46 protein-coding genes and 2 rRNA genes (1 of these 48 running past the window's edge) are annotated in these 44,634 nt (G+C 54.2%); 23 read left to right on the forward strand and 25 right to left on the reverse strand.

All coding sequences use genetic code 11. From position 1 onward, the window contains the following. Positions 1-313: 313 nt before the first annotated feature. The 7 genes from ACQYWX_RS21595 to ACQYWX_RS21625 all read left to right on the forward strand — a co-directional run bounded on the left by ACQYWX_RS21595 (position 314) and on the right by ACQYWX_RS21625 (position 6,768). The gene (locus ACQYWX_RS21595; RefSeq protein WP_279507924.1) at positions 314-811 is read left to right on the forward strand and encodes a retropepsin-like aspartic protease family protein; all 498 of its coding nucleotides are present in this window, start codon (positions 314-316) and stop codon (positions 809-811) included. Between the two features lie 10 nt (positions 812-821). Next, complete coding sequence (gene nadC, locus ACQYWX_RS21600; RefSeq protein WP_431686311.1) at positions 822-1,658, forward strand: carboxylating nicotinate-nucleotide diphosphorylase; 837 nt, start codon at positions 822-824, stop codon at positions 1,656-1,658. Positions 1,659-1,852: 194 nt separating this feature from the next. Beyond that, positions 1,853-4,591, forward strand: a complete 2,739-nt coding sequence (locus ACQYWX_RS21605) for a putative bifunctional diguanylate cyclase/phosphodiesterase (RefSeq protein ID WP_431686312.1) — start codon at positions 1,853-1,855, stop codon at positions 4,589-4,591. Between the two features lie 25 nt (positions 4,592-4,616). After that, on the forward strand, positions 4,617-4,856 hold the full coding sequence (locus ACQYWX_RS21610) for a DUF1289 domain-containing protein (RefSeq protein ID WP_127972624.1): 240 nt from the start codon (positions 4,617-4,619) through the stop codon (positions 4,854-4,856). Positions 4,857-4,869: 13 nt separating this feature from the next. Further along, positions 4,870-5,448, forward strand: a complete 579-nt coding sequence (gene thpR / locus ACQYWX_RS21615; RefSeq protein ID WP_431686313.1) for an RNA 2',3'-cyclic phosphodiesterase — start codon at positions 4,870-4,872, stop codon at positions 5,446-5,448. 59 nt (positions 5,449-5,507) lie between these two features. Next, entirely contained in the window at positions 5,508-6,062 is a 555-nt protein-coding gene (locus ACQYWX_RS21620) for a lysophospholipid acyltransferase family protein (protein WP_431686314.1), read from the forward strand. 94 nt (positions 6,063-6,156) lie between these two features. Then, positions 6,157-6,768 (forward strand): uracil-DNA glycosylase family protein, encoded by a 612-nt coding sequence (locus tag ACQYWX_RS21625; protein ID WP_431686315.1) that lies wholly within the window; start codon positions 6,157-6,159, stop codon positions 6,766-6,768. On the opposite strand, the gene ACQYWX_RS21630 is transcribed toward ACQYWX_RS21625, so the two are convergent. The 5 genes from ACQYWX_RS21630 to ACQYWX_RS21650 form a co-directional block, all read right to left on the reverse strand. Then, positions 6,755-7,126 carry a YqcC family protein gene (locus ACQYWX_RS21630; RefSeq protein ID WP_279507931.1) on the reverse strand — a complete coding sequence of 124 codons (372 nt, stop codon included), beginning with the start codon at positions 7,124-7,126 and terminating at the stop codon, positions 6,755-6,757. The two genes, ACQYWX_RS21625 and ACQYWX_RS21630, sit on opposite strands and share 14 nt — an antisense overlap. Before the next feature lie 53 nt (positions 7,127-7,179). Further along, the gene (locus ACQYWX_RS21635) at positions 7,180-7,968 is read right to left on the reverse strand and encodes a ParA family protein (RefSeq protein WP_279507932.1); all 789 of its coding nucleotides are present in this window, start codon (positions 7,966-7,968) and stop codon (positions 7,180-7,182) included. 99 nt (positions 7,969-8,067) lie between these two features. Beyond that, positions 8,068-8,742 (reverse strand): DnaA regulatory inactivator Hda, encoded by a 675-nt coding sequence (gene hda / locus ACQYWX_RS21640; RefSeq protein WP_431686316.1) that lies wholly within the window; start codon positions 8,740-8,742, stop codon positions 8,068-8,070. Between the two features lie 60 nt (positions 8,743-8,802). Then, complete coding sequence (locus ACQYWX_RS21645) at positions 8,803-9,369, reverse strand: CDP-alcohol phosphatidyltransferase family protein (RefSeq protein WP_216739813.1); 567 nt, start codon at positions 9,367-9,369, stop codon at positions 8,803-8,805. 164 nt (positions 9,370-9,533) lie between these two features. Further along, the gene (locus ACQYWX_RS21650; RefSeq protein WP_279507935.1) at positions 9,534-10,649 is read right to left on the reverse strand and encodes a DUF2066 domain-containing protein; all 1,116 of its coding nucleotides are present in this window, start codon (positions 10,647-10,649) and stop codon (positions 9,534-9,536) included. 296 nt (positions 10,650-10,945) lie between these two features. Here ACQYWX_RS21650 and purM point away from each other — a divergent pair, with 296 nt between their 5' ends. The 3 genes from purM (at position 10,946) to ACQYWX_RS21665 (ending at position 13,515) form a co-directional block, all read left to right on the forward strand. Then, on the forward strand, positions 10,946-12,004 hold the full coding sequence (gene purM / locus ACQYWX_RS21655) for a phosphoribosylformylglycinamidine cyclo-ligase (RefSeq protein WP_431686317.1): 1,059 nt from the start codon (positions 10,946-10,948) through the stop codon (positions 12,002-12,004). A 2-nt stretch (positions 12,005-12,006) separates the two neighbouring features. Further along, complete coding sequence (purN, locus tag ACQYWX_RS21660; protein ID WP_431686318.1) at positions 12,007-12,693, forward strand: phosphoribosylglycinamide formyltransferase; 687 nt, start codon at positions 12,007-12,009, stop codon at positions 12,691-12,693. 120 nt (positions 12,694-12,813) lie between these two features. Next, positions 12,814-13,515: a DUF3108 domain-containing protein gene (locus ACQYWX_RS21665; RefSeq protein ID WP_431686319.1), complete on the forward strand. Its 702-nt coding sequence runs from the start codon at positions 12,814-12,816 to the stop codon at positions 13,513-13,515. 63 nt (positions 13,516-13,578) lie between these two features. On the opposite strand, the gene ACQYWX_RS21670 is transcribed toward ACQYWX_RS21665, so the two are convergent. The 6 genes from ACQYWX_RS21670 to apbC all read right to left on the reverse strand — a co-directional run bounded on the left by ACQYWX_RS21670 (position 13,579) and on the right by apbC (position 18,802). Then, positions 13,579-14,835, reverse strand: coding sequence for a valine--pyruvate transaminase (locus ACQYWX_RS21670; protein ID WP_127972648.1), 1,257 nt, complete (start codon positions 14,833-14,835; stop codon positions 13,579-13,581). A gap of 190 nt (positions 14,836-15,025) precedes the next feature. Then, complete coding sequence (locus ACQYWX_RS21675; RefSeq protein ID WP_431686320.1) at positions 15,026-15,475, reverse strand: DUF3592 domain-containing protein; 450 nt, start codon at positions 15,473-15,475, stop codon at positions 15,026-15,028. 127 nt (positions 15,476-15,602) lie between these two features. Then, positions 15,603-16,199 carry a YjaG family protein gene (locus ACQYWX_RS21680; RefSeq protein WP_431686321.1) on the reverse strand — a complete coding sequence of 199 codons (597 nt, stop codon included), beginning with the start codon at positions 16,197-16,199 and terminating at the stop codon, positions 15,603-15,605. A 77-nt stretch (positions 16,200-16,276) separates the two neighbouring features. Further along, positions 16,277-16,933 carry a class II aldolase/adducin family protein gene (locus tag ACQYWX_RS21685; RefSeq protein WP_216739790.1) on the reverse strand — a complete coding sequence of 219 codons (657 nt, stop codon included), beginning with the start codon at positions 16,931-16,933 and terminating at the stop codon, positions 16,277-16,279. A gap of 88 nt (positions 16,934-17,021) precedes the next feature. Next, positions 17,022-17,588, reverse strand: a complete 567-nt coding sequence (gene dcd / locus ACQYWX_RS21690; RefSeq protein WP_216739791.1) for a dCTP deaminase — start codon at positions 17,586-17,588, stop codon at positions 17,022-17,024. A gap of 116 nt (positions 17,589-17,704) precedes the next feature. Continuing rightward, on the reverse strand, positions 17,705-18,802 hold the full coding sequence (apbC, locus tag ACQYWX_RS21695; RefSeq protein WP_431686322.1) for an iron-sulfur cluster carrier protein ApbC: 1,098 nt from the start codon (positions 18,800-18,802) through the stop codon (positions 17,705-17,707). 256 nt (positions 18,803-19,058) lie between these two features. Here apbC and metG point away from each other — a divergent pair, with 256 nt between their 5' ends. The 9 genes from metG (at position 19,059) to ACQYWX_RS21740 (ending at position 28,825) form a co-directional block, all read left to right on the forward strand. Further along, a complete protein-coding gene (gene metG / locus ACQYWX_RS21700) occupies positions 19,059-21,104 on the forward strand; it encodes a methionine--tRNA ligase (protein ID WP_431686323.1) in 2,046 nt (681 codons plus the stop codon). 231 nt (positions 21,105-21,335) lie between these two features. Next, complete coding sequence (rsxA, locus tag ACQYWX_RS21705) at positions 21,336-21,917, forward strand: electron transport complex subunit RsxA (RefSeq protein WP_011395801.1); 582 nt, start codon at positions 21,336-21,338, stop codon at positions 21,915-21,917. A gap of 13 nt (positions 21,918-21,930) precedes the next feature. Next, positions 21,931-22,524, forward strand: a complete 594-nt coding sequence (gene rsxB, locus ACQYWX_RS21710) for an electron transport complex subunit RsxB (protein ID WP_431686324.1) — start codon at positions 21,931-21,933, stop codon at positions 22,522-22,524. A 17-nt stretch (positions 22,525-22,541) separates the two neighbouring features. After that, complete coding sequence (gene rsxC, locus ACQYWX_RS21715) at positions 22,542-25,028, forward strand: electron transport complex subunit RsxC (protein WP_431686325.1); 2,487 nt, start codon at positions 22,542-22,544, stop codon at positions 25,026-25,028. A gap of 3 nt (positions 25,029-25,031) precedes the next feature. Continuing rightward, positions 25,032-26,072, forward strand: a complete 1,041-nt coding sequence (rsxD, locus tag ACQYWX_RS21720; protein WP_431686326.1) for an electron transport complex subunit RsxD — start codon at positions 25,032-25,034, stop codon at positions 26,070-26,072. 9 nt (positions 26,073-26,081) lie between these two features. Next, positions 26,082-26,738 (forward strand): electron transport complex subunit RsxG, encoded by a 657-nt coding sequence (gene rsxG, locus ACQYWX_RS21725; protein WP_279507945.1) that lies wholly within the window; start codon positions 26,082-26,084, stop codon positions 26,736-26,738. 54 nt (positions 26,739-26,792) lie between these two features. Then, positions 26,793-27,503: an electron transport complex subunit E gene (locus tag ACQYWX_RS21730; RefSeq protein WP_216739799.1), complete on the forward strand. Its 711-nt coding sequence runs from the start codon at positions 26,793-26,795 to the stop codon at positions 27,501-27,503. 84 nt (positions 27,504-27,587) lie between these two features. After that, positions 27,588-28,223, forward strand: a complete 636-nt coding sequence (gene nth, locus ACQYWX_RS21735) for an endonuclease III (protein ID WP_216739800.1) — start codon at positions 27,588-27,590, stop codon at positions 28,221-28,223. Continuing rightward, entirely contained in the window at positions 28,223-28,825 is a 603-nt protein-coding gene (locus ACQYWX_RS21740) for a phytanoyl-CoA dioxygenase family protein (RefSeq protein ID WP_431686327.1), read from the forward strand. The genes nth and ACQYWX_RS21740 overlap by 1 nt, the downstream gene beginning before the upstream one ends. Here ACQYWX_RS21740 and ACQYWX_RS21745 read toward each other — a convergent pair. Next, on the reverse strand, positions 28,812-29,477 hold the full coding sequence (locus ACQYWX_RS21745; RefSeq protein WP_216739802.1) for a pyridoxamine 5'-phosphate oxidase family protein: 666 nt from the start codon (positions 29,475-29,477) through the stop codon (positions 28,812-28,814). The genes ACQYWX_RS21740 and ACQYWX_RS21745 overlap by 14 nt on opposite strands. 116 nt (positions 29,478-29,593) lie before the next feature. On the opposite strand from ACQYWX_RS21745, the gene ACQYWX_RS21750 reads away from it, so the two are divergent. The 4 genes from ACQYWX_RS21750 (at position 29,594) to ACQYWX_RS21765 (ending at position 33,318) form a co-directional block, all read left to right on the forward strand. After that, positions 29,594-31,042 carry a PLP-dependent aminotransferase family protein gene (locus ACQYWX_RS21750; RefSeq protein ID WP_431686328.1) on the forward strand — a complete coding sequence of 483 codons (1,449 nt, stop codon included), beginning with the start codon at positions 29,594-29,596 and terminating at the stop codon, positions 31,040-31,042. A gap of 112 nt (positions 31,043-31,154) precedes the next feature. Further along, on the forward strand, positions 31,155-31,853 hold the full coding sequence (locus tag ACQYWX_RS21755; RefSeq protein WP_216739804.1) for a hypothetical protein: 699 nt from the start codon (positions 31,155-31,157) through the stop codon (positions 31,851-31,853). 147 nt (positions 31,854-32,000) lie between these two features. After that, entirely contained in the window at positions 32,001-32,927 is a 927-nt protein-coding gene (locus ACQYWX_RS21760) for an alpha/beta fold hydrolase (RefSeq protein ID WP_431686329.1), read from the forward strand. A gap of 136 nt (positions 32,928-33,063) precedes the next feature. Then, complete coding sequence (locus ACQYWX_RS21765) at positions 33,064-33,318, forward strand: hypothetical protein (RefSeq protein WP_127972680.1); 255 nt, start codon at positions 33,064-33,066, stop codon at positions 33,316-33,318. A 108-nt stretch (positions 33,319-33,426) separates the two neighbouring features. Here the strand turns inward: ACQYWX_RS21765 and ACQYWX_RS21770 are convergent, their stop codons facing one another. The 13 genes from ACQYWX_RS21770 to ACQYWX_RS21830 all read right to left on the reverse strand — a co-directional run. Then, entirely contained in the window at positions 33,427-34,836 is a 1,410-nt protein-coding gene (locus ACQYWX_RS21770; protein ID WP_431686330.1) for a tetratricopeptide repeat protein, read from the reverse strand. A gap of 282 nt (positions 34,837-35,118) precedes the next feature. Next, complete coding sequence (locus tag ACQYWX_RS21775) at positions 35,119-35,685, reverse strand: chalcone isomerase family protein (RefSeq protein ID WP_431686331.1); 567 nt, start codon at positions 35,683-35,685, stop codon at positions 35,119-35,121. 276 nt (positions 35,686-35,961) lie between these two features. After that, entirely contained in the window at positions 35,962-36,960 is a 999-nt protein-coding gene (rpoS, locus tag ACQYWX_RS21780) for an RNA polymerase sigma factor RpoS (RefSeq protein ID WP_011395785.1), read from the reverse strand. Positions 36,961-37,030: 70 nt separating this feature from the next. Continuing rightward, positions 37,031-37,654 carry a peptidoglycan DD-metalloendopeptidase family protein gene (locus tag ACQYWX_RS21785; protein ID WP_431686332.1) on the reverse strand — a complete coding sequence of 208 codons (624 nt, stop codon included), beginning with the start codon at positions 37,652-37,654 and terminating at the stop codon, positions 37,031-37,033. A 464-nt stretch (positions 37,655-38,118) separates the two neighbouring features. Further along, the gene (locus ACQYWX_RS21790) at positions 38,119-39,033 is read right to left on the reverse strand and encodes a DUF368 domain-containing protein (protein ID WP_431686333.1); all 915 of its coding nucleotides are present in this window, start codon (positions 39,031-39,033) and stop codon (positions 38,119-38,121) included. Between the two features lies 1 nt (position 39,034). Then, entirely contained in the window at positions 39,035-39,697 is a 663-nt protein-coding gene (locus ACQYWX_RS21795; RefSeq protein WP_127972689.1) for a protein-L-isoaspartate(D-aspartate) O-methyltransferase, read from the reverse strand. After that, positions 39,694-40,443, reverse strand: coding sequence for a 5'/3'-nucleotidase SurE (gene surE / locus ACQYWX_RS21800; protein ID WP_127972691.1), 750 nt, complete (start codon positions 40,441-40,443; stop codon positions 39,694-39,696). Before surE ends, ACQYWX_RS21795 begins: the two co-directional genes overlap by 4 nt. A gap of 107 nt (positions 40,444-40,550) precedes the next feature. Further along, on the reverse strand, positions 40,551-41,519 hold the full coding sequence (truD, locus tag ACQYWX_RS21805) for a tRNA pseudouridine(13) synthase TruD (protein ID WP_431686334.1): 969 nt from the start codon (positions 41,517-41,519) through the stop codon (positions 40,551-40,553). Between the two features lies 1 nt (position 41,520). Beyond that, positions 41,521-42,012, reverse strand: a complete 492-nt coding sequence (gene ispF / locus ACQYWX_RS21810) for a 2-C-methyl-D-erythritol 2,4-cyclodiphosphate synthase (RefSeq protein WP_431686335.1) — start codon at positions 42,010-42,012, stop codon at positions 41,521-41,523. Continuing rightward, entirely contained in the window at positions 42,009-42,719 is a 711-nt protein-coding gene (gene ispD, locus ACQYWX_RS21815) for a 2-C-methyl-D-erythritol 4-phosphate cytidylyltransferase (protein ID WP_431686336.1), read from the reverse strand. Before ispD ends, ispF begins: the two co-directional genes overlap by 4 nt. 84 nt (positions 42,720-42,803) lie before the next feature. Further along, positions 42,804-43,082, reverse strand: a complete 279-nt coding sequence (locus ACQYWX_RS21820; protein ID WP_127972699.1) for a septum formation initiator family protein — start codon at positions 43,080-43,082, stop codon at positions 42,804-42,806. A 385-nt stretch (positions 43,083-43,467) separates the two neighbouring features. Further along, a 5S ribosomal RNA gene (gene rrf / locus ACQYWX_RS21825) occupies positions 43,468-43,581 on the reverse strand. A gap of 116 nt (positions 43,582-43,697) precedes the next feature. Then, positions 43,698-44,634, reverse strand: a 23S ribosomal RNA gene (locus ACQYWX_RS21830) (it continues 1,954 nt past the right edge of the window).

The raw sequence follows: 44,634 nt of genomic DNA on the forward strand, positions 1-44,634 counted from the left end.
TTCTCCCAACTCGCACTTCCTGACAACAGCTAACCACATGCATTGCTTGACAAAATACGTCACAAAGCGACGTAATATTGTCCACGGTGCAAGTATATACCGTCACCATACCGTCTTTTGTCACAATTTGTTGCCGGGTGACGCTGATCACACATTAACCTATACCGCTTTGAAACCCTTGAATTAATTGCCTCTTGTGAGACTCCGTTTATAGGTTATTATGACCTGCCTTGAAGAATTATCCGGTATCCAAATCAAGCCCGCAGTTATGAGTCAAAATAATCCCTCACAGGTCCGCGGAATCGGAAAAGGAATGTTCATCGCCGCCTGGATCATCGGCATTCTCCTGCTCACCCAGTTTTTCGACTTTTGGGAAAAGAAGAGGCAGAATCCCAATCAGTCTCCCGTGATCATCCAGTCCGCCAATGGAGCGCAGGAATTGGTCTTACAATCCAATTATCAGGGACACTACCTGACCACTGGACTCATCAACGGAGAAGAAGTGGACTTTCTCCTGGATACCGGCGCGACTACCGTGGCGGTGCCCGCCGAACTGGCGGAGCGTCTGCAATTGCCAAAATTGAGCCGGGGCTACGTACAGACCGCCAATGGCGCCGTCGAGGCCACTCGCACTTATTTAAAAACGCTGACTATCGGGCCGTTTGAACTGCATAACGTCGAGGCCAGCATTCTCTCTTCCATGACGGAGGAGGATGAAATCCTGCTTGGCATGAGCGCATTGCAGAGACTGTCGTTCACCCAACGTAACGGCACGCTGATTTTATCGCCGAATACACACACTACACTTTGAGCCTTTATATATGTTGGAACAACTCATTCAGCCCGCCATTCAACAAGACGTAGAAAAAGCCCTTGCAGAAGACATCGGTTCCGGCGACATCACCGCCATGCTGATTCCCGCGGAACAGCGCGCCGAAGCAAGAGTCATTACTCGGGAGGACGCTATCGTCTGCGGCGTCGAGTGGGTTAACGCAGTTTTCGCCAAAGTCGATCCGGACTGCAAAGTGGACTGGAAATTCAAGGACGGCGATCAGGCCCGCGCCAATGACGTATTATTCACCGTTAGCGGACGCGCCCGATCGCTGTTGACAGCGGAACGCACTGCGCTGAACTTCCTCCAGACTCTGTCTGGCGTAGCGACCCAGGCGCGCCAGTACGCCGATATGGTCAGCCACACCAAAGCCCAAGTGCTGGACACTCGCAAAACACTGCCGGGTCTGCGGGTCGCGCAAAAATACGCCGTCTCCTGCGGCGGCTGCCGCAATCACCGTATCGGTCTGTGGGACGCCTTCCTGATTAAGGAAAACCACATCATGGCCTGCGGCTCCATCCAGAACGCCATAGAGGAAGCTCACCGCATCGCCCCCGGCAAGCCGGTCGAAGTGGAAGTGGAAACCATGGAACAGCTGCAGGAAGCCCTGAGCGCCGGCGCCGATATCGTCATGCTGGACAACTTCAGCATCGAACAGATGGCGCATGCTGTCGTTGTTAATCAGGGGCGCGCAAAACTTGAGGCTTCCGGCGGCGTCACCTCGGAAACCCTGGCGGCGATCGCTGAAACCGGCGTGGACTTCATCTCCATTGGCGGCGTCACCAAACATTGCCGCGCCATCGATCTTTCCATGCGCCTGATCTGAAGAGACAGCGCCAGCAAGCTTCCGACTGCGCACTGCAAATCCCTTTACGTTCAGTTACATGAGGATACATATCGTTGCAGTCGTGATATCGTCGGAAGCAGTCTGATTACACTATAGTTTCATTATACGGTCGCAATTCGCGCTCAAACTGACTCAGGGACACAAGGAACAGCGGCTCCGGTTCCTAACAAAACATGCCAGAAGACAACGGCCTGATAAGCAACGACTCCCCTTCACCGTCGGGACGCGGCGAATGGCGAACTTTGCTTATTATTGGCGTGGCCGCTGTCGTCTGCGCACTTTCCGCCAGTTTATTCACCTCCGTTGAATCTCTTCCCTGGATCTGGCCTAGCGCCGCGGTTTGCGCCATCGCCTATTTCCGTTACGGGCTCCGCGCTCTGCCGGTTATCATTATCGCCACATTCACCGGCGTGCTGGCGTTGTGGCGCCAGGAAACGTCTCACCCGCTGATTACCGCACTCCCCCTTACCGTCGCCATCAGCGCCCTGCTTTGCGCGCAACCCATTTTACTGAAGCGCCTGTATCTGCTGTTGCAGACGAATGTCGCTCCGCCCCACTCAGAAACCCGCTTATGGAATCTGCTGGCCAGTCTGTTTCTGAGCGCTTTGGCCGCCGGCCTGCCTATCGCCCTACTGGTGGGGGGCGCCATGCCCGGAGAAGTGCTGCTGCAAACAACACTTTATCTTCTATACAGCATTGGCATGCCCATTCTGTTGACGGTCCCGGTCTACACCCAATGGCGTCGCAGGAACGAGTTCTACACGCTCGCCGTCGCCCGGGTCTGGGAAGTGCTGGTCTGGATTACCTTGCTCCTCATGGCGGGAGGCCTGCTGATCAAAAACGGCGGCATGGCTTTGTTTTTACTTCTGCCGCTGTTCGCTTGGTCGAGCTTGCGCTTTGGCCGTTTCGGCGGCGTGCTCGCAATCTGCCTGTCAGGACTGGCCGCGCTGCTGGCTTATGGCTACGGCGATACCGGATATGGCTCCCTCGCCCACTTCAATCTGTTTCACAGCGAAGTGGCGGTGATGACCATATTCAGCCTCTATCTGTCTGCACTCGCCGCCGACCGCGCCCGAGTGGAAGACGCCATTGAGCAGCTGGTGCAGCGACGCACCCGCGAGCTTGAGGCCATCAATCAGGAGTTGCAGGACGAGGTGCATATTCGCAAGCAGGCGGAACGCTCATTTCGCACCTCAACCCGTCGCTACCGCGCCATTATTGAAACAGCGGGCAGCCCCATCATTGTCATGGATAAGAACTTCCGCATCGTTCAATGGAACGGCGCCGCCAGTCGATTGTTCGGCTATCACCGGGAAGATATTTACGGCAAGAATTACATCACCTGCTTCGTGCCGAAGGCGTTTCAGGATGAAACCGCCTGGAAAATCACCAAAGTGCTGGAAACCGGCGTCCCGGTGGAAAACCTGGAGAGCGAAATGACCGCAGCGGATGGCGGCTCCCACGTCATGCTCTGGAACATTAACCGCGTGGTGGACGTAGATGAAGAGCTGACCCAGGCGATCATTATCGGCCAGGATATCTCCACCATCCGCGAAACCCAGAACCAACTGCACTTTCTCGCACACTACGATGTGCTGACAGGCGCCGCCAATCGCCGCCTGTTCGAGGATCGCTGCCGCCAGGCTTTGAAGCAGGCCTCCCGTCGACAACATGACGTTGGCCTGATCAGCCTGGATATAGACCACTTCAAACGCATCAACGACACCCTGGGCCATGACGCCGGGGATGCGCTACTGCAGGAAATCTGCCGTCGCCTGGCGTCCTGCGTGCGGGAGGAAGACACTATCGCGCGGCTTGGCGGCGATGAATTCGCCATCCTTCTGAACCGGGTAAACGGAGCGGAAGACTGCGAGCTGGTGGGCCGCAATCTCTTGGAAGCCATTACCAAACCGGTCGAACTGCCGGGACAGCAGCTGGTAATCACCACCAGTATCGGCGTCACCGTATCGCCCCGGGATGGCGTGGAATATTCTGTGCTGCTGAAAAACGCCGACATGGCCATGTACCGGGCCAAGAAAGCCGGCCGCAACAATATTCAGATGTATCAAAAGGAGATGAACGACGAACTGACGCACCAGATCAACACGGAACAGGAACTGCGCGCCGCCATTTCCGGGCACCAGTTCGATATCTACTATCAACCGCAGATCGACCTGGAAAACCAGCATATTGTCGGGCTGGAAGCTTTGCTGCGCTGGCGCCATCCCAAGCGGGGCGTGCTGGCGCCCCATGAATTCATCACCGTGGCCGAACAAACCGGATTACTGCCGGCTCTGGGGGAATGGATCTTCTACAACGCCTGCCTGCAATGCCGGGCGATACAGGCGATGAGCCGCTCCCATGTGCAAGTGGCGATCAACATTTCCGCACGCCAGCTGCATCATCCTCAGATGGTGGATACGCTGAAACGGGTCATCGCCGAGATACGCGTCAATCCCGCCTTCCTCAACCTGGAGATTGGCGAGCAGGTGTTGGTGAGCAACCCCGCTGAGGCGGCGGAAATCCTGGGCAGACTGAAGGAGATCGGCGTTAATATCACCATCGACAGCTTCGGCTCAGGCCTCTCTTCGCTATCCAACCTGGCCCGGCTACCGGTGGATGCGGTAAAAATCGATCGCGCCCTTACCCGCAATGTGCCAGGGGACGACTACGACGCCGCTATTCTTGAGACCCTGCTAAGCATCGCCAGCCGCATGCATATGCGTGTCATCGTGGAAGGCATAGAAAGAACCGAACAGGAAACCTTTTTCCGCAATCACAAAGTTCGTTACGTGCAGGGTCATCTGTATTCCCTGCCCATGCCTTCCGATCAATTGCCCGAATTCTTTAACGCCCTCAAACAAGGCGTACTCAACCCGGAAGGCGGCCAAATCGGCCTCCCGCTGAATTAAGACGGACCGCCAAAGCGAGTCGCTTATGTCCAAACGCTGGCCCCCATCATCGCCTCCGCAAGATTGGTGGAGCGGTGCGAGCAAAGCGCCCAGTCAAACCGACGCCAACGGCGAGCCCGCCAACCCTTGCGTCCGCAACTGCTGCCTGGACGAGAACGACGTCTGTTGCGGCTGTAAACGCACACTGCAGGAAATACTGGCTTGGAGCAGCTATTCTTCAGCGCAGAAGCGGGATCTGCTGAAGCAACTTAAACAACGCCAATGACCCTGCCAACACGATGAGATGCTTTTTCACCCTGGTTCCTCCCCCCTGCGCCAAAGAACGCCTGCTCATGGATATCGGGCGCCTGCAAGCGCTGCATCCAGAGCTGTCGCGCCAGTATCGCTGGCAAACAAGGGAGCAACTGCACATCACTCTGCATTTCTTTGCCGACCTTCACCCGGAGGTCGCGCAGCGACTTGTGAAAGACCTTCGTGAAAGTCTGCTGCATTTTCCAGCATTTTCTATCACGTTCGAGGCCATCACCCCCTTTCCCAGCGTCCAGCGCGCGGGATACCTGGCTGCGCAGATTACAGCCAATGATCGTTTGCTGGCGCTGCATGAACATATTAAATCCCGCATAGCGCAGGCTGGGGAAGCTGTCGACGAACGTGTTTTTCGCCCTCACCTCACCCTGGCCAGAGGGCGCTCCCGACGTCAGCGCCTGGATTTGCAAGCCAACCTGATCGCTCCACTCCATTTTGACGTAAAAGCCGTTGAGCTCTACCAGAGCACACAGGGAGAAAACGGCTCCATTTATCACAGTCTGGCGACCATGGACTTAAGTACCCGCTCCGGCGGTTGTGAGTTACAATAGCGGGCTGAAACCCTAAAAGTGGCTTCGATCCACACCATTTTTACCCGGAAATAACAGCGATGTTGTACCTGCTTTCAAAACTTCTTTTCAAATTCAGCGGCTGGACTTATGACGAGAAACCAGAGCTGTGGGAAGACAAGCAAGTGGTGATCGGCTTTCCTCACACCACAAACATGGACGGGGTGCGCATTCTGGCGCTGTTTTGCATTTACCGCCGCAAGCTGCACACACTGGTTAAAAAAGATTTGTTTGTGTGGCCTTTTTCCTGGTTCTTGTCCAAATTCGGCTGCATCCCCGTAGACAGAAGCTCCAAAACCAATCTTGTCGATCAGATGCGCCAGGAGTTCTCCAAGCGCGCCACCTTTACACTGGCCATCGCGCCAGAGGCCACCCGCAACAAAATGAAGGAAGAACGCAAACCCATACGCACCGGATTCTGGCATATCGCCAAAGCAGCCGGCGCGCCAATCATCCTGATGATGTCGGACAGCAAGCGTAAGCGCGGCCGTATTCTCGGCAAAATCTTCCCATCGGAATCTCTAGGGGACGACCTGCTAAAGATCAAGCAGATATACGCGGATCAAGGCGTGGACGTTTTAATAGGATCAAGCTGAGTCGCCCAACGAGCAAGCCCCCCTCCCAAGAAAAGTCTTCGTTGTATGGATGAGTCGGGTTCGCTAACAACGAAGCCATATTTACCGCAAGAAGATGACTCAAAGAAGGATAGACACAACGGATAACGACAACGAATTAAACCGACTGTTGCAGGACGTTCGCGCATGCCGCCTGTGTGAGCGGCATTTGGAGCCCAACCCGGTAGTGAAAGTAGGCTCCAGCGCCCGCCTGATGATCATCGGTCAGGCGCCCGGGACGCGCGTGCACGCTACAGGCATTCCCTGGAACGACCCCAGCGGCGACAGATTGCGGACTTGGCTGGGCCTGGACAAAGAGACTTTTTACGATACAAACCGAATCGCCATCATGCCGATGGGTTTTTGCTATCCCGGTAAAGGCCGCAGCGGCGATCTCCCTCCGCGCAAAGAGTGTTACGAGCACTGGCACCACAAAATTCTGGCGCGACTGCCTCGTCTGGAAATGTTTCTACTGGTGGGGTTATATGCGCAACAAGCTTACCTGCCAAACGCCTACAAGAGCCTGTCTGAAAACGTTAAGCACTGGCGCGACTGGTATCCCAGACTGATCCCGCTGCCGCATCCCTCGCCTCGTAATACCCTGTGGCTGAAGCAGCGCCCCTGGTTCGAAGAAGAGGTGATTCCACAAGTGCGGAATCACGTGCACGACTTGCTTAGTTTCGACTGAACCCCTGACCGCCCGCTAATGCGTCCCGCGCATTGTTGATGGCTTCGTCCACCTTGCGTAATGAAGCTAAAAGGCCAGCCACTTTCCCCAGCTGCCCTTGATACGCCATTTCCGCCGCCGGCTCAATGCCGCTGCGCATAGGCGGCATGGGCGCACGGAATTCCACAATCACCTTCATGCGCTCAATGAATATAAATTGCAGCCACTCATGAAACTCCAGCGTGTCTGCGCAAAAAGGCGTCACACTGGCGAGAGCCTCCTCATGAGGCTGATCTTTCCGCCACAGGCCTAAATTTCGGAGCTCCATTTCCAGCCCCAACAGGACATCCGCCAACTCTACGTATACTCGATCTGTCACTACTGCCTACTCTTACAACAAAAATAGATACTCAAAAACATGATACGCGCCGATCAGGCCTCAGACAAAGCAGACGCGCCCTGAAGCATCGTATGCAATTCCTGAAACTGCTGCGTCAGCGGATGCTTGGGCGCGAAATGTATCAGGGGCTCATGCGCCTGATGAGACTCTTTCATCTTCACGGAGGCGTTCAGGCGCACCGGTAATACTGGCAAACCTTCTTCCTTCATGGACTCAATAATCTGCGTCGGCAGGTTCGCTCGGGGCTGAAACTGATTGGCGACAATCCCTTCCACTTTCAGGTCTTTGTTGTGGTCCTCCTGCAAATCCTGGATCTCTCCAAGAATGGAGTACAGGGCCTGCCGGGAGAAGTCGTCGCAATCAAAGGGAATCAGGCACCGCTGGGCGGCGATTAACGCCGATCGGGTGTAAAAATTCAAGGCTGGAGCGGTATCAATATAAATTCGGTCGAAGACATCGCCCAACTTCACCAGCGCATCACGCAGCTTATAGATCTTGTGCCGCGCTTCCAGTTTACGCTCCAGAAACTCCAGCTCGGGACTGGCGGGCATGACGAATAGATTGGGATAGCGGGTGGCGTGAATGAAATCGTCCACCTTCTTATTGAATAAATTGAAGGCCATGGTCTGCTCAAAGAAGTCCGCTACCGTATCTTTCAACTCCATGACGTTGCGGCTCAGCAGATAAAGGCTCGAATTGCCTTGCGGGTCCAGATCCACGACCAAGGTCTTGGAGCCCTGCGCGGCGCTGATGGCGGCCAGATTACAGACAATGCTGGATTTACCCACTCCGCCTTTTTGATTAAAGACCACTCTGCGCATAATCCCCCCGCTTATTTTTATATCCTGAAAATTCTTACTGATAAGGGGGGATTTTGCCAGCCAAACAGGCAAAAAGTTAGACCTAAAGGATTAGAAGGGTCACCAATTCATCACAGATTTGACGAAAGGCACGGTTATGGGGCGCTTTTCCACCAGGGAGGCCTTGTCCAGACGCTCCAGAATCAGGGAAAGCGAGCTTAAATCCCTTGGGGCGCGACGCATAATGTATTGCTTAACTTCATCTGAAAGACGAAAACCAATATTGGCCGCCTTGATGTCCAGTACGTTGATGCGCTGCACCTCGTCCAGCTCAGGAAGGCGCACGCACTCTCCCCAGGCCAAACGGGTCTTTAGGTCCGGCAGTAAAAACGGGGTCTGGGAAGGCGCTTCCGCTGACGTGATCAGCCACTTGCAACCGCGATCGCGACAACGATTGAACAAGTGGAACAGAGCCTCTTCCCACTCCGGCTGCCCCGCGATGGCGTCAATGTCATCGAAACACAGCACATCGAAAGACTCCAGCCCGGTCAGCACATCCACGCCAAAGTCCGCGTACTCGCGCAAAGACAGATAAAAGCATTTCGCGCTGTGAAACCCGTTGCAGGCGGCCATCAAAAGGTGGGTTTTACCCTGAGCGGAAGCGCCGCAGATGGAAAACACAGTATCTTCAGACGCAGTGAGAAAGCGTTGAATGGACTGCACCACAACGCCGGAGGGAGGCTCGAAAAAGTTTTCCAGCGTAGCGCTTTCGCCATTCGACAGCCGCAGCGCCATTTGTGTGTTTTCTGATTTCCGCATCTTCTACGCAAAGTCTAATAAGCAGTTACAGCGCCGTCACTTGGCCAGTCCGTTGCGAGCGCGATAAAATCTGCCTCCCCACAGAATCACGTAGTGCGCGCCGCTGATGCAACTGGTCAGCGCGACAACCCAGACTCCGCCCTCAAGAGCCCATGGAGGCATGGCTATTCCCGCGAGATTCAAAATCACCGCAAGGATAAAGGTAATCTGGCTCAGCGTACTGAGCTTGCCCCACAGCGAGGGCTGCATTTTATAGGCGCCGACCAGTTTGTGGTAGGTCAACGCTCCCGCCACTATGATCACATCCCGCGCGAAGACCAACAAGGTCAACCAAAGTGGTAGAACCTCATTGTAAGTCAGCACGATAAACACCGTGACCAGCAGAGCTTTATCCGCCAATGGGTCGGTGACGGCGCCGAAACGACTCGACCATTTACAGGCCCGCGCCAGGAAACCATCCAAGGCATCGGAGACGCCTGCGACAAAAAACAGCCACATAGCTTCCCGATATAGCTCACGGGCCAGACAATACGCGATCGGCCCAACCAGGAAAATGCGCAACACGGTTATGACATTAGGAATATGTCGCCACTCTAATCGCAAATCCTGTTTTCCTCCGGCCATGAAAAAATCTGAAGTTATCCGGAAACTTGTTGCGTCGTCATTCCGTGTGACGGCCCGGCGTACGGGCGTTGTACTCATTCAATATGGCTCAAGACTTGGCCATAAGGACCGTGACAAGGAAAGCGCCACGGTCTCTATTCGGCCTAGCGGTCGCCGGCCCACGAATAATAGAGTCTGCGTCCAACCTCTTGCTGAGTGGAAGGGCCTAACTCAGGACGCAGTCTTGGTTGTAGCGCCAAATGCTCAGCCAGCTGTTCAGGATAACCGTTCAGCTTCAACTGAAAACGCACGATGTCTTCGCCGACATACACAGGTTCCGCTTTCTTCACAGGAGCCAGTTGACGCATATACTTGAGAATATCCGCATAAGCGCGGAAATCCGTCACATTCGACACTTCCACGGTTACTTCATCGCCCTGGGCGTCCGCCCCCAGGTTAACCGCATACTTATGAGCCAGCGACAGCGCGACGGACTCCATCATCTTATCCGCCATGGCGCTGATGGTGTCCGCTTCGACACTTTCTTCCGCGATCTTCTGGCCGCTGACGCGCAACTGCCACAAGCCGCTCCAGCGGCCGCTTCTTGGATAGGCGCGCACCATCAGGATAGAGTCATGGCTGTAACGCGTGGAGGACGCCTCAACAGGCTCCGCGAAAAAGCCCCACAAGTCCGACGTATTCAGACTGGACGCATCCTGCAGATCCATCAGCGGCAACAATAAAGGCACGCCCCAACGCTGCGCGGAATATTTCACCGCAGCCACCAAGTGATGCGAAGCGCCTTCGCCCAGGATTTCACGTCCGCGATCGCCTTCCACCGCCATCCATACCAATACTTGCGGCCGATTACGGCCCCATACAGGGACTTTGTATTGACTGAGCAGGTTCTCAAACCCCTGTGCGGAGTAGTGCGCTTTTAATACAAGCAGACGACGCGGACCGGAACCTGAATCCACCACCGCGTAACCGTAACTGTATTCTTCCAACAGGCGCGGCGCCTGCTCCGCCAGCACCGCCGCATCCAGCACATTGCGCCACCCGCTGTTACCTGCGACGCGATCCATAACCATGCCTGCGCCTTTCTCAACGGCCTCGGCGCGCTCTTTCGGGTCCTGCCCGGAAACCGGCACTTCCACATCATAAATGTCGCTGATCGCGACAGCATGGACATAACCGCACAGCAAGAATAAAGATAAAAACGACAGTATCCGGCGTTTCAGGACGATCGCCCGGAACAACAATCTAGCGGCCTGTTTCAAGCCATCCTCCCGTATTTTTCAAACTACGGACGACCCGACGATATGACCCGGGAGCGCCCTTTTCGCCCCTTCCGCCACGGTATCGCCAGACGGGTGATTTACGGAGCCTAAGAACGACAGGCAAGGATACACCATTTAACTTTTCTCCACTATTAAAGCCGATTAACTTCAATGCGGGCCACGCCTCGCTCGAATAGCCGCTACGACTTATTGTTTACTGCATTGGCGCTGGGGGAACTGGGCTGTTAAAATACGCCTCCTTTCCGTGGACCTACGCTATAGGGCAGACACCTATTATGACCGCTTCCAATGACAAGCCTTCTTTAAGTTATCGTGACGCTGGGGTTGATATCGACGCTGGCAATGCGCTGGTGCAGCGCATCAAGGGCGCCGCACAGGCGACTCGCCGTCCGGAAGTGATGGCCGGACTCGGCGGATTCGGCGCCCTGTTCGAACTGCCGAAAGGCTATCAGGAGCCGGTTCTGGTTTCCGGCACCGACGGCGTGGGCACCAAGCTGCGGCTGGCCATGCAAATGAACAAGCACGACACCATCGGCATCGACCTGGTGGCTATGTGCGTCAACGACCTGATCGTACAAGGCGCAGAACCTTTGTTCTTCCTTGACTACTACGCCACCGGCAAATTGTCCGTTGACGTAGCGGCGACCGTCGTCACTGGCATCGGCGAAGGCTGTCGTCAAGCAGGCTGCTCCCTGGTCGGCGGCGAAACCGCAGAAATGCCTGGCATGTACGAAGGCGACGACTACGATTTGGCGGGCTTCTGCGTTGGCATCGTGGAAAAATCCAAAATTATCGACGGCAGTCTGGTCAAACCCGGCGACGTGCTGCTTGGACTGGCCTCTTCCGGCGTTCACTCCAATGGCTACTCCCTGGTGCGTAAAATCGTGGAAGTCAGTGGCGCTGATTTGAACCAGCCGTTTGGCGGCGCCACCCTGGGCGAAGCACTGCTTGCGCCTACTCGCATCTACGTTAAACCATTGCTGGAGCTGATCCGTCAGACTCCTGTCCACGCGCTTTCCCATATCACTGGCGGCGGCCTGCTGGAAAACCTGCCACGCGTACTGCCTGCGCACTCAAAGGCGGTGGTCGACGTCAGCGCCTTCGAAATCCCCGCCCTGTTCAACTGGTTGCAGGAAAACGGCAACGTCGCCTGGAACGAAATGTTCCGCACCTTCAACTGCGGCATCGGTATGGTGGTCTGCGTACCCGCGGACAGCGCCGAAAAAGCGCAGGAATTGCTGAGCGCAGCGGGAGAAACTGTGTTCCGTCTGGGAACCATTGAAGCCCACACGGAAGAAGAACCTGTCGTCGAAATGAAAGGCCTGGTTGACTGAGCGTGACTATTGCAACTGAATCCGCGCCGCGGCGAATCGTCGTTTTAATTTCCGGTTCCGGCAGCAATTTGCAAGCGCTGCTGGACGCCGTCATCGCAGATACCGTTCACGGCGAGATTGTCAGTGTCATCAGCAACAAAGGGGACGCCTACGGCCTTGAGCGCGCCGCCAAGGCGGGCGTTCCCACGACAGTGATCGACCATAAACAGTTTGCAACCCGCACTGATTTTGACCAGGCGCTGATGGCTGAGATAGATCGTCACGCTCCTGATCTGGTGGTGCTGGCCGGCTTCATGCGCATTCTCACAGTCGAGTTTGTGCGCCACTATCATGGTCGCATGCTCAACATACACCCTTCATTGCTGCCCAAATATCAAGGGCTCAACACGCACCAAAGAGCGCTTGAAGCCGGCGACTCCGCACACGGAGCCACCGTGCACTTTGTCACGGAGGAGCTGGACGGCGGCCCCAACATTATCCAGGCGGTCGTTCCCGTTCTGCCCGGCGATGATCCCAAGCGCCTTGCGGATCGCGTGCAGTTGCAGGAGCACCTTATCTATCCGCAAGCCGTGCGCTGGTTCTGCGAAGGCAGACTGGTCATGCGCGACGAGCGCGCCTACCTGGATGACGCCGAACTTCCTCCCGCCGGATTACAAATCAGCAATGCGATAACGCCTGGGGGCGCTTGATCCCAGGCGCCTGAGCGCTTAATGTTGACCTGTCAGTTAAACAACGGAGAACCATATATGCGGGGACACCTCAGGGCGCTCGCAGATACACTAAGGCTTCCTGTTGCATGTTCGTTATTTTTGGTAGCGGCCTCTGCAGTAACAGCGCCGAGTCAGGCCTACGCAAATCAGGAGTTAATCCCCACCAAGGCGGAATATAAGGCTTCCTACAAGAAAGGCATTCCCATTCGCGGCACCGCCGTTAGGGAGTTGAAACAGCTTGAGGATGGCTCCTGGTCGTACAATTTCGATGTTAACTCGTTTATCGTGGATATTAACGAACGCGTTAATTTCCAATGGGTTAACGACTACATCCGCCCCACCAACTACTCCTATGAACGGAGCGGCTGGGTCAAGGACAAGAAAGCTACCGTGGACTTCGACTGGACTAAGATGTCCGTTCGCAACAATGTTGAGAACAAGCCATGGAGCATGACCATTCCAGAGCAGACACTGGACAAGCTCAGCTACCAGTTACAGCTACGTCTGGACTTGGCGAAAGGAATAACCGACCTGACTTATAAGGTCGCAGATGGCGGACATCTCAAGGAATTCGTCTTCAGTGTGGTCGGCGAAGAAAAGCTGGATACCCGCCTGGGGAAAATTGACTGCATCGTCGTGGAAAAAGTTCGCAAGCCGGACAGCGACCGCCAAACCCGCCTCTGGTTCGCTAAGGACTGGAATTACCTGCTGGTGCAAATGGTGCAGATTGAACCGGATGGAGAGAAGTACGAAATCTATCTGGAAAAGGCCAAAGTGGGCGACCGGGTAATCAAACCTTAAGCATCACTCTTTATTACTCATCCGTGCCGGGCGAAAGCACTCGCCCAGCATGGATTTCATCAATCAGGACTTTTCAGCATAAAGGCGTCGGATCTCTTCCGCCATAATCTTCAAGCCCTTCTCCACTAACTCTTCGTCCTGCGAATAAGTAATACGCAGACACTCATGAGTATGCTCCCACTCTTCCTGCAATCCCGGGAAGAAATAGTGGCCAGACACCACCAACACGCCTTTTTGTTTCAGGCGCTGGTAAAGCTCATGGCTGGAAAGCGGGAAATCGCGCAACCATAGCCACAGGAACATAGCCCCTTCCGCTTTGTGCAACGCAAATGGCAATCCATCCAACTCGCGATGCAGCGTCGCCACCGCCTTCTCCGCCTTGGCCTGATAGCATGGCTTAACCACTTCACGACTGATTCGCAGAATTTCGCCGCTACGGACAAAGTCTTTGGTCAACATGGCGCCGAAGCTGCCCGGAGCCAGATTAACGATCGCATTAACCGACGCTACAGCTTTGATGATTTCCGGCTGAGCAATCACGATACCCGTTCTCACCGCCGGCAAGCCCAGCTTGGACAGACTCAAACACAGAATCAAATGCTCATCCCAAACGGGTTTGGCGTCGATGTACACCAAGTCAGGGAATGGCAGGCCGTAAGCGCCGTCGACAATGAGCGGCACGTCATGCTCTTTCGCCATCGCGATCAAGCGCGCCATTTCATTGTCGGTCAGTACATTGCCCGTAGGGTTGGTCGGACGGGATACGCACATAGCCCCGACGTTCTCATCAATATTGAGATGGTCAAAATCAACGTGGTATTTAAAAGTATGCTCATCCAGCATTTCGATGGTCGGCTTGGATGAGATAAAGAAATCTTCGCTGAGCCCAGCGTCCGCATAGCCAATGTACTCTGGCGTCATCGGCAGCATGATGCGCTTATGTCCGCCATCGGGATAACGACCAGCGAACATGTTGAAGAGAATAAAAAAGGCGGACTGGCTGCCATTGGTAAGGGCGATGTTTTCTGGCTTGATCGGCCATCCGTACTCCCGGCTCAGCAACTCGGCCAGCGCGGAGATAAATTGCTTCTCACCCTGAGGCGGGTCATAGATGCCTGTCAACTTACGGAATTCGTCTGCGTCAGCGCTAATGCGCGCCAACTGGTCTTGAAACGCGGCTTGCACTTCGGGGATGTTGCCTGGGTTGCCGCCCCCCATCATGATCATGTCGCCTCCGGCAAGGGCGTTCCCCAAATCCTCCATTAACGAATTGATGCCAGCTTCCCTGGTAAACTTGGTTCCAAATTCCGATAACAACATGACACTCCCCTTACGCTCGACTCATTATTTTAATGGCGTCCGACGACCGGAAAACTTCGCCGGCCAGATTTAGTTTAAAGCTTTTTCCCGCAGAGAACCTCCACGGGGAGCGTCAGAGACTACAATTTTTAGCTGAATGCAGACAATTGTATTTTTACGGATACGCCTGCTGACCCTTCAGCCAAGCGATCTACGCGGAGCATGAGAAGCCAGCAAGATTGCATGGCAAGTACCACAACCAATATAGAAATAAGGCGATAACTAACACCGTCCACCCGTTACCACTGGGCTCAATTACCGCCTCCCAAGGCTTCGTGGGATCGTAATACACCTTTACCGGACACTTAACGCCATATCGACGCAGCAAAGCATCATGATCACCAATAACGCCGAACTTAATCCTATCCGAGGTATAAACCTTTCCCTTAACCTTATATTCGTATTCTATTTCAGCCCTTGAAATAGGGTTCCCATCACTGTCGGCAGTGACTATTGCACGAGCAGACGTTACAACACCCTTTACAGTTGGCCAACGCATCGCTTTTCTATCTCTCAAGAAAGAAAGAGTCACGATGTATACGAGAGCCCCTGATATTAAATATCCTGCCGCAACAATAATTGCCCTTACAAAAATGTCCATGTAGAGCTTTCATACCTCAATGGGATATTGCACGCCAACCCGAACAGAACACTGCATAACTCTCGCCTCTGCGAACATTAGCTAAAGACGCCACCAGCGGGCACAGACCGTTCTGACCAAAACACTCTTATGAGTCTAGAGAGATGCCAATATTACTCACGCCACCCTGGCGACTCAGCTTACGTATCTCCGCCAACCCCTCGGCAGTAGGCGCGCGCAGCTCCTGCAATTTGGCGTATAGCTCATCGTGAAATGCTAATTCATCCTTCACCAAGGGATGCTTATCCCACAAGGCCACCAGATCGTCGTCGGAAAGCCCCTCGCCTTCGGAAAACTCAACAAAATCCGTCACTGTGCGGAAAGAGATTTCAGAAGCTTCACGCGCCTTTTTGCTTTTCTCATCATCCCACAACTGCAGTCCCAGCAAGAGCAGTTGCGCCCAATCAGACGCGGGGCGCGCGCCATAGGAGTCAATATCTCCAAGTTGATCGAGGAACTCTTCCAGCTTTTCCACGTAGGGCAAAGTTTGCAGCTTGGCGTTTTCCTGCACCGTTTTCCACAATGCGCCCAGAACCCCTTTCACTTCGCGGGACAGCGTCAACTCCTGAGACTCGACGAACAACTTCAGGTTCGGGGTCGCCCGCTCCGCCAGAGATAAGACAAATACCACTTGCCGCCAGCCGCGCAGACTTTCGAGTTTTTTAAAATGCTTTAAAGACGCCACCAGGAGTCTCCTTACCGGGAATAGTTAGTCAGAGTTAAATGAATGGGCCGGATACTTCGGCTCCAGTATAAGGGAAATCAAAGACGGCGGTTTCCGCCGGGTGAGGTTGGAACGCCAAATATAGCCTGATGATGGGCGTTCAAAATAATGCCGGTCGCCGCTCTCAACGAGGACCCGAACGCCACCACGCCATCCTGATGTCCCAACATGACAAAAACGCCGGGCGTCTTCAGCTTGCCGTCACGCCACAATGACTTAATGGCGTTGACCAGATCCATACTGCCGTACTCCGCACTCTCCGGCGTGGTCGTCAGACCAAGAGCCGCTGCGTTATGCCAGATTTCCGGCGAATGCACATGCGCCACCGCCTTGATCTCAGGGTCAAGCGCATATAACAGCGCATGGGTCAGGGATTCTGAGGAAGGTTTGATTTCACCGAGGGAGGTCAGGCGATTGGCGTCCACCTCAGCTTCCGTCACCAGCGCATACTGATTCGCCTCAAGATGAGAGACGCCTCCCGTCTGACTTCCCGTGACGATAAAGGCGCTCTCTGGACCGGTTCGCATACTGATGTTGCCGTAACCCAGGCCGTCATAACGAAATGGGTCTTGCCCAATCAGGCCATGCTCAAATAGCACGCCTCGCCAGGCTTCCAGCTCGCTAAGATCCAATTGCTCAGGCAGCGGTTGCTGCGTGTGCCGCAGATCAAATTTAATGACACCCTCTTGCGCCATGTTGCGAACCAATTCGTCAGAGAGACACCAACACCGCAGGCGGCGAACCGACCTATCGTCGGCGCAGCGCCTGCATCATAGAAAGAAATCAGGCTTTCGGCAGAGTAACGCCGACTTGTCCCTGATACTTGCCGCCGCGGTCCTTGTAGCTGACGTCGCACACTTCATCAGACTCAAAAAACAGCATCTGCGCCACACCTTCGTTGGCGTAGATCTTCGCGGGCAGATTGGTTGTGTTGGAGAACTCCAATGTCACGTGCCCTTCCCACTCCGGCTCAAGCGGAGTGACGTTGACGATAATGCCGCAACGGGCGTAAGTTGATTTGCCCAGACAGACGGTCAACACATTGCGGGGAATACGGAAGTATTCCACTGTGCGCGCCAGGGCGAAAGAATTGGGAGGAATAATGCACACGTCCCCGACGAAATCCACAAAACTCTTCGAATCAAAGGCCTTGGGATCAACGGTGACAGAATGGACATTGGTGAAAATTTTAAATTCGTTACTGCAGCGGACATCGTAGCCATAACTGGAAACGCCGTAGGAGATGATCTTGCCATTCTCCGACTCGCGCACCTGGTTCCCTTCGTACGGCTCGATCATGCCATGCTCCAGGGACATTCTACGAATCCACTTATCCGACTTAATCGCCATAACTCTTACTCATTCTGCACAGGTTGATCGATAAGCGCGCAATCATACATGGATAGCCGGTTTTAGACAAAGGCCCCATGCCGGAACAGCGCGCTATATCAACTATTAACGGGACATCAGTCCGATTTGATTATGATCTCAGGAAACATCTGCGCCTGATTTTTGGCTCGCTGCGACAATATCGCCCCCAGCTTGCGCGCTATATCCCGATAAATCAGGCCGACCTCGGAATCCGGCTCCGCCGCTACCGTTGGCGACCCTGAATCTGTTTGCTCCCGGATGGTCATGTGCAAAGGCAATTGCCCCAACAGTTCCGTATCGTACTCTTCCGAGACGCGCTCGCCGCCGCCAGCGCCAAACAGGGGCTCGTGATGGCCGCAGTTGCTGCAGATATGAATACTCATGTTTTCCACGACGCCCAGCACCGGAATATCCACTTTACGGAACATCTCAATGCCCTTCTTGCAGTCCAGCAGCGCGATATCCTGCGGCGTGGTCACGATGACGGCGCCGGTCACCGGCACTTTTTGCGCCAGCGTGAGCTGAATGTCGCCAGTGCCGGGAGGCATATCCACGATCAGATAATCCAGATCTTCCCACAGGCTTTGCGTCAGCAATTGCAGAAGTGCGCCGCTGACCATGGGACCGCGCCACACCATCGGCGTTTTCTCCGTCACCAGAAACGCCATGGACATCACCTGCATGCCATGGGCGCGAATCGGGATGAAGAACTGACCGTCCTGTACATCAGGACGGGAGCCGTCGGCCACGCCCAGCATCATGCCCTGGCTGGGGCCGTATATATCGGCGTCCAGCACGCCCACCTTGGCGCCTTCTTTCTGCAGCGCCAACGCCAGATTCACCGCGGTGGTGGATTTCCCTACGCCGCCCTTGCCGGAGGCGACCGCAATGATGTTTTTCACGCTTTTGATATTTTGCAGATTGCGCTGCGCCTGATGCGGCAGGATTTTCCAGCCGACGTTCACCTCTGCGCGCTCCACGCCATCCACATCCTCAATCGCCAAACCGACGATCTGCTTCAGCCCGCCGGCGACGCCCGCCGCCGGGTAGCCCAGCTCCACTTCCAGCTTGACGGTATCCCCTTGAATATCCAGTGACTTTACCGCTTCGATAGCGAAAAGATCTTCCTTCAGATAGGGGTCCTTATAGCCCTTTATGGCGGCTTCCACTGCAGATCTGTCAATGCTGCTCATTCTGTTCTCCGGAAAAGGTGGGATATATAGAGGAAAGATGGGGCAATACTATACTGAATCAGTATGGTTTTATTCAATTTAATCGCGCCCGGCAGGATGAAAATCAGGCTTCCAAACGGTATCATATGCGCCCCTCGCGGGAATCCTGATGACGACATCCGTCCCGCGTTTTGTCACCATCGCCGACGCACCAGCGTCGACGGCTATTGTCCATGGCTTGGCGACAAGCCTTATATGAGTAATAACGGAAAGAATTATGTCCGGAGAGCCTAGAAAAATTCTCGTCACAAGCGCTTTACCGTACGCGAACGGCCCTATTCACCTGGGGCATCTGTTGGAATACATCCAGACCGATATCTGGGTGCGCTTCCAGAAGCTTCGCGGCAATCAATGCACCTATGTCTGCGCGGACGACGCGCACGGCACAGCGATCATGCTTAAAGCCGAGCAGATGGGCATTACTCCGGAGCAACTGATCGATCAGGTCAACGCCGACCACCGTCTCGATTTCGCAGAATTTCTGATCGAGTTCGACAATTATTACTCCACGCACTCGGAAGAAAACCGGGAGCTGTCATCCTATATTTACAAGGCCTGTCTGGACGCGGGTAAGATCGCCACGCGCACTATCACCCAGGCTTACGACCCGGAAAAGAACCTGTTCCTGGCAGACCGTTTCATTAAAGGGACCTGCCCCAAATGTAAAGCGGAAGACCAGTACGGCGATAACTGTGAGGTCTGCAGCAGCACTTACACGCCCGCCGAGCTGATCAACCCCCGTTCCGCCATTTCCGGCGCGACGCCCATTGAAAAAGAGTCCACGCACTTCTTCTTCAAACTGCCTGACTTCCAGGAGTTTCTACAGAAGTGGACCCGTAGCGGGACCCTGCAACCACAGATCGCCAACAAGCTGGCAGAGTGGCTGGACGCTGGCCTGCAGGAGTGGGACATCTCTCGCGACGCCCCCTATTTCGGCTTCGAGATTCCAGATCAACCCGGCAAGTTCTTCTACGTCTGGCTGGACGCGCCGATTGGCTACATGGCGAGCTTCAAGAATCTGTGCGCGCGTCGTGCGGATCTGGACTTCGACGAATACTGGAAGAAAGACTCCACCGCCGAGCTGTATCACTTCATCGGCAAGGACATCATCAACTTCCACGCGCTGTTCTGGCCATCCATGCTGAGCTGCGCGGATTTCAGAACGCCCAGCGCCGTTTATGCGCATGGTTTTGTGACGGTGGACGGGGCCAAAATGTCCAAATCCCGCGGCACCTTCATCATGGCGCGGACTTATCTGGAGCACCTGAATCCGGAGTACCTGCGTTATTACTTCGCCGCCAAGTTGACCTCCAACGTGGACGATCTGGACTTGAACCTGCAGGACTTCACGCTGAAAGTGAATGCTGACCTGGTTGGCAAGCTGGTTAATATCGCCAGCCGTTGCGCCAAGTTCATCACCAAAGCGGGAGGCAAACTGTCGTCTCAGATCAGCGAGCCTGAATTGGTTGAGCAGTTCCTGTCCAAATCCGACTTTATCGCCCAGGCGTACGAAGATCGCGAATTTGGCAAAGCGGTGAGAGAAATCATGGCGCTGGCCGACCTGGCCAACAAGTACATCGATGAAAAAGCGCCCTGGAAACTGGCGAAGGAAGAAGGCAAAGAACAGGAAGTGTTGGACGTCTGCTCTGTCGGCGTGAACCTGTTCCGCATCCTGATCACCTATTTGGCCCCAGTGCTGCCAGGCGTCGCTGCGGCTTCCGCAGAATTCCTGAACGCGCCCATCGTCTGGAACAAACCGTTGCAGCCGCTGACCGACCATGCCGTCAATGAGTTCAAGCCAATGATCTCCCGGGTTGATCCAAAGGCCGTGGACGCCATGGTGGAAGCCTCTAAAGACAACATGGCGCAGGCGCCAAAAGACAACGGCAAAGCGAAAAAGGATAAGAAAGAGGCGAAATCCGAAGAGGAGATTGCACCAACGATCAAGTTCGACGACTTTGCCAAGATCGACCTGCGCATTGCTAAAATCGTCTCCGCAGAACATGTAGAAGGCGCAGACAAACTGTTGCGCCTGCAACTGGATATCGGCAGTGAACAACGTCAGGTATTCGCTGGCATCAAATCCGCCTACGCGCCGGAAGATCTGGTGGGCCGCCTGACAGTCATGGTCGCCAACCTGGAGCCGCGCAAGATGAAGTTCGGCATGTCCGAAGGCATGGTGCTGGCGGCGGGCCCTGGCGGCAAAGACATCTGGTTGTTGCAGCCGGACAGCGGCGCGCAGCCGGGCATGCAGGTTAAATAACCGACACAACGGCGCTTTCAGGCGCCGTTTTGCTGCGCTGGCTCAAATTTGCGCTAAATCCGCGCAAGAGCGACTGGCGCAGCCTTGAACGCACTGCAACACAACCAGATAATAACCGCCAGAGTCAGGGAATTCCGGGAGCTGGCGACCTGTTGCGCGGCGGGCTTCCATAAGCGACGCTTTGGATAGCATTAGGATAAAGCTGGTGAAGATCCTGAATAAGAGGCGCTGATGACTGAATACCTGTTGATACTGGTGAGCACCATACTGGTCAACAACTTCGTACTGGTCCAATTCCTGGGCTTGTGCCCTTTCATGGGCGTATCCAACAAACTGGAAACCGCCATGGGCATGTCCCTGGCCACCACCTTCGTGTTGACGCTATCCTCGTTGTGCAGTTATCTGGCGTACGAATACCTGCTGGCGCCTCTCGGCATGGAATTCTTAAAAACCATTACGTTCATTCTGGTGATCGCAGTCGTCGTCCAGTTCACGGAAATGGTGATCAAAAAAACCAGCCCCCTGCTATATCGCGTCCTGGGTATTTTTTTACCGCTGATCACCACTAACTGCGCCGTGCTCGGCGTCGCGCTGTTAAACATCAAAAAGCAAAATGATTTCATGGAGTCGATCCTGTACGGGTTCGGCGCCGCTGTCGGTTTCTCCCTGGTGCTGACGCTTTTTTCCGCCATGCGTGAACGCATCGCCGCCGCCGATGTGCCTGAACCGTTCAAGGGCGGAGCCATCGGCATGATCACCGCCGGCCTGATGTCGCTGGCGTTCCTGGGCTTCACCGGCCTGGTTAATATCTAGAGGCCTTCCGCAGATGAGTATTGTCGTCATAGCCGTATTGGCGCTCTCCGCGCTGGCGCTTACCTTCGGAGCCGTGCTTGGCTTCGCCTCCGTCAAATTCAAAGTGGAAGGCAATCCCATCGTCGACCAGATAGACGGCCTGTTGCCGCAAACCCAATGCGGACAGTGCGGTTACCCCGGCTGTCGCCCTTATGCGGAAGCTATCGCCAACGGCGACGCCATCAATAAATGCCCTCCCGGCGGCGAAGCCACCATCACCGCCCTGGCGGACCTGTTGGATGTGGAAGCGGTACCGCTGGATTCCGAACACGGTGAAAGCAAAGGCAAACAGGTGGCCTATATTCGCGAAGATGAGTGCATCGGCTGCACCAAATGCATCCAGGCCTGTCCAGTGGACGCCATTCTCGGCGCGGCCAAACAGATGCATACAGTGATCGTCAGCGAATGCACGGGGTGCGACCTGTGCGTCGATCCCTGTCCTGTGGACTGTATAGATATGGTCCCAGCCCCCAGCGGCATCCGCGATTGGGCCTGGGACATGCCCAAGCCGCCGACGAATAACGGCGCGATCATCGCGACAGATCAGAATAACGGTATGGCGGCGTGAGGAAGTAAGGCCTGAGCATGAGACAAATCTGGGATTTCCACGGCGGCGTACACCCTCCGGAAAATAAAAGCCAATCCACCAGCCGACCAATCCGCAAGGCGACGCTGCCGAAAACGCTGATACTCCCCCTGAGCCAGCATATTGGCCAGCCCGCCAAAGCCCTGGTGGAGCCCGGTCAAAAAGTGTTGAAGGGCGAAGTCGTCGCCGCGGCGGAAGGACCAGTCAGCGTAGCGGTTCATGCGTCCTCTTCCGGCATAGTGACAGCCGTGGAAAGACGACCCGTACCGCATCCTTCCGGCCTCAGCGATGTCTGCATTGTGATCGAGACGGATGGAGAAGACGCCTGGACGCACCTGACGCCATGCGAAGACTATCGGTCACTTAGCCCAGAGCAGCTGTTGGAGCGTGTTCGCCAGGGCGGTATCGCCGGTATGGGCGGCGCAGGGTTTCCCACAGCGATCAAGCTGCACCCGCCTCGCAACGACAAGGTCAATGCGCTGATATTAAATGCGGCGGAATGCGAACCTTACATCACCGCCGATGACATGTTGATGCGGGAACGCGCCGACGAAGTCATCCGCGGCATGGAAATCATGGCGCAGCTTTTGGAGCCTGAAGAGTGTCTGATCGGCATCGAAGACAATAAGCCGTCAGCCATCGCCGCACTGAAGCAGGCCGCCTCCGGCACTCATATCGAAGTGGTTGTGATTCCTACCAAATATCCCTCCGGCGGCGAAAAGCAACTGATCAAAATCCTGACTGGCCTGGAAGTGCCCCACGGCAAGATCCCCGCTGATATCGGCGTGATGTGCCAAAACATAGGCACCGCTGCGGCAGTGTACCGCGCGGTCCGTTTCGGCGAGCCGCTGATTTCTCGCATCACCACAGTGACAGGCGATGGCGTCGCTACGCCCGGTAATTTTGAAGTTTTACTAGGCTCGCCCATGTCCGACCTGTTGCAACAGGCGGGATTCGACGCGAGCAAAACGGATCGCCTGATCATGGGCGGCCCTATGATGGGGTTCACCTTAACGGACCCAGACTTGCCGCTGGTGAAGACCAGCAATTGCATTATGGCGGTGTCGGCCAAGGAGTTTCCCAGACCCGATCCCGCTCAGGCCTGTATTCGTTGCGGCCTTTGCGCCGAAGCCTGTCCCGCGGAACTGCTGCCGCAACAGCTCTACTGGTTTGCCAAAGCCCAGGAATTCGACAAGGCGGAAAACTATAACTTATTCGACTGCATCGAGTGCGGCGCCTGCTCTTACGTCTGCCCCAGCAGCATTCCGCTGGTGCAATACTACCGTTACGCCAAGAATCAAATTCGGGTGACAGCGCAGGAGCAGCAGAAATCCGACAAGGCGCGTGAGCGTTTCGAATTCCGACAAGCCCGTCTTGAACGCGAGAAAGAAGAGAAAGAAGCCAAGCGCAAGGCCCGTGCGGAAGCCGCAGCTAAAGCCCAGGCGGAAAAGGCGGCCCAGCAACAGGACGCGCCGGCGGAAGCAGATCCGAAGAAAGCAGCGATAGAAGCCGCTATCAAGCGCGCCCAAGCCAAGCGCGCACCAGCTCCCGCCCAGGCCCAGGCCCAGGCCCAGGCCCAGGCCCAGGTCAATATCGCAGAATTGCAGACCAATGTGGACAAGGCCAGGGAGAAGCTGGCAAAAGTGCGCGAGACGCTGGCGGAATCAGATGGAGCCAATGCCGCCATGCAGGAAAAGCTACGCAACGCGATCGACAAAAACGAAGAACGCCTGGCGGCGGCGGAAAAAGCCCTTCACGACGCCCAGAACTCTGCGCAAGGGATACCAGCCGCTTCAAACGCAACGCAAGCGACACAGGCGGACCCAGAGCAACAGGCGCGCGCTATCGCCCGCACCCGGGACAAAATAAAGACTCTGACGCAAGCGATAGAAGCCTGTCGCGAGACGGACCCGCAGCGCGCGGCGCAATTGACCGAAACCGTGGAGAAAACCAAGGCGAAGCTGGCGGAGTTGGAAGCAGAGTCAGCCCCGACGGATAAAACAACCGATAAGCCGCCGGAGCCCAACCTGGAAGAACTGACGTCTCAGGTGGAAAAAGCCCGCGACAAGTTAAACATGATGCAGGGCATGCTGGACGACGCCAGAGCGGAGCAGCCGGCGGACGAAGCCAAAATCGCCAAATTGCAGCGCGCAGTGGAAAAGAACCAGGACCGTTTGGCCGCAGCGCAAAAAACGCTGGAAGACGCCCGGACACAAGCCGGCGGCGCTGGCGTCAAAGCAGCCTCGCCAGAGGAAATCGAGGCTCTGACCTCTGCACTGGAAAAAGCGCAGGATAAACTCGCCATGATGCAGAACATGCTCCGCGAAGCCCAACAGGAGTCCCCTATGGACGAAGCGAAAGTGGCGAAGCTATCCAGAGCGGTGGAGAAAAATCAGGACCGGGTCGCCGCCGCCCGCGCCACACTTAACGAAGCTCGCGGCGACGCGGCGGAAAATCAGACCAGTACTGACGGAGCGGGCGCTTAATCCATGGCATTTCTTCACATCACCTCCCCTCACCTGAAAGGCCCTGCGCGCACGACCGCCATCATGCAGTGGGTGATCCTGGCCACCGTGCCCGGATTGCTGACCATGACCTGGTTCTTTGGCTGGGGAACCCTAATCAACGTCATTCTGGCGTCGTTAACCGCCGTGGCGGCGGAAGCCTTTGTGCTGACGCTGCGCAAACGGCCACTGGCCTTTTACCTGCGGGACTACAGCGCCGTTCTCACCGGGGTGTTGCTGGGTCTGGCGCTGCCGCCTTACGCCCCCTGGTGGGTGACATTTGTTGGAACGGCGTTCGCCATCATTTTCGCCAAACAGATTTACGGCGGTCTGGGCAATAATCCATTCAACCCCGCCATGGTGGGGTACGCACTGCTGCTGGTGTCCTTCCCTGTCGCGATGACCACTAACTGGGCGACGCCGCGTCCCTTGGCGGAAATCCCAGGATTCGTGGACGCTTTCGCCCACATCTTCTGGGGAGCGGAAATCGGCGTGGATGGCTACACCATGGCCACGCCTCTGGACACCTATAAACACGAAATCGTCGCCGGCACTTCGGAAGCAGTCTTCGCCATGCCTGTCTTCGGCGCGCGCACCGCGCTGGGCTGGGAGTGGGTCAATCTGGCCTTCCTCGCCGGAGGACTGTTGCTTATCTGGCGCAAGATTATTACCTGGCATATTCCAGTCAGCATGCTCTCCGCGATGGCGTTGTGCTCTTTGCTACTGGGCTGGGATGAAGATAAATATGCGCCGCTGCAGCTGCACCTGCTCGCTGGCGCAACTATGCTGGGCGCCTTCTTCATCGCCACCGACCCGGTTTCCGCCGCCACCAGCAAACTCGGCAAACTCTACTATGGCGCTGGCGTCGGCATTCTGGTTTACCTGATTCGCACCTGGGGCAACTACCCTGACGCCGTGGCGTTCGCCGTGTTGTTGATGAACTTCGCCGCGCCGTTCCTGGACTACTACACCCAGCCCCGCACTTACGGACACCGCAAAGCCCGTCGCGGCGTGAAACAGGATTAGGAGACGCCCATGAACGCATTACAGGCATCCATTATTCGGGGCGGCATTGGACTTGCGATATTCGCCGTGGTGACCGCCGGTTTGATCGCGGTAACTCAAGTCAGCACCGCTGATCGTATCGCAGATGCGGAAAAGCACGCCCGCGCCAAGGCGCTGTATGAAGTCGTTCCACGTACCGAGCACGATAACGACATGCTGGCGGCCCCCATCCTGTTGCATCCAGACCCTCTGCTCGGAGCCAAAGACACAGCGGAAGCCTATCTGGCCACCCTTCACGGCTCGCCAGTGGCGGTGATTCTGCCCTTTGTCGCGCCGGATGGTTACACCGGCGAAATCCAGGGCATCGTCGGCGTACAACCTGATGGAACGGTTAAAGGCGTCCGCATCACCGCCCACAAGGAAACCCCCGGGCTGGGCGACAAAATTGAAGCGCGGAAGTCTCCCTGGGTGGAGCAGTTTCCCGGTCGGTCGCTCAGCTCTCCCGCGGAAGACCGCTGGAAGGTGAAAAAGGACGGCGGCGATTTTGATCAAATGACCGGCGCCACTATCACGCCCAGAGCGGTAGTGAAGGCTGTGCGTAATGCGCTAACCTATTTTCAAAGCCATCGCGATCAACTCTTGCGTAGCAATAGCGGCGTCAATACCGCAACTGCGACACAGGAATAGCCAGACGGCGAGCGTATCGAACATGAATGACCGAATGAGTCCAGGATCTGCATAATGGCGAAAAGCTATCAAGAAATAGTTCGGGACGGATTGTGGAAAAACAACCCGGCGCTGGTGCAACTGCTGGGCCTCTGCCCCCTGCTGGCGGTGACAGGCACCGTGGTCAACGCCATCGGCCTGGGATTGGCCACGACTTTGGTGCTGACCGGCTCCAACGCCGCGGTTTCCATGATCCGCAACTACGTGCCTGAATCCGTACGCCTGCCCGCATTCGTCATGATCATCGCCTCTTTCGTAACCTGCGCCGAGCTGTTGATGCAGGCCTTCGCCTATGAGCTGTATGAAATTCTCGGCATCTTCATTCCCCTGATCGTCACCAACTGCGCCATTCTTGGACGCGCAGACGCTTTCGCTTCCAAGAATCCGATTCTCCCTTCCATGCTCGACGGCTTCATGATGGGTCTGGGTTTCAGTCTGGTGCTGATGGTGCTGGGCGGCATGCGTGAAGTGATAGGACAAGGCTCGCTGTTTTCAGGCATGGATCTGCTGTTTGGCGAATCCGCGCGGAGCTGGAAGCTTGCGTTGTTCGCCGACTACCCTGACTTTCTGTTTGCCGTGCTGCCTCCCGGCGCCTTTGTCGGCATGGGCCTGTTGATTGCGCTAAAAAATGTGATCGATAAACGTATGAAGGAAGCCGCTGCGGTGAAACTGGAGAAGCCTGTCTCCGGCGGCAAACGCGTGCGGGTGACAGGAAAGATATCCTGACGCGCGCGGCTGTCTCTCTCGCTGCCCGCCACATTACAAATGGGGCGGCGCATTCGACTGTGAATACAAGCCATAAGAAGACTGATGAATAAGCAAAAACGAGCGGAGATATTCGCCCGCTTAAAAGCGGAAAATCCCAACCCGACCACGGAGTTGGAGTACAACACCCCCTTTGAACTGCTGATTGCGGTGGTTCTGTCCGCTCAGGCCACCGATGTGAGCGTTAATAAAGCCACCCGCAAGCTTTACCCTGTGGCGAATACGCCGGAAGCTATTTACGCGCTGGGGGTGGAGGGCCTCAAGGAATACATCAAGACCATCGGCCTGTTCAACAGCAAAGCGGAAAACGTCATCAAGACCTGCAAAATCCTGATCGACCAGCACGACTCAGAAGTGCCGCAGACCCGGGAAGCCCTTGAAGCGTTGCCAGGCGTCGGCCGCAAGACCGCCAATGTCGTGCTCAACACTGCTTTCCGCCAGCCAGCCATGGCGGTGGATACACATATATTCCGGGTCTCCAACCGCACCAACATCGCCCCCGGCAAAAACGTGCTGGAAGTAGAGCACAAGCTGATGAAGCACGTCCCCAAGGAATACCTGATGGACGCTCATCACTGGCTGATCCTACACGGCCGCTATATCTGCACCGCCCGTAAACCTCGATGCGGCGCCTGCGTCATCTCCGATCTGTGCGAATTCAAAGAAAAAGTGCTGGATTGATGACGTTCGACTTCCACCACGATGGTTTTGAATGGCTGCGGGACGCACTGCCTGCGTCATTGATCAACGCAATCCTGCAGGAAGTTGCCCGTGATGATGAGGTTAACTCCGGCTCCGGCGTGCGTAACGCAGATCGCAAGTATGCAACGCTGAAGGAGTGGCTGGCCGGCGGCGACCTCACACGGCTGGCCTGTCGGTATTTAGAGGGCGCTCCACAGCAGGTCCGGACAATCCTGTTCAATAAGTCGCCGCGAAAAAACTGGCTGGTGACCTGGCATCAGGATAGAACCGTTTGCGTCAAAGCACGGTTTGATGCGCCAGATTGGGGGCCATGGTCTGAGAAAGATGGCGTTTTGCACGTGCAGCCTCCTATTGCGACGCTGGAGCGCATGCTGGCGTTTCGCATCCATCTGGACCCTACTGACGAGAGCAACGGCTGCTTGAAAGTCATCCCAGGGTCTCACCGCGAGGGACTGTTATCCCATGAACGTATCCAGCAAGGGAACGACGCCCAACCAGCGTCGTATTCTCCACGTAGAATTCAGCGACTATCCGCTGCCAGCCGGCGCGCAGTGGGCAAGCTAATCTCTACTGCCCTGTAGTCAGGTGTCGCAGGTAATCCGGCATCCTGGCGTCACTGCGGGTTTCCGGGTCCACTTCCGGCATTCCATACACCGTGCGCATGGGCACCACGCCCGCCCAGACCGGCTGATCCATATCCTCTTCTTTGTCTCTGGGTGGGCCGCTGCGAACTTTAGCGCTCGCTTCCACTATCGGCATGGCCAACACCGCCGTCGCCGCCACTTCGTTGCGCGTGTTGGGGATGATATTGTCCGAACAGCGACCGGGAATAATGTGGTCCACCAAAGCATTCAGCACTTCATTCTTCATATCCGGGTCTTCTATCGCCTCGAACTGTCCAAACAAGACAACACTGCGATAGTTCATGGAGTGATGGAACGCCCGCCGGGAGAGCACCAGACCATCCAGTAACGTGACGCAGACGGACGCCTCACGCCCGTCTGCAAGGCTTTTAAACAGACGACCATTTACCGCGCCATGCACAATCAAATTATCGCCGTAGCGACAGTAGGCGGTTGGCAACACAAAGGGCGCGCCGTCAAACATAAACGCCACATGGCACAGAACAGACGCATCCAAGATACTGTAGATATCGCGGCGATCGTAACCCGCCCGGTCCCGTTTGCGGGTGAAGGCGGTCTTGGGGGTTATGGGCAGTACATCGTCAGTCATCGAACTTACTCCTTCCAATCACATCAAGCTATTGATGCAGGCAGATTAGCTTGAAATTGGACATCTATTAATGTCCACTTTAAACCTTTATAAAGAGTCCACTTTAGAGAAAGAAGATGACCGCTCCGACGCAAAATGCGAAGTCTCGCTATCTATCGCTGTATGAAGAGTTAAAGCAGTCCATTCTGGCGGGCCTGCTGCCGGAAGGAGAACGCCTGCCGTCCTCCCGAAGCATGGCGGACTCGCGAGGCCTGTCCCGCACCACTGTCACCAGCGCTTACGACCAGTTGCTGAGCGAAGGTTATATCGTCAGTCGTCGTGGATCGGGCTGTTATGTGGCCTCACCGTTGCCTGGCGTGGATTTCCCCGCCGCCTCGCCGCCACAGACGCATCACTCTGGTCCAGCACCAACCCTGTCTTCCTGGGGTGAGGCCCTCATGCGCCAGCGTCCCGTCAAAGCCATCCCGCCGCCGACGGTAATTGATTTCCAGTATGGCAATGTGGATCTTGACGAGAAAAGCCAACATATCTGGAGAAAGTCCGCTCGTCACTGGGCGTACCGGCAAGGCCGCCATTATGGCGACACGCTGGGATTACCGGCCTTGCGGGAGGCGATATCCGCTTACCTGCAACTCAATCGCGCATGCCGCAGCCATCCCGACAGAGTCGCCATTACCTCCGGCGGACAACAGGCGTTCGATCTGATTACGCGATTGGCGATCAATCCGGGCGACAAGGTTGCCGTGGAGAACCCGGGGTATCCCCGAGTCAAACAGTTGCTCACCGCTCTCGGCGCCAAGTTGATTCCCATTGCTGTCGACGAGGAAGGGTTAAAAGTAGAGGATTTGCCACAAGGAGCGGAAGCGCCCAAGCTGGTCTATGTCACGCCATCACATCAATTTCCCAGTGGCTGCGTGATGTCCCTGCGCAGGCGGCTGGCGTTGCTGGAATGGGCGCAGGCGAACGACGCCTGGATTATCGAGGACGATTATGACAGTGAGTTTCGGTACTGCGGCAAGCCGATTGAATCTTTACAGGGACTCGATCATCACGATCGGGTTATCTACGCCGGCACCTTTTCCAAAGTCCTGTTCCCCGCCATCAAACTGGGCTATCTGCTGCTCCCCAAAAGCTGGCTGGAGCCGCTCACTTACGCCAAACAAGTGACGGATCGCCACTCCCCCTGGTTAGAGCAACATATCCTCGCCGAGTTTATGCAAACGGGTGAATTCGAGCGCCATCTGCGCAGAATGCGTAAACGCTACGCTATTCGCCAACAGACTTTGGCGACGGCGTTACAGCGCCAGGAGGGCGACAGAGAGATTCTGGTGGAGGGCGATAACGCCGGCCTGCATCTGGTGTGTTGGATGCCCAGCCTGCCGCTGAGCGCCGTTTCCGCGTTCATAGAGCACGTGCAAGCGCAAGGCGTACGCGTTTATCCCATACACCCGTTCTATCACGGAGAGCCTCCCGCAGCAGGTCTGCTACTGGGATTCGCGACCCTGACGCCAACGGAGATCACACAGGGAGTCGGGATAATCAAACGGACATTGCGAGAGTTCTAAATAGCCCCGTATACAATTCGAAACAGCGAGCCAATCCGATTGCAGGCATGATGAAGTCGTTGTGGAAGCAACGGTTTCCTTAACAAAAACAATAACCAATAGGGATATTCGCATGACAGTTCAAGCTAATAACGGAAATAACCAAGATTACTCCGTCGGGTTGGTCGCCGTCTCCAGTTGGCAAGGTTGGCTGCGGCACACGCCTCGCCGGCTGAATGTTCAGCAGGAAGGGGCCGGCGCCAGCAACCTGTATCGTTTATGGTCCACCTTTTCCTGGCAATCACCGAAAGGCTGCGTCGGCTACTTCAAGAATGGCCATACCGCTCTGGTCGTTCGCCAGGGAGGCGTCGTCACCCATGTGGTGGGATTTAATCCTGAGTCCTACCTGCTCGCCGGATTGTTACAAACAACCCGCGGCAACAACATCACCGTCAGAGGATTATGGTACGACGACTTCGCCATGATTCAGGACCCAACGGCGATCAGTTACGAAATCAACGTCACTCAGAATCAGGCCCAGGATTTCGATGGGTTGATCACATCGCTTATCGGCAGATCCGACCTGGGACCGCACTCTCCTTCCGACACGCCTTACTTCTACAGCTTCCGGCCAGCGGACATGGAAGCCCGAGTCAGCGGCCTGACCGGCAACTGCGGCAATATGGCGTTAGTGATTCTCTGCCAGTTTCTGTATGACTGGCGCAAAGGGGAATATGTGGAGATGTTTCGCTCCTGGGTGAATCAAAACCGCAACACCCGCAACTTTGGCCAGGGCCCATTAATGGGCGCCATCACCCAAAGCTTCGCCTAAGCGAAACGCGCTGTTCATAGCAAAGAGTTTCAAGTGACAGTTAGATGACAGTAAATTGAATCTTTTATGAACAGCGTGCTCTTATACAGCATCAATATTACAATTTGATGGTGATTTAGTTTCAACCCCGCCCAAGTTGTACAAAAAATGACTGTTGAATATGCTGCTATCGGCGATATCCAGCTCGCCTATGAAACCTTTGGCTCACAAAAAGATCCCTGCATTCTGCTGATCATGGGCCTTGGCGCTCAGATGCTGGTGTGGCCGGACGCTCTGTGCGAACGCCTGGCTGCAAACGGGTATTTCGTCGTGCGTTTCGACAATCGGGATATTGGCCTCTCCAGCAAAAGCGATGGCGCGGGACATGCCCGTCCAGTCACCAACTTTCTCCGCAAGCAGTTCGGTTTGCGGGTGAAAAGCGCTTACACACTGAGCGACCTGGCCAACGACGCCATAGGTCTGCTGAATCACTTGCGGGTCGCCAGCGCTCATCTTGTCGGCGCATCCATGGGCGGTATGATCGCGCAAATCGCCGCCGCCAAATATCCTGAACGGGCGCTCAGTCTGACTTCCATCATGTCCGCTCCTGGCTTTAGCCGCCTCCCCGCCTTAAATCCGGCCAATCTGCTGGCGCTAATCAAGCCGACGCGCCCCAAGTTGCGGGCGGAGGTTATTGAGTGCAAAATCAGTCAGATACGGCGTATTGGCAGTCGCAGCTATCCATCCTCCCGATCAGAGTTATTACAGCGAGTAGGTAAAGTGCTCGACAGAAGCAGCGTCGACCACGAGGGACTGCAGAGACAAGCCAGCGCCATTCTTGCCGAAGGCTCTTTGGTTGAGCTGCAAAAGCGCATCATCACGCCAACGCTGGTCATCCATGGCGATGAGGATTCGCTCATCCCTCTTTCTGAGGGCGTCGCCTGCGCCCGCAACATCCGTGACGCGCAACTTGAAATCATCGCCGGCATGGGCCACGACTTCCCTTCCCCGCTGATAGCCCGCGTCGCCAAAGTTGTGTTGCAACACGTTGGACAAACCGCCGCTCGTCCTGGGAACGCCTGCGAGCAAGCCTGATATTCACCCGCCAGCCTCATTTGCAGCCATTGTGTTTAGGGTGAACAGACAGCTTGCCAGCGTCCCTGCTGCGCCTCTACCATGAGCTGGCGCGTCTGCGCATTAGCGCCCTCAGCTAGAACAGGAGAGTCAAGCCATGAGTAGAATCCAAAGCGTTAAGGACCGTCTGCAGGACACCACCGAGAAGTCCCTGATCCGACTTGAAAGCATTCACACATCCATAGCGGAAAAGCCGCTGCTGGCGCTGGGTAAAATCCAGCCTTTTGAAGGCGTCGCCCATCAAGCCAGGGTATTGCAGCAGAATATGATTCATAAAACCTACCGGGGCATTCGGGATCTGACCGAAATGCAAGGCCAAATCGCCGACCAGATTATTCGTCTGATCCCCTGAACTGCGCCAACGTCGCCTGATGTATTAAAACTCCTTAGTTGTATTCCTGGCGACAGACGCAAAAAAGGCGGTAATACCGCCTTTTTCATTTCATCAAATAGTGATCGCTTATGCGCCAGGATGCAGGGTCAGTAATGCGTTGATATCCAGCTCCCCGCCTCTTCCCAGCTCCAACTCAAGGTACTGACGCATTTTGTCCGCCAGGAAGCCGTCTACACCGGGCGAGCCTGCTACGCCATGGGCCACCCAAGCGTCGAAACGGTCGTCGTTACCCACTACCTGCGCCGCTTCCAGCAACAGCGACTGTTTATAGTCCGACACCAAGGCTTTGAGCCTGTTTTGGGCGGCAATGCGCACCTCAGTATTCAGACGCGCCTCCATATCCAGATCAGACTCCACCATCGCCGATTTACGCGCCAAGCCAATCGTGTAGTGATCATCGTAATAATCGTCTTCGGAGACGACATTCACCGGGGTATCGCTACGGCGACCATCTACTTCCATCACCAATGCAGAGCTGGCGGTCTTGGTTAGAATGTATCTCTCGTAGTGGTAGTCGGAGTAAACATCCTCCATCACGGTTGGCGGAACCATCGAGAACTCGGTCAGCAATGAGTCCAGCTTGTGATCTGCTCGATCCAGTTTGCGGCCTCTCTTGTCGACTTCATCATCAGCTCTACGCACCTCCTCCCTTTGACGGGAGACCTTGTCCTTCAGACGGTCGACTTCTCTCTTCTGTGTGTCATATTGCGGGTCTGTGAGGTTAAGTTTGTTCAGCGCGCTTTCTTCTTTCGCCAGATCCCGCTCCGTCGATTCCAGCTCCCGCCGCTCCCGTTTAAAATCGCGGCGAGCGTCCCGCATATTGTCTTTAGCGCGATCCAACTGATATCGCTGGTCAGACACATCTCCCTGCAGACGAATAAAGTCAGGGTTGCTCACCATCACCTGCCCGCTGACATACTGCTGCACTTCCGGCACAACGGACTCGCTCAGATTATAGTGAACCGGCGCCCGAGACATGCTCACGCGCGCCTCATTGCCAAGTTTGCTGTTTACTTTATTGACCAATTGCAATCCGGCTACGCCATACCCCAAATCATCGCCAAAAACGCGCCGGTCGCTGTCCAACTTAATGCGAAACTGATGCTGCGTCGCTATCGTCTGATAAGCAGAGTTATATCTATCCCAGGCGGACTGCTCATGTGTCGCCTGCGCCACTTTGCCGTAAAGCAGCATGGCCTTGCCCAGATTATTGCGGTCATAAGCTGTGTTAGCGGCGCTTCTTACCTGGTTCAACCACGCGGTAAAGTCTCTGCGCGCCTGTTGCAGCCTATTCTGGGTGTCCTTATCGTTGGGCTTTAACTTCAAGGCTTCTTCATACCTCTCAACCGCCAGTTCATAACGGCCTTGAGCGTAATACTCTTCCCCATCCTTGATCAGGTTACGGTGCGCGCATCCTGTTACAGCCAAAGCCACCAACGCCACTCCCGCAAACCTTTTGAAGCGATTAGACAACATTATCTTCCTACACCATTCTCATATTTTTCGAATATTACGACGGGACCTGATTTCACTACCCGATCCCATCGCCACTGCCTTTATGTGAGTCTATTTATACCCTGCGCCAGCTTAACCCTAACTGAATAAAAAGGGCGAAATCGCCAATAGCGCTCATCAGCGACGGTAAATTGAGGCATCAGCGGGAAACGTTGGAAATGAAAAAGGCGGGATTCCCCGCCTTTAACCAGAATAGCCAGCCGCCTTCGGCTGTGAAGTGTGATTAGGAAGAAATTGCCGCGACTATTTTGCGCCCAGCATCGCCTTCTTGAGTTCTTCCTGAGCCGGCTTGTCGGATAACCAGATACCAAACAAAGCTTCTTTAAAAGCAACGCCGCCATCAATAGTGGCCGCAAGCGCGTCGTTTTTATACACCTCTACGCCTTTGCCTGGGAGATACACCAGGTCGAATTCGTCATTTTCCTGGATCTCTTCATCGAAGACGCCAATAAACTTATCGATATTTGCTTTAATGGGAGCCGTATTGCCATTAGTCGCGTTCTCAAAGCCCTCTGTAGTGGCTTTCTGCATCTTTTCACTGGTCACCATATCTGAAACCATATGCAGTTTGATCGCCATAGGCTCGTCCGCTTTCACAATCGCAGAAGCGTCCTTATTCGCCTGCGGCAGGTATAAACCGCCCACATAAACGTCAATGAACCATTTGGAGCGCACGCCGGCGCCATTGAGCTTTAATTCAGAACCCGCTGCGCTAAGCGTGTCGGGAATGTCGACGCCAGCCACTTTGGCGGCCTGCGAGGAAGGGCATAGAACCAGCAAGAGCACAAGTGCAGAAATTAGTTGTTTCATATTTCATCCCTAGTTGCATTGATTGTTATTTAAATTATTTGCTGTTTATTGTTTGTAAGCGCTCAGCGGTGCGGGGGTAATTCCGAATCGGCGAGCGGACTCCATTATAGGCAGCCCGCAAAAGCGGTAGATAGGGTAAAACAGGTAGTTATACCGGGTTATGCGAGCTGGTTCGCAACTATAGGCGCAAGACATTCCTGACAGCAAGTCTAACCGGTCCATTAAAAAAGGGCGCTGGATGCGCCCTTTTTACTGTTACGACAGTGTAACCAAAAGTTACTTAAACAGTGTGTCTCCGGTCAAACCTTCTTTCTCCAGCAGTTCGCGCATGCGCTTGAGCGCTTCTACTTGAATCTGACGCACTCTTTCCCGAGTCAGGCCAATTTCCTGCCCCACTTCTTCCAATGTGCTCATGGGATAACCGCGCAATCCAAAACGACGGGCGATCACTTCCTGTTGCTTGTCAGACAATTGGTCAAGCCAACGGTCCAGACAGCCTTTAAGATCGCTATCCTGCAACAGCTCGGCAGGATCATTGCTCGCCTCATCGGCGACGGTATCAAGAAGGGATTTTTCCGCGTTGCCGCCAATCGGCGAATCGACGGAAGTGATGCGCTCGTTCAAACCGAGCATACGTTTAACATCCTTCACCGGCTTTTCCAGCAAGTCGGCGATTTCTTCAGCGCTGGGCTCATGATCCAGTTTCTGGGTCAGTTCGCGGGACGCGCGAAGATACACATTTAATTCCTTAACTACGTGAATCGGCAAACGGATCGTCCTTGTCTGATTCATGATGGCGCGCTCAATCGTCTGGCGAATCCACCAAGTCGCGTAAGTTGAAAATCTGAAGCCGCGTTCAGGATCAAACTTTTCAACGGCGCGAATCAGACCCAGGTTGCCTTCCTCAATGAGATCAAGCAGGCTCAGGCCTCTGTTCACATATCTGCGGGCGATTTTCACAACCAGGCGCAAATTGCTCTCAATCATGCGCTTACGGCCTTTCTCATCGCCACGACGCGCCATGCGCGCAAAATGAACTTCTTCTTCCGGGGTTAATAATGGGGAGAAACCGATTTCGTTCAGATAAATCTGAGTGGCGTCGAGGTTTCTGTAGGATTGGCCTTCACCTAGGGAGAAACGACCGGTACGTCCTTGATCAATCGAGACAACAACATCACTTTCATCGTCTTCAAACTCTTCAGCCTCAATTTCGGCCAAATCGATATCAACATCGTAAGCCAAATCTTCTGCGTAAGATTCACGTTCTGCTGCCATGATGATGCCCTGCTCTCGTTAACCCCTTGCGGGGTATTGATGACGTTTTGCACTTGCTCAGGCGCAAGTTTTATCGTTTTGGTAGGTACTTGAGAGGGTCAACCGGATTGCCGTTTTTTCTTATTTCGAAGTGCAACATCGGTCGGTTGGTCCCTGTCTCACCTATCTCGGCTATCTTCTGCCCGCGGTTTATGAGGTCACCCTCCTTGACCAGTATCTTGCTGTTGTGCGCGTAAGCGCTGATGTATTCATCGCCGTGGCTCAGAATCACCAGCTTGCCGTAACCTAGCAAACCATTACCCGCATACACTACTTCGCCACTGGCCGCTGCTAAAACCGGGTCGCCGATTTTGCCGGCGATATCAACGCCTTTATTGATATCGCCTGCAATAGAAAAAGTATCAATAATCGGGCCATGATGGGGCCACCCCCATCCGGTAACAATTCGATCGGTTTTGCTGGTTACAGGAGCTTTTTTCTTTTGTGTATTTTTGTAAGCGGGAGCCTGGGCAGTTTTAGGCGGAGTGGTTTTCTTGGGCTTAACAGATGAAGTTTTCTTGGTTTTGACAGTCGTCTTTTTGGTTTTCTTGGATGGCTGCGCGCTCGCAGTCTGGTAGCCATCCGGCACAACCAGAGAAATCCGCTGCCCCGGCTTAATCATGTAGGGAGCGGGTATCCGGTTGATACGAGCCAACTCTTTATAATCCCGACCATATCTCCAGGCGATAGAATAGAGTGTGTCGCCTTTCTCTACGACATGGCTTCCCCAGTACACCGGAGGGTTAAATGCAGGGTCTCTATATATAGAAGGAGAGGTGCAGGCGCACAAGAATAGCGTGATCGACAAAGCGACCGATCTCAAAGCATAAAAAATGCCATTACCAGTATACAGTCTGTTACAAAACCTGTGTTTTTGGGATTTTAGACAATGCACTTTTTAGCTTTTTTTAAAACAAAAAGGAATTAATACAGCCTAGATTATTCTCATTATTTACAAAAGTTTCTAAAATGAACTCCTAAGTAGTTAAATTACAACTATATTCTATAGAGTTATAGATTCAATGCCGTCGGGTTCGCTCGTTATACCTGATACCTGAGGTAACACCACCAAGGAAAATAAGTAACACTAACGTGATTTAATTTCCTAAAAGTGTTTTCTCATTTTTGATAACCAAGTCTCACTTTTTCCAGCACAACCACCATCAGTGCGCCGATAGCGAACAACGCCGCCACCATTAACACTTGCGCCGGCTCGCCTGTGATCACCTCGTAACGAGAGGGGAAAACATTCGCCTGCACAAGGGGGACCTGAGCCCCATGAGAATCAATACGATATTCCAGCGTATACTTCCATGGCCAGACTTTGTTGAGAGCGCCCAGCATAAAGCCGGTCAGAACTGCGAGGGTGTAGTCGTGGTAACGTCTTAATAACCAGCTTAGCAGGTGGGTGAAAGACAGCAAGCCAATCAGACATCCTGAGGCGAAGATGGACAAAGGCAGAATTTCAAAGCCTTTCACCGCCGCGAGGACCGGACCATAAATGCCAAGAAGTAACAGCAGGAAACTGCCTGAAACGCCAGGCAGAATCATGGCGCAAATGGCGATGGCGCCGCTTATGAACAAGTTCAGGTAGGTTGGCTCCAGACTCGTGGGGCTCAAAGCCGTCAGCGCATAGGCCACCGCAGCGCCCAACCCGATCAACAATGCAGTTAGCGCATTCTTCTCTCTGATCGCCTTACCTACAAACCAGACGGAGCCCAGTATCAATCCAAAGAAAAAGGCCCATATCAGATTAGGATGGCTCTGCAATAGAGAGCTGATGATCCTGGACAACGAAAAGACGCTAGTGAGAATGCCAGCGAACAATGTCGCCAGAAAGGTTCCATCAATGTCTTTCCAAACCGCTGCAAATCCCTGCGTGCGCCAGATGCTAATCAGCCCCGGACGAATTCGCCCAAGAGCTGAAATAAGCCGCTCGTAAATACCGGAAATAAATGCAATCGTACCGCCGGACACGCCAGGAACAATATCCGCAGCTCCCATGGCCACGCCTTTCAGATAAGTCTTCCACATGTTATCGAACAACGCCTCCTAACAAAGGCACAAATCGAACCTGCTCCAAACTGCTCTCCTCTATTTCCGCGCCTTGTCTCTTATAGACCTTCAGCATCTGTTCGTTGCCGCCGCCAACCGGAATGACAAGACGTCCGCCATCCGCAAGTTGCTCCAGCAACTCCGATGGCGTCTGCTCCGGGGCCGCAGTCACCATAATTGCGTCGAAAGGCCCCTGTTCAGGCCATCCCCAACGCCCATCGGATAATTTCGCGCTAACGTTATTTAACTTTAGAGCCTTGAACCTCAGTTTCGCTTTTTCCAGCAGCGGCGCAATCCGCTCAACGGTATAAACCTGTGTGGATAATCTGGCTAGAATTGCGGTTTGATAACCCGAGCCGGCGCCAACTTCCAACACTCGTTTCGGTTTCCAACCACTGCACAGCAGCTCGGTCATACGAGCCACAATATAAGGCTGCGAGATCGTCTGAGAGTGTCCTATCGGCAGAGCAGTATCTTCATAGGCGCGATGCGCGAGAGCCTCGTCGACAAAAATATGCCGGGGAACCTCAGTCATCGCCTCCAACACCGCTTCATTCTGAATTCCGTTTTTCCGCAAGCGCTCAATCAAACGCAGACGCGTGCGCCGCGATGTCATGCCTATGCCTTGCAAGTCGAAGTTCACTCAGTATCTCCCAGCCAATCCTGTAGTTGGTTAAAGGCGTCGTAGCGAGTCATATCAACATGAATAGGCGTAATGGAGACGTAGTTGTGCTCCACCGCGTAAAAATCCGTACCAGGTCCGGCGTCGTCCCCCTCTCCCGCCGCTGCGATCCAGTAACGCTTGCGGCCTCTGGGGTCCACAATTTCGTGGGGCTCGCCGCCTTTCAAACGATGTCCCAAACGGGTTAGCTGAATCCCGCGGATATCGTCTAAAGGCACGTCAGGAACATTCACGTTCAGCACCGTACGTGGAGCAATCGGCGACTTTAACTGTCTGAGCAGTAAGTTGGCGACCACTTTCGCTGCAGTCGCATAGTTTTCTTGCCCCCGATTTACCAATGACACAGCAATTGCGGGTTGCGCCAGAAAACGCCCCTCCATCGCTGCAGCGACGGTCCCGGAATACAACACGTCATCTCCCAGATTGGCGTGGGAGTTAATGCCGGATACAACTCGCTCTGCGTCATAACCGAACATCTCGCTCAACCCCATATGCACACAGTCTGTCGGCGTACCATCAACAGCGAAGAAACCTTGTGAGGTTTTCTGCAGAATCAAAGGGCGCGTCAGCGTCAGTGAGTTACTCGCTCCGCTATGATCTCTATCTGGCGCAATTACTCGAATCTCAGCAATATTTTTTAGCTCATCCGCCAGAGCCGACAAACCTGGCGCATGCACGCCATCGTCATTGGACAATAATAATTTCACTACCGCTTTTCCTTTTTTCGCTACTCCCTCGTCACCAGCCTTTGCAGTCAATTGCTTCAATAATAGTGACAATGGGAGGAGCTATTAGTAAACAGGTTTGGCTGGAATCAGTTTAATCTAAATACTTGGTCCAGCAATACAGAGGCGAAACAGCCGGAGCCAAGAGAGAATGTCAGCTCAATATCGTCATTGAGCCACTGCCAACTCATATCTACAGGCATAGCGACAAAAGGTCTCCGCGCTGTCCGCGCGCCGTCTTTGTGAATAGCGGTCAGCCATTCTGATAAAGATGCCGTTCTCAGTTGCTCAATCTCTCCGGCCGCCCCGGACAAGAACTCTGGGCCGCCCAACATCGGGCCAGTGGGAACGGTGTACTCAGATACGACAGAGCTGGCGGCAGGAGCGCCTTCATCTCCATCGATCATGGTTAACCAGTCCCCTCGACGAAGGCGCTCAGCCAGAATTTCATTAAACAAATAAGAGCGCGCCGCAGACAAATACATCCCCAGATGGGCCTTCTTTTTCGGTTTTTGGCCTTCTACGAACCATGCATTCGCACGTTGTAAATTATAGCCATCGTGGCCAAAGCGCTGGTCTCCGAAATAGTTAGGAAAACCATTCGCCTGAATGAATGAAAGCTTTTCATCGATTTGCTCGTGAACTCCTTCCACCTGTCTGACCCAGATCTTAAAAGCATTTCCTGAGTGATCGCCTCGGCGTAATTTTTTTTGCGTACGAGTAACGCTGAGAACTTCTACACCTTCAATCTCTAACTGACTCCAATCCGGCTCAGGACGTTTCCCCAAATATACTGAAAACCATTGTCTGGTCACGGCATGACGATCCTTCAATCCCATTAACCCGATATCAAAATCACGCACACCACAAAAACGCGCGAGGTTACGAGATACCCACTCGGTATTCTGCCCGCGCTTTTCAATATGTAATAAAATATGCTCGCCTCCTGAGTCTGGTGGCGTCCATAATTCATCCACACCGAAATCTTCCGGCGTTTGACGCCATATCCCAGGGGCCGTGTCAGTCCAAATTCCAGGAAAGTTAAGATCAAAATTCATATCAGTTCTTTTGCGCCTCTAGCAATGCTACCGCATGACAGGCAATGCCTTCTTTACGGCCGGTGTAACCCAGTTTTTCTGTGGTAGTGGCTTTTACGTTTATACAATCAATAGAAACATTGCAGTCAGCGGCAATATTGATTCGCATGTTTTCTATATGTGGAGCCATCTTAGGAGCTTGTGCAACGATAGTCCCATCAACATTCCCTACCTTGTAACCCTTCTCATGCAGTTTACTAACCACAGAGCGAAGCAGGTTTCGGCTATCTGCACCAGAAAAAGAAGGATCGGTATCAGGAAAATGTTTACCAATATCACCTAAGGCTGCTGCGCCAAGTAAAGCATCACATATCGCATGTAGTAAGACGTCGCCATCTGAATGCGCTTGCAGGCCACGATCATATGGAATCTTCACTCCACCAATGACAATAAAGTCGCCACTCTCAGAAAACGCATGGACATCGAAGCCATGGCCGACTCGAAACAAACTCATTCTTCTTCCTGCATAATGCGGCGTAAGAATATCTCCGCCAGAGGTAAATCTTGAGGATGGGTAATTTTGATATTATCGCTATGCCCTTCTACCATTACAGGCCTCAAGCCCAGAGCTTCGATCGCTGAGGCTTCATCGGTAATGTTGACGCCCTTTTCTAGCCCTTGCCTTAAAGCCGCCAATAAAATGCCAAACCGAAACATCTGTGGGGTGTACGCCCGCCAGAGATTAGTCCGGGGCACAGTATCTAACACTTCACCTGTCGCACTGGTCCTTTTCACTGTGTCGGCTACAGGCACGCCTAAAAGCCCGCCAGGTTGAGTATTCCATAACGACTGCATCAGATTGGAAATATCATTGATGCGGAAACAAGGACGAGCCACATCATGCACAAGCACCCAGTCTTCAGCAGAGGCGTGAGGCTCCATCTTCTCTAAAGCATTGAGCACTGAAGTCGACCGCTCCGCCCCGCCAGCTACTGGTATTGTTTTTCCAATATACTTGCCAGCAATCTCGGGCCACCATTTGTCTTGCGGATGAAGAGGCAAATAGATCTGTGATATTCCAGGCGCTGATAATAGCCGATCCAGCGTATGCTCAAGAACGCTTCGATCAAGCAATTTCAAATACTGCTTAGGGCATTCGCCCCCCATGCGAGAGCCAACACCTGCGGCGGGCACTATCACCCAAAGCTTATGCTCTTCCATACTGCCTACTAATACTAATCAAGCTCGATTTCTGCAAAAACCGGGCTAGTATCAGTGAAGCGAATAAGGAAAATCAAGAAAGGTTCAGTTTTCGATGAGCAAATAAAACTGCTCGTCAGGATACACCATCCCCAACTGGCTGCGAGCTCTCTCTTCTATCGCGCTCTGTGCGAGTTTTAGCTCCATGACTTCAGCCTCAAGCCTGCGATTCCTTTCCGCCAATTGCTCGTTCTCTTCTTTCTGACTCTCAACCTGACGATCAAGCACCCAAGCCTGAGCGAAAGAACCTTCGCCTACCCAAAGACGGAATTGAAGGACGCCAATAATCAACGCCAAAACTGTCCACAACCAATTTACACGCATAGCAGAACGACAATGAGGTTATATTTTCGTCGTCAATGACATTTTGCGTCCCTGCTGCTTCAAGCAAATTCCGCCGTGATAATTTACTTTCTAGTAGGGCGAAATCGCTTATTTTATAGACTCTATTATTTATAGTCGATAAGTGTTGATAATTTCCAGTAGAAAACACTTATAACTACATAAATTTAATGACATTTCTTTTTTCATAATTTAGCCCTGTCGAAAGGAGCCAGAGCAATTTGAGGTAGATGAAGAAGCGTACAGTAATGGTAAGAGAGACTCTGGCGCTACTGTGGAAGGGGTAAGGCGCCTTTAGTTTTCCGACCCGACGATAAATTTCAGGCATAAAAAAACCCGTCACGAGGACGGGTTCTTCGTATTAAGAGCCTGACGACGACCTACTCTTGCATGGGTAATCCACACTACCATCGGCGCTGGACTGTTTCACTTCTGAGTTCGGAATGGGATCAGGTGGTTCCAGTCCGCTATGATCATCAGGCAAAACCGTTAAGCTTTGTCTTAGTCTAGCTTGTCTAGTTGGCGCTTGGTCAGAAGACCTTTAACTTGGATAAGCAGTTATACTCAATCAATACCGGTAAATTACTTCGGTGTTATATGGTCAAGCCTCTCGGGCAATTAGTACTGGTTAGCTCAACGCCTCGCAGCGCTTACACACCCAGCCTATCAACCTCGTGGTCTACAAGGGCCCTTTAGGAGGATCAAGTCCTCAGGGAGATCTTATCTTGAAGGGGGCTTCCCGCTTAGATGCTTTCAGCGGTTATCCCGTCCGAACGTAGCTACCGGGCAATGCGATTGGCATCACAACCCGAACACCAGCGGTTCGTTCACTCCGGTCCTCTCGTACTAGGAGCAACTCTCCTCAAATCTCCAACGTCCACGGCAGATAGGGACCGAACTGTCTCACGACGTTCTAAACCCAGCTCGCGTACCACTTTAAATGGCGAACAGCCATACCCTTGGGACCGGCTTCAGCCCCAGGATGTGATGAGCCGACATCGAGGTGCCAAACACCGCCGTCGATGTGAACTCTTGGGCGGTATCAGCCTGTTATCCCCGGAGTACCTTTTATCCGTTGAGCGATGGCCCTTCCATACAGAACCACCGGATCACTAAGACCTACTTTCGTACCTGCTCGACGTGTTTGTCTCGCAGTTAAGCGCGCTTTTGCCTTTACACTAACCGTACGATGTCCGACCGTACTTAGCGCACCTTCGTGCTCCTCCGTTACTCTTTTGGAGGAGACCGCCCCAGTCAAACTACCCACCACACAGTGTCCTCGACCGGGATTACCAGTCAGAGTTAGAACCTCAAACATGCCAGGGTGGTATTTCAAGGATGGCTCCACGAGAACTGGCGTCCTCGCTTCAAAGCCTCCCACCTATCCTACACAAGCAGGTTCAAAGTCCACTGTGAAGCTATAGTAAAGGTTCACGGGGTCTTTCCGTCTAGCCGCGGATACACTGCATCTTCACAGCGATTTCAATTTCACTGAGTCTCGGGTGGAGACAGCGCCCCCATCGTTACGCCATTC

Origin of the sequence: Hahella sp. NBU794, assembly GCF_050749805.1 — a bacterium.
Lineage (GTDB): Bacteria > Pseudomonadota > Gammaproteobacteria > Pseudomonadales > Oleiphilaceae > Hahella.

Coding starts and splice junctions, on each gene's coding strand:
- ACQYWX_RS21595 (WP_279507924.1), top strand. CDS start 314: ATGTTCATCGCCGCCTGGATCATCGGCATTCTCCTGCTCACCCAGTTT.
- nadC (WP_431686311.1), top strand. CDS start 822: ATGTTGGAACAACTCATTCAGCCCGCCATTCAACAAGACGTAGAAAAA.
- ACQYWX_RS21605 (WP_431686312.1), top strand. CDS start 1,853: ATGCCAGAAGACAACGGCCTGATAAGCAACGACTCCCCTTCACCGTCG.
- ACQYWX_RS21610 (WP_127972624.1), top strand. CDS start 4,617: ATGTCCAAACGCTGGCCCCCATCATCGCCTCCGCAAGATTGGTGGAGC.
- thpR (WP_431686313.1), top strand. CDS start 4,870: ATGAGATGCTTTTTCACCCTGGTTCCTCCCCCCTGCGCCAAAGAACGC.
- ACQYWX_RS21620 (WP_431686314.1), top strand. CDS start 5,508: ATGTTGTACCTGCTTTCAAAACTTCTTTTCAAATTCAGCGGCTGGACT.
- ACQYWX_RS21625 (WP_431686315.1), top strand. CDS start 6,157: ATGACTCAAAGAAGGATAGACACAACGGATAACGACAACGAATTAAAC.
- ACQYWX_RS21635 (WP_279507932.1), bottom strand. CDS start 7,968: ATGCGCAGAGTGGTCTTTAATCAAAAAGGCGGAGTGGGTAAATCCAGC.
- hda (WP_431686316.1), bottom strand. CDS start 8,742: ATGGCGCTGCGGCTGTCGAATGGCGAAAGCGCTACGCTGGAAAACTTT.
- purM (WP_431686317.1), top strand. CDS start 10,946: ATGACCGCTTCCAATGACAAGCCTTCTTTAAGTTATCGTGACGCTGGG.
- ACQYWX_RS21670 (WP_127972648.1), bottom strand. CDS start 14,835: ATGTTGTTATCGGAATTTGGAACCAAGTTTACCAGGGAAGCTGGCATC.
- ACQYWX_RS21675 (WP_431686320.1), bottom strand. CDS start 15,475: ATGGACATTTTTGTAAGGGCAATTATTGTTGCGGCAGGATATTTAATA.
- ACQYWX_RS21685 (WP_216739790.1), bottom strand. CDS start 16,933: ATGGCGCAAGAGGGTGTCATTAAATTTGATCTGCGGCACACGCAGCAA.
- dcd (WP_216739791.1), bottom strand. CDS start 17,588: ATGGCGATTAAGTCGGATAAGTGGATTCGTAGAATGTCCCTGGAGCAT.
- apbC (WP_431686322.1), bottom strand. CDS start 18,802: ATGAGCAGCATTGACAGATCTGCAGTGGAAGCCGCCATAAAGGGCTAT.
- metG (WP_431686323.1), top strand. CDS start 19,059: ATGTCCGGAGAGCCTAGAAAAATTCTCGTCACAAGCGCTTTACCGTAC.
- rsxA (WP_011395801.1), top strand. CDS start 21,336: ATGACTGAATACCTGTTGATACTGGTGAGCACCATACTGGTCAACAAC.
- rsxB (WP_431686324.1), top strand. CDS start 21,931: ATGAGTATTGTCGTCATAGCCGTATTGGCGCTCTCCGCGCTGGCGCTT.
- rsxC (WP_431686325.1), top strand. CDS start 22,542: ATGAGACAAATCTGGGATTTCCACGGCGGCGTACACCCTCCGGAAAAT.
- rsxD (WP_431686326.1), top strand. CDS start 25,032: ATGGCATTTCTTCACATCACCTCCCCTCACCTGAAAGGCCCTGCGCGC.
- rsxG (WP_279507945.1), top strand. CDS start 26,082: ATGAACGCATTACAGGCATCCATTATTCGGGGCGGCATTGGACTTGCG.
- ACQYWX_RS21730 (WP_216739799.1), top strand. CDS start 26,793: ATGGCGAAAAGCTATCAAGAAATAGTTCGGGACGGATTGTGGAAAAAC.
- nth (WP_216739800.1), top strand. CDS start 27,588: ATGAATAAGCAAAAACGAGCGGAGATATTCGCCCGCTTAAAAGCGGAA.
- ACQYWX_RS21740 (WP_431686327.1), top strand. CDS start 28,223: ATGACGTTCGACTTCCACCACGATGGTTTTGAATGGCTGCGGGACGCA.
- ACQYWX_RS21745 (WP_216739802.1), bottom strand. CDS start 29,477: ATGACTGACGATGTACTGCCCATAACCCCCAAGACCGCCTTCACCCGC.
- ACQYWX_RS21750 (WP_431686328.1), top strand. CDS start 29,594: ATGACCGCTCCGACGCAAAATGCGAAGTCTCGCTATCTATCGCTGTAT.
- ACQYWX_RS21755 (WP_216739804.1), top strand. CDS start 31,155: ATGACAGTTCAAGCTAATAACGGAAATAACCAAGATTACTCCGTCGGG.
- ACQYWX_RS21760 (WP_431686329.1), top strand. CDS start 32,001: ATGACTGTTGAATATGCTGCTATCGGCGATATCCAGCTCGCCTATGAA.
- ACQYWX_RS21765 (WP_127972680.1), top strand. CDS start 33,064: ATGAGTAGAATCCAAAGCGTTAAGGACCGTCTGCAGGACACCACCGAG.
- ACQYWX_RS21770 (WP_431686330.1), bottom strand. CDS start 34,836: ATGTTGTCTAATCGCTTCAAAAGGTTTGCGGGAGTGGCGTTGGTGGCT.
- ACQYWX_RS21775 (WP_431686331.1), bottom strand. CDS start 35,685: ATGAAACAACTAATTTCTGCACTTGTGCTCTTGCTGGTTCTATGCCCT.
- rpoS (WP_011395785.1), bottom strand. CDS start 36,960: ATGGCAGCAGAACGTGAATCTTACGCAGAAGATTTGGCTTACGATGTT.
- ACQYWX_RS21790 (WP_431686333.1), bottom strand. CDS start 39,033: ATGTGGAAGACTTATCTGAAAGGCGTGGCCATGGGAGCTGCGGATATT.
- truD (WP_431686334.1), bottom strand. CDS start 41,519: ATGAATTTTGATCTTAACTTTCCTGGAATTTGGACTGACACGGCCCCT.
- ispF (WP_431686335.1), bottom strand. CDS start 42,012: ATGAGTTTGTTTCGAGTCGGCCATGGCTTCGATGTCCATGCGTTTTCT.
- ispD (WP_431686336.1), bottom strand. CDS start 42,719: ATGGAAGAGCATAAGCTTTGGGTGATAGTGCCCGCCGCAGGTGTTGGC.
- ACQYWX_RS21820 (WP_127972699.1), bottom strand. CDS start 43,082: ATGCGTGTAAATTGGTTGTGGACAGTTTTGGCGTTGATTATTGGCGTC.